The sequence below is a fragment of the Streptosporangium nondiastaticum genome (assembly GCF_003011965.1).
GTDB classification, from domain to species: Bacteria; Actinomycetota; Actinomycetes; order Streptomycetales; family Streptomycetaceae; genus Streptomyces; species Streptomyces nondiastaticus.
Genome location: NZ_PXWG01000004.1, coordinates 56,309 through 113,979, shown reverse-complemented (window position 1 = coordinate 113,979; position 57,671 = coordinate 56,309). Strand labels below are relative to the sequence as shown.

Annotated in this window: 27 protein-coding genes; 16 read left to right on the top strand and 11 right to left on the bottom strand. The window is 72.1% G+C overall.

Going from position 1 to position 57,671, the window contains the following annotated elements:
* Positions 1 to 39: 39 nt before the first annotated feature.
* Complete coding sequence (locus B7P34_RS03770; RefSeq protein ID WP_106674328.1) at positions 40 to 1,332, bottom strand: hypothetical protein; 1,293 nt, start codon at positions 1,330 to 1,332, stop codon at positions 40 to 42.
* Between the two features lie 472 nt (positions 1,333 to 1,804).
* Between B7P34_RS03770 and B7P34_RS03765 the strand changes: the two genes are divergently transcribed.
* The 6 genes from B7P34_RS03765 to B7P34_RS03740 all read left to right on the top strand — a co-directional run bounded on the left by B7P34_RS03765 (position 1,805) and on the right by B7P34_RS03740 (position 11,147).
* Positions 1,805 to 2,737, top strand: coding sequence for a hypothetical protein (locus B7P34_RS03765; RefSeq protein WP_106674327.1), 933 nt, complete (start codon positions 1,805 to 1,807; stop codon positions 2,735 to 2,737).
* A gap of 62 nt (positions 2,738 to 2,799) precedes the next feature.
* Positions 2,800 to 3,168 carry a hypothetical protein gene (locus tag B7P34_RS03760; protein ID WP_106674326.1) on the top strand — a complete coding sequence of 123 codons (369 nt, stop codon included), beginning with the start codon at positions 2,800 to 2,802 and terminating at the stop codon, positions 3,166 to 3,168.
* A gap of 57 nt (positions 3,169 to 3,225) precedes the next feature.
* Entirely contained in the window at positions 3,226 to 4,545 is a 1,320-nt protein-coding gene (locus B7P34_RS03755) for a hypothetical protein (protein ID WP_106674325.1), read from the top strand.
* Between the two features lie 3 nt (positions 4,546 to 4,548).
* Entirely contained in the window at positions 4,549 to 5,580 is a 1,032-nt protein-coding gene (locus tag B7P34_RS03750) for a polyprenyl synthetase family protein (RefSeq protein ID WP_106674324.1), read from the top strand.
* Between the two features lie 110 nt (positions 5,581 to 5,690).
* A complete protein-coding gene (locus B7P34_RS03745) occupies positions 5,691 to 7,364 on the top strand; it encodes a hypothetical protein (RefSeq protein WP_106674323.1) in 1,674 nt (557 codons plus the stop codon).
* Between the two features lie 105 nt (positions 7,365 to 7,469).
* Complete coding sequence (locus tag B7P34_RS03740; RefSeq protein WP_106674322.1) at positions 7,470 to 11,147, top strand: hypothetical protein; 3,678 nt, start codon at positions 7,470 to 7,472, stop codon at positions 11,145 to 11,147.
* Here the strand turns inward: B7P34_RS03740 and B7P34_RS03735 are convergent.
* Both B7P34_RS03735 and B7P34_RS03730 read right to left on the bottom strand, forming a co-directional pair.
* A complete protein-coding gene (locus tag B7P34_RS03735) occupies positions 11,140 to 11,742 on the bottom strand; it encodes a pyridoxamine 5'-phosphate oxidase family protein (RefSeq protein ID WP_106674321.1) in 603 nt (200 codons plus the stop codon). The genes B7P34_RS03740 and B7P34_RS03735 overlap by 8 nt on opposite strands.
* A gap of 49 nt (positions 11,743 to 11,791) precedes the next feature.
* Positions 11,792 to 12,937 carry a globin domain-containing protein gene (locus B7P34_RS03730; protein WP_106674320.1) on the bottom strand — a complete coding sequence of 382 codons (1,146 nt, stop codon included), beginning with the start codon at positions 12,935 to 12,937 and terminating at the stop codon, positions 11,792 to 11,794.
* Between the two features lie 476 nt (positions 12,938 to 13,413).
* Here B7P34_RS03730 and B7P34_RS03725 point away from each other — a divergent pair, with 476 nt between their 5' ends.
* The 3 genes from B7P34_RS03725 (at position 13,414) to B7P34_RS03715 (ending at position 17,699) form a co-directional block, all read left to right on the top strand.
* Positions 13,414 to 14,301 carry a LysR family transcriptional regulator gene (locus B7P34_RS03725; protein WP_106674319.1) on the top strand — a complete coding sequence of 296 codons (888 nt, stop codon included), beginning with the start codon at positions 13,414 to 13,416 and terminating at the stop codon, positions 14,299 to 14,301.
* Between the two features lie 88 nt (positions 14,302 to 14,389).
* Positions 14,390 to 15,961 (top strand): AMP-binding protein, encoded by a 1,572-nt coding sequence (locus B7P34_RS03720; RefSeq protein WP_106674318.1) that lies wholly within the window; start codon positions 14,390 to 14,392, stop codon positions 15,959 to 15,961.
* Positions 15,962 to 16,115: 154 nt separating this feature from the next.
* Positions 16,116 to 17,699, top strand: a complete 1,584-nt coding sequence (locus B7P34_RS03715) for a GMC oxidoreductase (protein WP_223267462.1) — start codon at positions 16,116 to 16,118, stop codon at positions 17,697 to 17,699.
* Between the two features lie 41 nt (positions 17,700 to 17,740).
* Here B7P34_RS03715 and rox read toward each other — a convergent pair whose 3' ends face one another.
* The gene (gene rox, locus B7P34_RS03710; protein ID WP_106674360.1) at positions 17,741 to 19,168 is read right to left on the bottom strand and encodes a rifampin monooxygenase; all 1,428 of its coding nucleotides are present in this window, start codon (positions 19,166 to 19,168) and stop codon (positions 17,741 to 17,743) included.
* Positions 19,169 to 19,400: 232 nt separating this feature from the next.
* On the opposite strand from rox, the gene B7P34_RS03705 reads away from it, so the two are divergent.
* Positions 19,401 to 19,601, top strand: coding sequence for a hypothetical protein (locus B7P34_RS03705; protein ID WP_353620228.1), 201 nt, complete (start codon positions 19,401 to 19,403; stop codon positions 19,599 to 19,601).
* Positions 19,602 to 19,620: 19 nt separating this feature from the next.
* Here B7P34_RS03705 and B7P34_RS03700 read toward each other — a convergent pair whose 3' ends face one another.
* Positions 19,621 to 20,070 (bottom strand): hypothetical protein, encoded by a 450-nt coding sequence (locus B7P34_RS03700; protein WP_106674316.1) that lies wholly within the window; start codon positions 20,068 to 20,070, stop codon positions 19,621 to 19,623.
* 206 nt (positions 20,071 to 20,276) lie between these two features.
* On the opposite strand from B7P34_RS03700, the gene B7P34_RS03695 reads away from it, so the two are divergent.
* Positions 20,277 to 20,927: a CatB-related O-acetyltransferase gene (locus B7P34_RS03695; RefSeq protein WP_106674315.1), complete on the top strand. Its 651-nt coding sequence runs from the start codon at positions 20,277 to 20,279 to the stop codon at positions 20,925 to 20,927.
* A 72-nt stretch (positions 20,928 to 20,999) separates the two neighbouring features.
* On the opposite strand, the gene B7P34_RS03690 is transcribed toward B7P34_RS03695, so the two are convergent.
* A complete protein-coding gene (locus B7P34_RS03690) occupies positions 21,000 to 21,737 on the bottom strand; it encodes an SDR family oxidoreductase (RefSeq protein WP_106674314.1) in 738 nt (245 codons plus the stop codon).
* A 162-nt stretch (positions 21,738 to 21,899) separates the two neighbouring features.
* Here B7P34_RS03690 and B7P34_RS03685 point away from each other — a divergent pair, with 162 nt between their 5' ends.
* The 4 genes from B7P34_RS03685 to B7P34_RS03665 all read left to right on the top strand — a co-directional run bounded on the left by B7P34_RS03685 (position 21,900) and on the right by B7P34_RS03665 (position 48,451).
* Positions 21,900 to 22,706, top strand: coding sequence for a helix-turn-helix transcriptional regulator (locus tag B7P34_RS03685; RefSeq protein WP_106674313.1), 807 nt, complete (start codon positions 21,900 to 21,902; stop codon positions 22,704 to 22,706).
* Positions 22,707 to 23,115: 409 nt separating this feature from the next.
* A complete protein-coding gene (locus B7P34_RS39260; protein WP_106674311.1) occupies positions 23,116 to 39,207 on the top strand; it encodes a non-ribosomal peptide synthetase in 16,092 nt (5,363 codons plus the stop codon).
* Entirely contained in the window at positions 39,204 to 48,221 is a 9,018-nt protein-coding gene (locus B7P34_RS03670) for a non-ribosomal peptide synthetase (protein ID WP_106674310.1), read from the top strand. The genes B7P34_RS39260 and B7P34_RS03670 overlap by 4 nt, the downstream gene beginning before the upstream one ends.
* On the top strand, positions 48,218 to 48,451 hold the full coding sequence (locus B7P34_RS03665; RefSeq protein WP_106674309.1) for an MbtH family protein: 234 nt from the start codon (positions 48,218 to 48,220) through the stop codon (positions 48,449 to 48,451). The genes B7P34_RS03670 and B7P34_RS03665 overlap by 4 nt, the downstream gene beginning before the upstream one ends.
* A gap of 10 nt (positions 48,452 to 48,461) precedes the next feature.
* Here B7P34_RS03665 and B7P34_RS03660 read toward each other — a convergent pair whose 3' ends face one another.
* Complete coding sequence (locus tag B7P34_RS03660; RefSeq protein WP_106674308.1) at positions 48,462 to 49,082, bottom strand: 2'-5' RNA ligase family protein; 621 nt, start codon at positions 49,080 to 49,082, stop codon at positions 48,462 to 48,464.
* A gap of 192 nt (positions 49,083 to 49,274) precedes the next feature.
* Here B7P34_RS03660 and B7P34_RS03655 point away from each other — a divergent pair, with 192 nt between their 5' ends.
* Positions 49,275 to 50,816: a carboxylesterase/lipase family protein gene (locus B7P34_RS03655; RefSeq protein ID WP_106674307.1), complete on the top strand. Its 1,542-nt coding sequence runs from the start codon at positions 49,275 to 49,277 to the stop codon at positions 50,814 to 50,816.
* Here the strand turns inward: B7P34_RS03655 and B7P34_RS03650 are convergent.
* The 4 genes from B7P34_RS03650 to B7P34_RS03635 are packed head-to-tail and all read right to left on the bottom strand — an operon-like array spanning position 50,737 to position 57,482.
* Positions 50,737 to 51,804, bottom strand: a complete 1,068-nt coding sequence (locus tag B7P34_RS03650) for a DMT family transporter (RefSeq protein ID WP_106674306.1) — start codon at positions 51,802 to 51,804, stop codon at positions 50,737 to 50,739. The two genes, B7P34_RS03655 and B7P34_RS03650, sit on opposite strands and share 80 nt — an antisense overlap.
* A gap of 42 nt (positions 51,805 to 51,846) precedes the next feature.
* Complete coding sequence (locus B7P34_RS03645; RefSeq protein ID WP_106674305.1) at positions 51,847 to 54,177, bottom strand: penicillin acylase family protein; 2,331 nt, start codon at positions 54,175 to 54,177, stop codon at positions 51,847 to 51,849.
* 35 nt (positions 54,178 to 54,212) lie between these two features.
* The gene (locus tag B7P34_RS03640) at positions 54,213 to 55,679 is read right to left on the bottom strand and encodes a pyridoxal phosphate-dependent decarboxylase family protein (RefSeq protein ID WP_106674304.1); all 1,467 of its coding nucleotides are present in this window, start codon (positions 55,677 to 55,679) and stop codon (positions 54,213 to 54,215) included.
* Positions 55,680 to 55,703: 24 nt separating this feature from the next.
* A complete protein-coding gene (locus B7P34_RS03635; RefSeq protein ID WP_106674303.1) occupies positions 55,704 to 57,482 on the bottom strand; it encodes an NAD(P)/FAD-dependent oxidoreductase in 1,779 nt (592 codons plus the stop codon).
* Positions 57,483 to 57,671 lie beyond the last annotated feature (189 nt).

Below are 57,671 nucleotides of genomic sequence, written 5' to 3'. Positions count from 1 at the left end.
GGCCTCGCCCGTGCCCCGCCCCCGCCGGCGCTCCGCCCGCTACCGCTTGGTGATGGAGACGTCGCCCTGGAGGGACAGGGCGTCGCCGAAGCGGCCGAGAGCCAGGTTCACCGGGGTCACGTCGAGGTGGACGGGGTCCACGTCGACGGGGATGGCGGGGAGGCTGCCCAGCTCGAACTCGATGCCGCGGAGCGCGTCGCCCACGAGCCCGCCGAGGGTGGACGAGAGGGCGTTGGCCACCCAGGCGGCGATCTCGCTGACGATGTCGCTGTGCGGATAGATCTTGAGGTCGAAGGAGCTCACGCTGTCCGTCGTGGCTTTGAGCGTGGTCCCGGACATCGACAGGGTGAGGGTGACGGTGGGGTCGGGCTCCAGCCGCAGGTCGTAGAACGCGTCGGTCGATCCGCCGATGATCCAGTCGATGCCGGCGCTTCCGCTGCCGGTGACGGCGGCGTGCACGCGTACGGCCGGGACATCGGTGTCGACGATCTCGCACTGCACGTCGTGGATGGCGATCGTCGCCTTGTAGTAGGCGGTGCCGATCCCGATGTTCTTCGAGTCGCCGGCGGGAAAGGTCTTGCCTTCGAGGTACGCGGTGGCCGCCTGGGCGATCCGCCGGACCGTGTCCGTGCCGAGCAGGGCGAAGAACGGGCTCTCCGGCCAGGTGTCCGGGAACGGCGGCTGCGGGATGCCGTGCTCCACCAGGTTCATGGCGGCCACGGCCCGCTGCGGCTGGATGACGGGGACCGGCACCGACAGGTCCAGCAGCGGGATGTCCGGCTTGGGCAGCGTGATGCCGGAGAGGACCTGGCGGGCCTGGTCGAGGACGGCGGGCAGCACGACGTTGTCCAGGATCACCTTCTGGACCTGGCTGGTGTCACTGGCCACGGCCTTGAGGGGGTTCAGGGTGAGCAGGCCGGACGGGGACGTCGTGGCCTGGACGTCCACCGTGACGGTCACGTCCCCTTCGATCAGGTTCCCGCCGCCGCCCGTGTCGACGGTGACGTGGACCTGGCGCAGGACGACCTGGAAGGTGCTTCCGTCCAGCGAGTTCTGGAGGGCGGCCGCGTGCTCGGCCACCTGGTCGTCGGTGAACCGGCCGGCGGCGACGCCTTCGGTGAAGCGCGCGCGTAATTCCTCCGCGGAGTACGCGGGCGGGGTGAGGTCGAAGATGGGGGCGGTCTTGACGTCCCAGGTCACCGTGACGGTGGTGCCTCCGGCGTCGTACGGCTGGGAGCCGGTGAAGTAGCGCGGATACAGCTGGCCGTAGACCTCCTCGGCCGCTTTGTTCACGATGCCGACGTCGGCTCCGACTGCAAGGTCGTAACTCATGTTCCGGCTTCCCCTGTCCTGAGCTGTTCGAGGTGATGGAGGTGATGAAGGTGATGAAGGTGATGGTCGCGGGGCCTCGCCCGTAGCGATGCCCGGGTTTCCGGAGGATCGCGCGCGTGCGGACGACAGCGCGTCACCGGCGGCGGCCCACATCATCGACCGGCGGTCACGGATCCGGCAATACGGCCCGGCGTGGGCGAGGACGAAGGCCCCTCAGCCCCCCCCGGGCCGGTAACAAACCCTGTTTTCAGCCGAGTTGGCCATCGTGGTGGGCCAGGGGCCTGTCACGGCCATGACGAACAGTCAAACCCTCCCCCCTGCTCATGTCCCATGACGCCCGGTAAGCGCCCCACCCGTGCGCCCACAGCGCGCCCGCGCAGACAGCGGCTTGATCACTACCGCCCGGGCACCGGTTTGCGACAGCGCACGGGAAGCAGTGGTGCAGCCCCGCGGGGTGTCCTTGGATGGCGGCGTGAGTGACTCGAATTTCGATCTCGCGGTCGGAGTCGGCGGCGACGCCGTCAACTCCGGCCTCCAGACGGCATACCAACAGCACCGCGACGCGTTCCGGGGCCAGGCCGAGAAGACCCTCGAGGGGACGGACTACACCTTCGCGTGGGACTTCCTGGACGCCCCCTCCCTCGCCCTCACGCCGCCGGACGCGGACCTCTGGGGCAAAATGATCAAGGCTGACGGCGTCACGGACCTCCCGGACTCCGGGGTGCTCCAGTTCACCGCCCAGCAGCTGCAGGCGGACTGCAAGGTGGGGGAGACCCCCCTCCCCCAGGTCACCGGCAAGGTCACGGTGGCCCTGCAGCTGAAGCTGGACGGCGGCGGCATCACCGCCCTCCCGCTGGGCGCGTGGCTGGAGAACCTGCCCGACGGCCCGACCAGCATCATCGTCAAGAACGTGGTGGTCCCCGCGCTCCTCACACAGGGCGCCACCCTGCTCAAGGGCCTGAAGATCCCGGCCCAGGACCTCTTCGGGCAGACGGTCACCCTGAACCTCGTCCGCGTGGACGTCATCCCCACGCACCTGGTCCTCGCCTCGACCGCCGCGGTGGGGCAGCCGCAAGCGGTGCGCGCCGACGACGCCGTGGACTGGCCGACGGACAAGCAGGTGTTCACGCTGATCAGCAAGAGCCTGCTCACCACGCTCCTGACGGCCACGATCAAGCAGTACGAGAACACCCGGCTGGCCAAGGGCGACAAGACCATCCAATTCGTCGCCTCGGCCCGCTGGGACGCGACCTTCCGGCGGGCCACGAACCTGACGGTCGGCGACGACCCGACCACCGCCTCGGCCGGAGTCGACGTCGACTGGCACGCCGAACTCGACCTCGTCCCCATCTCCCCGGACGGCAGCGGTGGCTGCGCCCTGTCCAAGGCGGGCCACGAATCCTGATCCGACGGCTCGTCAGCCCGTCGGTCCGTCCCGGCGCATCGACCACCAGGAGAAGCACCGCCATGGCAGCACCCATCGAATTCGACGTCACCTACGTTCCGGACCCGCCCGTCGTCACGGTCAAGGCCACCGGCATCACGGACACGGCCCTCACGGTCAAAGTGACGGACCTCGACCTCCAGCAGGTCGAGTTCCACCCCAAAACGCCCCTCTCCGACGTGCTGTCGGGGCTCGCCAACGACCTGGCCCGGGCGGCCCCGCCGATCGTCAAGGACAAGGTCACGGCGCTGTCCCCCGACATCCCGATCGGCAAGCCCATCGGCTGCGACATCCCGGTCGGCGACGCGACCGTCCACGTCAAGCTGGCCTCGCCGGAGCTGGGCTCCCACGGCGGCATGCTCATGATCAGCGGTACCGCCGACGTCTCCTGACCCACCCCTCCGCACGCACCGTCCACCGGCCCGACCGACTCACCGCAGGAGACGCACGTGAGCACCCCGCACCCCGAACCCCGGCCGCTGCACCTCGCGGACACCCCCGGCTACCCCCTCGCCCGCACCGTGGAGATGCCCGGCACGGTCGGCTACCCCACCGGCTCCCTCAGCATCCGCTTAGGCGCGCTCCAGCTCCGCGCCGAGGGCCTGCCGGAGCCCGTCGCCGGCCAGGAGGGCACGTACCGCATCCCGGCGCTCGTCCTCACCGGCCGGTACGCGCTCGACGCCCGCCCCGACGAGATCCGCGCCGTCGACACCGCCGGCAACCTCCGCCCGCTCTCCGAAGAGGCGCAGCGGCCCACCCTCCCCGCCGCGAGCCGCGCCGCCGTCCCCCACGACCCGCCGGACCCGGACACCCTGCAGAAGTGGCGCGACCGTGCCGACGCGCACCGCGACAAGCTGATGCGGAGCGAGAACGGACAGCAGCTTCTCATCAAGTACGGGCAGCACAACGAGAGTTACTACGACGCGTTCGACGACCCGGACGACACCTACGGCCTGCGCCAGCTGTGGCGCGATCAGGGCGTCACCCGGCGGGCGTCCGAACAGACCTACACCACCACGAACCCGGGGCCGGGGCTCACCGCTCAGCCGGCGGTCAACGACTGGAGCGACTCGCAGACCGGCGCCACCTACAACGGCCATGCGTTCAGGCAGCAGAACAACCTCGCCACCACCCTCGGCTTCATGGCGGAGGACACGACGGACGAGGTCAAGAAGAAGAAGTACACGGACGCCGCGCTGGAAACCGTCAACTTCGCCAAGGCCGTCGGCACCACCGGCAACACGGACAAGGACACAGAGCCGATGTCCCAGTCCGCCGTCTACACGGCCATCGACGCGCACACGGGCGAGCTGCCCACCACGACGGAAGAGGAGTTCGCGCGCCACATGGCCCTGGCCGGCGGAACGTACGCCCTGACCGAGGCGGACGAACCGGAGGGCTGGCTCACGCTGTCGCCGGAGATGCGCGCCCACATCAGGGACTTCGGGAAGAACGCCTACCGGCTCAAGGCGCAGCGCCGGCCGGCCGCGACCGACACGCTCCACCACGGCGCCTGCTCCGCGCGCCTCGAAGACGCCCGCGTCACCGTGGACCCGGACCGGGGCGATGTCACCGTCACCCTGCCCGCCCTGGCGCTGAGCATCGAGGACGAGGACTGGCAGGGGACGGCCGGGGAGGTGGCCAGGGAGCGACTGCGCACCATGCGCTTCGTCCAGGAGCTGCTCCGCGACGCGATCAGCGAAACCGTCCGGCACGCCGTCCTCACCCGTATCGAGGGGTACGCCCCTCCCCAGGACGGGCGGTCCTGATCCGTGCTCATCCCCGACACGTCCACCGCTCCGGCCGAGGATGTCACCGCCGGCATCTGGGCGGAGCTCCTGGCCGGCGACCGAGCCCCCTTCGACGCGTTCCTCGCCGAGGCCCTCGCACCGCAGCGGGACTACCTCAGCGACACCGAGCGCGCCCTCTACCGGCACGGGAAGCGGCTGCGCCCCGCCGTCCTGCTGCTCGCCGCCAGGATGGTCCACGGTCCGGCCCCGCTGCCGCGCAAGGCGGTCCAGGGCGCCGTCTCCCTGGAGATGCTCCATGTGGCGACCTTGATCCACGATGACATCATCGACGGCTCGGCCCTGCGCCGCGGCCTTCCCTCCGTCAACGCCGCGCGGGGCACGGAGACCGCCGTCCTCGTCGGCGACCTCCAGTTCGTCCAGGCCATCCGCGGCTTCGTCCGGGCCATCGACCGGGACAGCGACATGGCGCTGGTCGAGCTGGTCCTGGACACGGCGTTCCAGATCGGCTGCGGCGAGCTGGACGAGCTGCGCACCGACATGAGCCTCGACCCCGAGCGGCTGATCCAGCGCTACTGGCACACGGCCGACCGCAAGACCGCCGTCCTCTTCGGCCTCGCCGCCGAGGCCGGCGTGACCCTCGCGGGCGGGCGCACCGGCGACGCCCGCCGGGCCGGCTTCTTCGGACGCCGGCTCGGCCGGGCCCTCCAGGTCATGGACGACCTCTTCGACCTGGCCCAGGACGAGGCCGGCTCCGGCAAGCCGCGCGGCATGGACCTCCTGCGGCGCCGGGCTTCCCTGCCCCTGCTGTACGCGATGCAGGAGCTGGGCCCGGACCACCGGGTGAGCCGCGTGCTGCGCGGGGAGCCCCTGGACGCCGGGGGCCTGGAGCGGTGCGTCGCACAGGTCCGGGCGACCACGGGTTTCTCCCGCGCCTACGCCGACGCGCGCACCCAGGCGCTGGAGGCCATCGAGCTGCTGCGCCCGTTCCCGGCGAGCCGCTACCGGTACGCCCTGGAGGACCTGGCGCTGCACATCGTCGACCGGAGCCCCTGACCGGGCGGCATCCGGGCACCCGCAGCTCCGTACTTCGTACCTCCGTACCTCCGTACCTCCGCGTACCTCCGCACACGACACTTCGCACGGTCTCCAGGAGGAGCATCACCATGACCACGGCCCTGGTCGACTTCGTCTACGCCACCATGCACAAGCGGGTCAACGACCCGGACAGCCCGTACTGGCTGCCGAAGATCCTGGAGCAGATCCGCACTCCTGACGGGCACACGCTCTCGCCGCTGGCAGTGGACCAGTGGTCCCTCGGGGCGCTCACCGGGGACCAGGGCGTGAACATCGCCGACACCATCGCCGACGCGTGGTGGATCTTCGTGAAGCGGGCCTTCAAGACGGCGAAGAACGCCGGTGTCCCCGACCTGCCCGCCAACCTCAACGCGTTCATCAGCCAGCGCAGCAACACCGACCAGTACCCCACGCTGGCGCTGAACGACGTCTCCGTGGACGGCCTGCCGAACGCCGCGGTGGGAGACCTGACCGGCCTCACCCCCACCGCGGACGGCTATCGCGGCACCATCAGGGTCACGACCGCCGCGTACGACTCGCACGGCTACCAGCCGCGGATCGCGATCAACGGGAGGTACCAGCTCGACCAGCACGTCATCGTCATCGACGATCCCCGGGCCGCCGATCTCAAGCCGCCGACCCAGGTCGTGCTCAAGGGCCTCGACGCGTACGGCGTGGACTGGCCGTCCCAGGCGATCGAGGGGCGCGGGGAGTTCCTCTTCACCGTGACCGGTCTCGTCTTCGACGTGCGGCTGAGCATCGAAGCGACCGGGACCGGCGCCGGCCGCACGGCGAAGGTCACCGTGGAGTCGGTCGCCACCGTCGGCACTCCGGTCTTCACTCTCGACAAGGACCACCTCACGATCGAGGGCGACACCGTCTCCGAGCTCAACAAGCAGCTCTGGATACAGTCCGCCGTGGCGGCGTTCAACAGCCCCGACGCCGCCACGGCCCTCACCGCCAAACTCTCCGACGCCCTCAACGCGGACGACTTCCGCACGCAGTTCTCCGGCTCCGTCACCGATCAGCTGGACAAGGCGCTCGACAACGTCTTCGGCACGGGCGCCCTCCCGGCGGACAGCGGCCCGCCTCCGACGGGCGACGGCCCCCTGGAGGTCTACCTCTTCGACCGGGTCCGGGCCTCGCTCAACGACACCGGCTCCGGCTTCTACCCGCCGACCGTCGTCGAGTCGTCCAGCGACCCGAATCTCGACCCCCTGTCGATCGACACGATCGATCTCGGTGACCACCAGGTCATGGGCGTCCCCGTCAACTTCACCCTCAACGACGTCTCGATCAGCGGCATCGCCGACGTGCTCGTCCCGGCCGAGGACGCCTCCCTCGTCGCCGAAGGCGTCGACGCGACCCTGCGGTTCGGCCGGATCGCACAAGCACCGATCACCGTGAAAGCCTCGGTCGTGGCGACGTTCACCAAGAGCGGCGACAAGCTCAACGGCACCATGACCACCACCGCGGAGCAGCCCTCCGTGGCCCTGGGCCTGTCCTTCTCCGGACCCGACGCCGACGACCTCACCATCGGCCTGCGCTCGCTCACCGTCGACGCCGACCCGGCCCGCCTGGACATCAACGTCCATGTCGACGGCCTGCCTGACGACGCGTTGCACCAGATCCTCAACACCTCCGAGATCAAGGCCGGCTTCATCCAGGGCGTCCAGGACGGCGCCGCCCAGCGCAAGGACGCCATCGCCAAGGCCCTGACGGACAACGCCCGCAAGGTCATCGCCGGCAAGCTGGCGGGCTGACCTCAGCGCGGGTGCGGGTCCGTGCACCGAGCGGACCGCAGGCACACCCGCTCCCGCACGAGCCGCTCGGCACACGGACCCGCCCCGCCCCGGAAGGCCTCCCGCATGCAGTTCACCGAACTCCAGGCCCTGCTCGACCGGCACACCACCGGCGACACCCTCACCCTCGCGGCCGCCGGCCTCGGCCGCGGGCCGGCCGCCGCACTGATCGCCGGCTGGCTGGACGACAAGACCCTCACGATCACCGGGCTCCACCGCGAGGACCACCCGGACTTGAGGACCGTCGTCGTGGGCGGCGAACTCAGCGCACTGGGCATCACCGGCGCCCAAGTCACCGGCATCGAGTTCGGCCTCGACCCCGTCGACCAGGACCCGGCCCTCTTCATCCCCCTCACGGCCCCCGCCGGCTGGACGCTCGCCACTTCCTTCCCCGACACCGAAGGCAGCGACCTGGCCGGCCTCGCCTTCGGCGCCCGCCCGCCCGAGCTCCTGCTCACTTCCGTGGCCCGTCCCGCCCGCGACGGCCGTCCCGCCCTCGGCCGGGGCCTCACCTTCCACGCGCCCGAGGTCCAGGACCCGGCACCGCTCGGGTCCCTCATCGCACTGGTACGCCCCTCGCAGGGATCCCTCTCGCTGACCGGGCCCGTGCAGCTCCGCCCCGTCGGCGACAAGGTCGTGACGGACATCGCGCTGCGCTCCGTGCCCGAGCCGTCGGGGGAGTTCGGCGGCGACTTCCTCCTGTGGGCGGGGTCGCGCGGCGACGGTCCTCCGCTGACGTACGGGCTCCGGCTGGCCGCGGACCTCGTGCTGGCGCAGGGCGTCGGCGTGGCCGTCAGCGCGGCGGTCCCCGTGGCCGGAAACGAGATCGTGCTCACCGTGGACGCACTGCCCGGCAGCGACGTGGGCACGGGCGTCCTCGAAGGGTGGTACGGCACCGGCGCCGCCGTACAGCAGCTGACCTCCCAGGGGTTCACCCTCGGGGACGCCGTCCGGCTCACCGAACTCAGCGTGACCATCGACCTGACGAAGATCAGCCAAGGCCCGGCGAAGGCCCTGACCGCGGTCACCGTCAAGGCCGGGGCGAAGCCGGAGGTCTCCTGGCCGATCGCCGGTGACGACCTCGCCGTGACGGGCGTCGGCGCCCGGCTGACCGTCACCGCTCCGCTCCAGCCGGGCCGTTCCGCCACCGTCACCGGCTTCGGGGACTTCGCCGTCGCGGGCACGGTCGCCCTGCACGCCTCCGCGGCGATCCCGCCCGGCAGCTTCACGCTCAGCCTGGACGAGGGGACGCCCGCGCAGCTCAAGGACGTCATCCGGCACTTCCTCCCGAAGGCCGACCTCAATGGCGTACCCGACCTGACGCTCAAGAAGTTCGACGGCACGGCCGTGCCCACGAAGGGCGAGTACGAGGTGTCGGCCGCCGTGGCCACGGAGTGGCACATCGACATCGGAGCGTCGCGCCTGCAACTCGATGAAGCCTCCTTGGAACTGGAGCGCAAGGAGGAGGCGGCGGAAGCCCGCAAGGGCGGCAAACACCGGGGCGCCAGGAAGTCCTGGCGCAAGTCACGGGCCGAGGCGGCGGAAAAGCGGGCCGCGGCTCTCACGATCGACGCCGCCGGTGCGGGTGCCGCTGCCGCGAAGACCACCGGCACCCTCTCCGCGAAGGCGACGCTCGGCCCGGCCGGCCACGACGGCGCCATCGCCTTCGACGCCGCCTGGCACCTCCCCGGCTCCTTCGAGCTCGGCGGCACCTTCCCCGAGATCGACCTGACCGCCCTCCTCAAGGCGCTCGCCTGCGACGCCGACGTGCTGCTGCCCGAGGGCCTTCCCCCGGTCGAGCTGCTCAACTCGACCGTGAAGCTGCGCCTCGGCGGGGCGCGGGCGGGCGAGCCCGCCGACGGCAAGGGCTACGAGCTCGCGGTCAGCAGCACCGTCACGTTCGGCGGGGCCGACGCACTGACCTTCGTGGGCAAGGCGGCGAAGGGCGGTGACCCCGGCACCCTGTTCGCCGCCGCCTTCTGGCAGGACGGCTGGACATGGGCGCCGAATCAGGTTCAGGGCTGGTCCGAGGCCCTGGGCATCCTCGGCGACATCACGTTCGCCAAGTCCGGCCTGGCCGTCTGCTCCGCCGACGGCGTTGCCCTGGACGCGGGCTCTCCCCCGGACACGCTCCCGGCCACGCTCGACAAGGGCCTCACCTTCTTCACCGAGATCGGCTTCACGGGACCGCTGGAGCCGCTCAAGGCCCTGTTCGAGGGCGCGGCCACCGGCGTCCATCTGCAGGCGGTCCTGGCCTCACCCGTACGGAACTCGGTGTTCAGGGCGTCCATAGCCGAGCAGAAGGTGCGGGCCGGCTTCGGTGGAATCGAGGTGGAGATCCAGCCGGCCCAGCTCAGGATCACCCTGAAGACCTCGTGGAACTTCACCGTTCCCGCGATGGGTTCGTCGCCGGAGACGCTGCTGCAGTTCGTGGCCGGGGGAACGGTGTCCAGGGAGGGCTTCTCCCTCTTCCTCACACTCAAGCCCGCCGACGCGGCCCTCGGCACGATCGCCGGGCAGCTCGCCCCGGGGCAGTACGCCTTCGTTCTGGAGGGACCGGGTCACAAGGCCCTCTCGGCCGTCCCCGTGACCGGCGCGGACGGGCGGATCGTGTACGACGCGGCCCGGCAGCTGAGCGATTCCGCCGCCCCGCAGCCCGGGCCCGCCTGGAAGAACGCGTTCGGCATCGAGGGCTTCGACATCGAGGCGTTCTGGGCCCAGATCGGCAGCGGAACGAGCGGCCTCACCCTGGGCATGGGCGGGTCCATCCGGGTCGGCGAGGCCGGCCTGGAGCTGGACATCGTGGGCGGTATGGAGCCGGAGCCCTTCGTCACGGTGTTCCGGTTCGCCCTCACCACCGCCGACAAGGACAAGGGCGTCTCCCTGTGGGACATCCTGGCGGTCGTCTTCCCTCCGCCGGAGCCGCTCGCCTTCCTGAGGAAGATCGTTCTGCACGAGCTGATGTTCTGCGCCGTGACGGCCCCCGGCGGCTGGACGAGCCCGCTGGGCGAGCACTGGGACCAGGGCTACCGCGGCAAGGGGAACATCGACTTCTTCGGCAACAACTGGCGCTTCGAGGTCGCCGTCGGCAACGACGGCGTCTACGCCGACAGCACGATCGCCCGCCCCCTCACCATCGGTGAGGTGTTCAGCCTCTCGAACAGTGACGGCACCACGGGCCCCCGGTACCTCCTCGACACCCGGGGCATCAAGGACGGCCACCTCCCCTCGAAGATCCTCTGCCTCTCCGGCAAGGTCGCCCTCCTCGGGCTCTCCGTCGCGGTCGAGGCCGAGCTCGGGACGGACGGCTTCGCGTTCACCCTCGAAGCCCACCTCCTGGACATCCTGCAGTCGCAGATCAGCTGCACCCTCGACACCGGCAGCGGCCTGCACGCCGGCGCGTCCGTCGGCCTGGACTTCAGCGTCGACCTCCCCAGGGGCGTCCTCCTCGGAGGCATCCCCATCGCCGGGGGCACCCTGGTCGGCATCAAGGCGCACGGCGGCTTCGACCTGAAGATCGACGGCAGCGGCGCGAACCTGCGCCTGACGGCCGGCTGCGAAGCGTGGCTCGCCGGCGTCCGCCTGGTCGGCTTCGACCTCGACCTGACCTTCGGCGTCCGGAAGTGGGACGACATCGTGGGCTACCTCCAGGACCACCCGGAAGAGCTCTTCGCGAGCCTGGGCGAGGGCATCTGGGACGCGATGAAGGACTGCGCCACGACCAAGGCGGCGGAGCTCACCTGAGCCGGTTTCCTTCGGTGAAGTAGTCCGCGTCCCTGGGGCGGTTCGCGTCGCGGCCGGCGGGGCGGGGGGCCGGTTCCAGGTGGGGTATGTGTTTGGAGCAGTGGATGTAGGCCTCCTCGACGGTGAGGTGGACCCACATCTCCGGACCGCGCCCCGGCGCGACGTCCGTGGGCAGGCCGGGATGGATGCTGCGCAGGTCGGCGTCGTGGTAGAGGTGGGCGACGCCGTTGACGTGCAGCCCCACGTGGTGGTGGGTGAAGTCCACGAACAGCATGCCGAGGTGGGGGTTCTCGATCATGTTGCCGGCGCTGGCCATCACGCCGTTCCCGCCGAACTCGGGGTAGGCGAGCGTGCGGGCGTCGATCACGTGGACGAACCCCGACGGGCCGGCCCGGAGGCTGGCGTCGCACTCCCCCCGGGAGTCGGCGCTGGCGAGGAAGACCATGGCCTGCCGGCCGATGAACTCCCGCATCTCGGGGGTGAGACGGCTCCGCACCTGCTGGTCGTAGAAGCGGTCGGCGCGGTCGGCGGTGCCGAAGTGCTGCTGCAGCTGACGTTCACCCGCTGATCCGAAGGGCGGCGGCGGCAAGGTCACGAGGGAGTTCTCCTGGCAGGGGCGGACGGCGGGGTGGAGCGGTGCGGGATCAGGGAGCCGACAGGACGGGGGTCTCGAAGGGGTCGTGATGGATGCGGTCGGGCCGGGTGCCGCTGAGCGTGAGCGTCTCCTTGGCGGTGACGACCATCTGGACCGGGCCGCTGAGGAAGACGTCGTGCTCGTACCACGGCCCGTAGTCGGCCAGCACTTCCGGCAGCGTTCCGCGGATCCCGGGGACGTACTCGTCGGAGACCGCGCCTCTGATGGTCAGCCAGTGGTGCTTCTGCGCCATCCGGAGCATGTCGTCGACGCCGTACAGCTCCGCCCCCGTCCGGGCGCCGAGGAACAGGTGCACCCGTCTGCGTCCCCCTCGGCGGGCGACCTCCTCGATGAGGGCGCGGATCGGGGCGAGCCCGGTGCCGCCGGCCACGAAAAGGAGTTCCTCGTGCTCGGCCACGTCCAGGACCATGTCGCCCATCGGGGGGCCCAGCCGGATGACGTCCCCCACCGCCGCCCGGTGCACGAGCGCCTCGCTGACCGAGCCGCCGGGCACGGCGCGCACGTGAAAGGTGAGGGTGCCGTCCTCGCGAGGCGCGTTGGCGACGGAGTAGTAGCGCCACCGCTTCGGCCACCACGGCGTCTCGATGCCGGCGTACTGGCCCGCGGCGTACGCGTAGGGCATGTGGGGCCGTACGGTGATCTCGGCGATGCCGTTGCCGCGCGAGACGCGGTGGACCACCGTGGCGGGCCACACCGCGGGTCGTACCGCCTCGTCCTCCTCGGCCGCGCTGATCATGACCTGGGCGACCGTGCCGTACGCCTTCGTCCAGGCGGCGGCGATCTCGGGGGTCCACGCGGAGCCGGCGTACCGGGCCAGGGAGGCGAGGAGGCATTCGCCCACGGCGGGGAAGTGCGCGGGGAGCGTGCCGAACTTGCGGTGGTCGCGGCCGAGGTGTCCGCAGAAGCGGACGAGCTTCCGGGGGTCGTCGACCAGGTCCACGACGCGCAGCAGCGCGCGCAGAAGGCGGTCGCGCTGGGTGTCCATTCCCGGCGGGAACATGGGACGGACTTCGGGATAGCGGGCGAAAAGGATGGCGTAGAAGTAGACCGTTATCTCCCCCGCGAGGGGTTCGACCACTGCCAGGGATGTCCTGATGAGGCCTATCTCGTGGTCCGTCAAAGGCGCTTCCGGCACATCCGGAGCGTCTGAGATGTCTGATACATCTGACGTGTCTACGGTCTCCGGCTCTCCGGCGTAGGTGCCGGCCCGGACGGGCACGGGATACTCCGTGTCCCGGTATTCCGCGGCAGGGTACTCAGGGGCCGGGTGTGCGGGTGTGCTGCTCGGACGACCGATCCGGAATCTCAAGGGGACAGCGCTCCCCCGTTCGGCGTGCGATCTGAATGCCACTGGGTGCCGAAGGGGATCAACGCAAGACCTCATGGGGTGCCGGGGCGACGAAGCGGACCAGCCGCTTCCGGATGCCACCTGATCCTCAGCGAGGAGCGCGGGGCGAGGAAGAGGCACTTCCGCTAGAACTCACCGCGAGAACTTGTGGAATTGCCGAGACCATCCGTAACCCTTGTGATGATTTAGGTAACCGTTAGGGAGAATCGCCCCCGTTCCCCGACTTGATCACTGACAGTGGAAAATCCGGCGAGACTACGGTCATGGATCTGCTGTCTCTCCGCTATTTCCAGGCCGTGGCCCGGCACCAGCACATCAGCCGCGCCGCCGAGGAGCTCCGGGTCGCCCAGCCGTCGGTGAGCCGGACCGTCATCCGGCTCGAGTCCGAGCTCGGCGTCCCGCTCTTCGACCGCCGCGGCCGCCGCATACGCCTGAACGAACACGGCGCGGCCTTCCTGCTGCGGGTCGAGCGGGCGCTGGCCGAGCTCGACGACGCCCGGCGGGAGATGGCCGATGCCGCCGGCGCCGGCCCGGGCCGCGTCGCCGTCGCGGCCGAGACCCTGCTGCAGCTGGCCGGGGTGCTGGCCGCCTTCCGCGCGTGCCGCCCCGGAGTGAGGGTGCACGTGTCCCAGGCGTCGGTGGACTCGATGCGGCAGCGCCTGAGCTCCGCCGAGGTGGACTTCGCCCTGGCCTCCCAGCCGCTGGCCGGGCCCGGACTGTGCTCCGAGGAGCTGGTGCGGGAGGAGGTGCTGCTGGTCGTGCCGCCCGGCCATCCGCTGGCCGGCCGGGAGAGCGTCACGGTGGCCGAGCTGGCCGACGAGGACTTCGTCAGCACGCGCGCCGGGCACTGGCAGCGCGCCCTCCTGGACAGGCTCTTCGCCCGGGAGGGACTCGCGCCGCGGGTGGTCTGCGAGGGCGACGAGGCCGCCGCCACCCCGGAGCTGGTCGGCGTCGGCCTGGGCATCGCCCTGATGCCCGCCATCGCCCGGCGGACCCTTGCCGAGCGCAGCCCCGTGGCCTGGCTGCGGCTGGACGCCGAGGACTGCCACCGGACGCTGACCCTGGTGTGGCGCGAGAACGCCTACCTCTCCCCCGCCGCCCTGGACTTCCGCCGGCTGGCCATGGAACGGCTCATGCCCGGTGAGTCATGAGCACATGACGCAACTGGTCGTGGAACGCATGAGGAGGCGGAACTAGCGTCAAAGGCAGCCACGGGGGTTCCGACGAGGGAGAACAGCGATGAGTCATGGCCACGGCACCGCGGAAGGCGGCTTCAGCAGCTACGTGGAGGCCGTCCTTGACGTACTGTCCGCCGACCCGGAGCGGGCGGTCATCACCGACGCCGAGGGGCTGGTGACCCGGGCGGCGGAATTCCGGGACCAGGTCTACCGCCTCGCCGCGGAGCTGACGGAGCGCGGAGCGGGCCGCGGCACCACGGTCACCCTGCTCACCGGCAACACCGCCGAAGCCGTCGTCGCCCGCTATGCCGCGAATCTGGCCGGTGCCCGGGTGGTCGGCCTCTACGAGGGCATGAGCGCGCCGACCATGGCCGGCATCATGGCGAGCGTCGACTGCTCCCTGCTGCTCGTGGACGCCCAGCGGCACGCCACCGCCGGTGAGCTGCGCCGGCTCGCCGGCCCTGCCGGAGTCCCCCCGATGCTGTCCCTCGGGCCGTGCGGCTCCGCCGGGAACGTGCCGGAGCCGGAGGACGTACTGGCCGCGGCCGCCCGGCGCCCGGCGCTGCCGATGAGCGCCCCGGTGGGCTCGGACGACGACTGGTGCATCCGGCACACCGGCGGGACCACCGGCATTCCCAAGGGCATCCGGATGACCCACGGCTCCTACCGGCGCTCCCTGGAGCAGCACCTCGCCGACGCCGGCGACCCGCCCCGCTACCTCGCCTGCACCGCGCTGGCCCACCTCGCCGGCATCGTCGCCGACATGACGCTCTACCGGGGCGGCTCGGTGGTCCTGCGGCACGGCTTCGAGCCCGGAGACGTGCTGGCCGCGATCGAGCGCGAGCGCATCACCCACACCTGGCTGCTGCCGCCCCTGCTCTACCAGCTCCTCGACCACCCGGACCTGGCCGGCACCGACCTGTCCAGCCTGACCCGCATCACCTACGGGGGCACCGCCGCCTCACCGGTCAGGCTGCGGCAGGCGGCCAAGGTGCTGGGGCCCGTGCTCTACGGCTGGTACGGGCAGTCCGAGGCGCAGTCCATCACCGAAGCGGGCCCGGGCGAGCAGGAGCGGACGGGCTTCGGCGGGCACCTCACGGTCGGGCGGGCCATGCCCGGCGTGGAGATCGCCGTCCGCGACCCCGAGGGCACCACCCTGCCGCCCGGGGAGCGGGGCGAAGTGCAGGTGCGCTCGCCCTTCATGATGCACGGCTACTGGAAGCAGCCGGAGCTGACCGCCGAGGTGCTGCGGGACGGCTGGGTGCACACCGGCGACGTCGGCTACCTCGACGAGGACGGCTACCTCTACATCGTGGACCGGATCAAGGAGATGATCGTGGTCGTCGGGGGCCACGTCTATCCGGCGGAGCTGGAAGAGCTGCTGCTGAGCCATCCCGCCATCGCCCAGTGCACGGTCTTCGGGGCCCGGGACGAGGAGTCGGTGGAGCACGTCCATGCGGCAGTGGTGCCCGTCGCCGGACAGCGCCCGTCCCTGGAGGAGATCCGGGGCTTCGTCACCTCCCGCAAGGGACGCCTCTACGCTCCCGAGGCCCTGCACCTCGTAACCGCCCTCCCCCTGACGGCGGCGGGCAAGCCGGACAGGCAGGAGCTGCGGTCCCGGCTGTCCGGCTGAGGCGAGAGGCGGCGGCCGCCTCAGCACCACTCCGCGCGGGGACGTCGCCCACCCGGCCCCGTGCCCATCATTTCGAGTGGACAAGACGCCTGGTGCGCTGTTCGCGCCCTCCCTCCGGCCGAGGATGCGAGGAGGAGACACCTCAGGAGGACCCGTGCCCGATCCGTACCGCCGGGACGTGCTGGGGCTGGCGGCCAAGGGCGCGCTCGCCGGTATCGCCGGAGCCGTCCTCGGCCCGCCCGGCAGCCGGGCCCGCGCAGCCGCCGCGTCTCGCACGCACTTCCGCGCCCTGGTGATCGGTTCGGGCTTCGGCGGCTCGGTCGCGGCGCTGCGGCTGGGGCGGGCGGGGGTCGACACGCTGGTCGTGGAGCGCGGCCGGGAGTGGCCCGTGCTCCCCGCCCGGCCGGTGTTCGGCTCGTCCACCCGGGTCACCAGCACGATGTTCTGGTTCCGCCGCACCACCCGGTGGCCCGGCATGCTTCCCGTCCCCGTCACCCCCGCCCCCGGCGTCATGGAGCTGTCCGAGGAGCGCAATCTCGACATCGCCTGCGGGGCGGCCGTCGGCGGCGGCTCCGTCGTCTACACCGGGGTGACGATCGCCCCGCCCCGGTCATGTTTCGAGAGGCTGTACCCGCGCGGCCTCCCCTACGACGAGTTCGCCGGCCGGTGGTTCCCCGCCGTGCGCGCCATGCTGCGCGCGAGCCCGATGCCCGAGGACGTCTACGGCTCCGCTCCGTTCGCCCACTCCCGGCTGTGGGACCGGCAGCTGGCCAACGCGCGGATGACGACCCGCCCCGCCGACTCCACGTTCGACTGGCAGGTCGTCCGGCGGGAGCTCGCCCACACCCTCCCGCCGTCCGCGACCATCGGCGAGTCCGACTTCGGCTGCGGCAACGGAGCCAAACGGGACCTCACCCGCACCTACCTTCCCGCGGCCCTGGCCACCGGCCACGTCCAACTGCGCGCGCTGCACGAGGTCCGGTCCGTCGGGCGCAGGCGCGACGGCACCTACTCCGTCGTCGTACGGCGGCTGAGCGAGGACGGCGCCGCCCTGGGCACCACCGAGTACACGTGCGAGATGCTCTTCCTCGCGGCCGGCACCCTCAACACCAACCGCCTCCTCGTGGCCGCCCGCGAAGAAGGCCGTCTGCCCGACCTGCCGGCCACCATCGGCACCGGGTTCGGGGACAACGGCGACCAGGGGAACCTGCGCTCGCAGCCCCTGGAGCCCATCGGCCCCGCCCAGGGCTCGCCCTGCGCGTCCACCGCCTTCTTCCCCACCGGATTCGGGCTGCCCCTGCGCGTGGAGAACTGGCTGCTCTCCGGCTATGCCGGTCTCCCGGCGACCGCCACCTTCGCCGTGACCGCGGACACCGACCACCGGGGCACCTTCCGGTACGACCCGGCCACCCGCCGCGTGGTGCTGGCGGACTGGACGCGGGAGAAGTCGGCGGCCGCGGCCCGCGCCGTACTCGCCTTCAGCACCCGGGTCATCGAGGCCAACCCGGGCAGCCTCCCGGTGACGGTGAACAACCTCCACCCCTTCACCGGCCACCCGGTCGGCGGCTGCGTGATCGGCAGCTCCACGGACCTGGAGGGCCGGGTCAAGGGATGCAAGGGCCTGTACGTCGTGGACGGTTCACTGCTGCCGGGAAGCGTGGGCGGCGCCAATCCGTCCCTGACGATCGCAGCCCTCGCCGAACGCGCGCTGGCGGGCATCGTCGCCGCGGGCGGGTAGGGCAGGGGCCGTCTCAGGTCCGGAGGCCCCGCCCCGCGTGCTCAGCCGGCAGCGGTGCCGAACCACTTGGGCAGGTGGGCGAGCAGGTCCTGCTGGTCCTCGCCGGCCCACGCCACGTGACCGTCCGGCCGCAGCAGCACCGCGGGGACGTCCAGTTCCTCACTGACGTCGACGACGTGGTCGACCCGGTCCGCCCAGCCCTCCACGGAGAGCCGGCCCGTCTGGTCGAGCAGCAGCCCGCGGCCGCCGTGCATCAGCTCGTAGAGGCGCCCGCGCTTCAGCTGCACGTCCCGCATCCGCCGGCCGAGCAGCTCGTGCCCCTCGCCGAAGTCGTAACGGACCCCGATCGCGGTGATCTTCTCGATCAGGTACCGGTTCACCTCCTCGAAGTCCATCAGCTCCGCCACCAGCCGGCGCACTGCCTGCGCACCCGGCTCCGTGGACATCAGCTCCATCTGCGCACGCGTGTTGTCCAGCACGTCGGCGGCCACCGCGTGCCGTTCGGTCTCGTAGCTGTCCAGCAGCCCCTCCGGCGCCCAGCCGCCTATCTCGGCGGCCAGCTTCCAGCCGAGGTTGAACGCGTCCTGCACGCCGAGGTTGAGGCCCTGCCCGCCGGTCGGCGGGTGGATGTGCGCCGCGTCCCCGGCCAGCAGCACCCGGCCGGACCGGTAGCGCTCGGCCTGACGGGTGGCGTCGCCGAAGCGGGAGAGCCAGCGCGGCGAGTGCACGCCGAAGTCGGTCCCCGCGGTCGCCCGCAGCTGCTTCTTGAACTCCTCGAAGGTCGGCGGAACCGTGCGGTCCACGGCCACCCCGTCGGCGGGCACGACGACGCGGTACACCTCGCCCCCGAACGATCCGAGGCCGAACCGCTTCTGGGTCTTGCGGACTTCGGCCACCACGGCGGCCACCTCCTCCGCCGGCACGCCCACCTCCATCTCGCCCAGCAGCGTCTCGACCCTGGTGGGCTCGCCGGGGAAGGCGACGCCGATCAGCTTGCGCACCGTGCTGCGGCCGCCGTCGCAGCCGACGAGGTAGCGCGAGCGCAGCCGCGTGCCCTCCGCCAGCTCGACCGTCACCCCCTCTTCGTTCTGGCTCAGCCCGGTCACGGCGACGCCGCGCCGGATCTCGGCACCGAGTTCGAGGGCACGCTCATTGAGCAGCCGCTCGGTGACCGGCTGCGGGATGCCGAGGACGTACGCGTGCGCGCTGTCCAGCCGGTCGGGCCACGGCTTGTCGATGGCGGCGAAGAACCCGCCGACCTCGAACTTGCGGCCGTTCTCGAGGAACCGGTCCAGCAGGCCGCGCTGGGCCATCACCTCGACGCTGCGCGCGTGCAGACCGAGCGCGCGGACGTGCGCGGCCGGCTCCGCGTCCCTCTCCAGCACGACCACGTGCACGCCGTGCAGCCGCAGCTCGCAGGCCAGCATCAGTCCGGTCGGTCCGCCGCCGGCAACGATGACGTCGATCATCAGCACAATCCCTATTTCCGCAGGTCCAGGCTTTGCCCGCCGATTCTGCGGCATGACGGGGGCCTTGCCGCAAGGCCCCCTGTGCGCTATAAGTTAAGAGTGGCAAGGAGTGTTCGTTCCTCCTTGCCTTCGTCGTTCCGGGCCGTCCGGTACCGCCCCGGCGTCGTCCCGGACTCCCTGCTGAACGTGTGCGCGAGCGCGTAGTGGGCGTGCCGTCCTCGTCGACACCGGCGTGGGCAACGATCGCGAGCGGCCCGGCTCGTCCGTGCTGCGGCTCGTGTCCGGAACCGACCGTGCCGTCTTCGTCGGCGACCTGATCCACAGCCCGTTGCAGGTCCTCCATCCCTCCTGCGGCGGGGCGGGTGCCCTGGAAGTCCGCAAGGAGGGCGGCGGCTTCACCCTGGACGGCTGGGCGGCCTACGACGCGGCGTGACGGACGGGGCCGCCGCGGGTCAGGTCATTTCCCTGCCGCCGAGGTGGTAGATCTCGATCGTCACCGTCGCGCTCTCGGGCCGCCAGAACTGGGCCACCAGGCAGTCGTGCAGCTTGTTCTGTGCCCACAAGCCCGCGGCCGTCGCGTTGAGCGCCCGCAGGCCGAGGCCCCTGCCGGTCGGACGGCGCAGCCGGTTCGGGTCCGCCCAGGAGTCCCGCGTCTCCTGGAGGAACTTCTTCGTCACCTCGATGTTGGGGTTCCCGGCCTGCTGGAAGATGAGATAGCGGTGCGGCGGCAGCCCGTCGCGGTTCGGGATGTCCTGGTTGTTGAGCGCCCGGCTCAGCACTGCGCGGGAGTTCGCGTTCCAGCCGATGTTCCCGTGCTGCAGGGGGCTCCAGGTGCCGCCGTGGGAACGGGCGTTGTCCAGATCGGCCTGGGAGATGTTGCTGAGGATGAAGTGTCCTGACATGACTCTCCTGTTCATGTCCGGCGCGCCGCAGTGGAGCGCGCATGGCGACCCGCGCCGGGCCGCCGCCGAAGGGAGACACCCGAACGCTAGAAGCCCGCACCGCCGCGCGCATCAGCGCCAATCGGCCACCGCGCAGGGGCCGCCGCCCCGGCCGAATTATGATCATGGAACGCGATCCCGCAGATTACGAAGGACTGGTGCCCGTCATGCCGGCTGTTCCCGCCGATCCCACCGTGATCCACCCGATGCCGGGGCAGCCGCGCGTGGTGCTGCTCAAGCCGCTGGTCACCTCTCCGCTGATCGAGGTCGGCGAGTACTCCTACTACGACGACCCGGACGACCCGACCGCGTTCGAGACCCGGAACGTGCTCTACCACTACGGGCCGGAGAAGCTGGTCATCGGCAAGTTCTGCGCCCTGGGCACGGGCGTGCGGTTCATCATGAACGGCGCCAACCACCGCATGGACGGCCCGTCGACCTTCCCCTTCCCCATCATGGGCGGCTCGTGGGCGGAGCACATGGACCTCATCACCGGCCTGCCCGCCCGCGGCGACACGGTGGTCGGCAACGACGTGTGGTTCGGGCACGGGGCCATGGTCATGCCCGGTGTCCGCATCGGCCACGGCGCCATCATCGCCTCGGGCGCCGTCGTCGTGGACGACGTCCCGGACTACGGGATCGTCGGGGGCAACCCGGCCCGGCTGATCCGGCGCCGCTACGCAGACGCCGACGTCGCGCGCCTCCTCGACCTCGCCTGGTGGGACTGGCCGGCCGAGCACATCACCGAGCACGTCCGCACCATCATGTCCGGCAGCGTCGACGACCTGGAGGCAGCGGCCCCGCCGCGGACGCGATGAGGCGTGCCCCTCGGGGGCATCCCACCGTGCCTTCCAGCCGGTCGAAGCCCGGGGATCGTTTCGTGAGCGGGCTCAGTTCTGTGCCGTGGGCCGGACGACGATCTCGTTCACATCGACGGTCGCGGGCTGCTCGATGGCGAACGCCACGGCCCGCGCGATCGCCTCAGGCGGAATCGCGATGCGGTCCCGCATCTCCGCTGTCCGCGCCCTGACTTCGGGATTCGTCGAGGCGTCGGCGAAACCCGTGGCGACCGCACCGGGCGAGACGGTGGTCACCCGCAGGGAGTCACCGGCCTCTTGGCGCAGCCCCTCGCAGATGGCGCGGACCGCGAACTTGGTACCGGCGTAGACCGCCATGGCCGGCACGATGCGGAACGCGGCCGTGGAGGCCGTGGTGATGAAGTGGCCGGTGCCCTGGGCCCGGAAGACCGGCAGCGCGGCGCCGATTCCGTGGAGCACGCCCTTGATGTTGACGTCGACCATCTGATCCCATTCGTCGACGCGCAGGTCGTCGAGGGGCGAGATCGTACCGGCCCCGGCGTTGCTGACCAGCACGTCGAGCCGGCCGAACCGCTCGCGGGCCAGGGCGACCAGGGCGTGCAGGTCGTCGCGCCGGGTCACGTCCGTACGGATGTGCACGGCCGCGCCGCCCGCCTTCCCGATCCGTCCCGCCAGGTCCGCGAGGCGCTCGGACCGCCGCGCTCCCAGGACGAGCCGCGCGCCCCGCTCGGCCAGCAGCAGTGCGGTCGCCTCGCCGATGCCGCTGCCGGCCCCTGTGATCGCCACGACCTTGCCGTCGAGTCCAGGCATCGTGAATTCCTCTTCCTAACCGGGTGCTGGTTCCGTTCGCACGCCGGCGGACCGGCGGCGGATGCCAGTCTGCGGCGGCCCTAACCTGGTATCCAGAGCGAGTTCATTCTGGAATCAGGAGTGCCATCCACCGTGCAGCAGCAGCCGGATCGATCAGATCGGTTGGATCAACGGAACCGACGCCGTGAGCTGGGGGCGTTCCTCCGCAGCCGCAGAGAGCGGATCACCCCCGACCAGGTCGGGCTGCCGCACGCCGGGCGCCGCCGCCGGACGCCGGGCCTGCGCCGGGAGGAACTCGCGCTGCTCGCCGGGATCAGCGCGACCTGGTACACGTACCTCGAACAGGGCCGGGACATCCGCGCCTCGGACCAGGTGCTCGACGCCCTCGCCTCGGCGCTGCGGCTCGACCCGCACGAGCGCGGACATCTCTTCCGGCTCGCCGGTCACGCCCCGGCGTCCGAGGCGGAGGCCGGCGAACCCGAGCCGCTCGCCGCCGAGGTGGCGGCCGTCCCGCTCCTGCTCCAGCCTCACCCGGCCTACATCATCGGCGGCGACTACGACGTGCTCAGCTGCAACCGGGCGGCTGCCGAGCTCTTTCCGAAGCTCACCGCGGTGGCGGGCCGTCCGGCGAACTTCGCCCGCTGGGTGTTCCTCGAGCCCGCGGCCCGGGACGTCCTCGTCGACTGGGAGCCCGACGCACGCGGCCTGCTCGCCCGGCTGCGCACGCTGGCGGGCCGTCACCCGGGCGACCTCCGGTACACCCGGCTGATCGACGAACTGAAGGCGGGCAGCCCGGAAGTGCGCTCCTGGTGGCCGCAGTACGACGTACAGGCCCGGCGCGGTGGACGGAAACGGCTGCGGATCCCGGGGCGCGGGGTGGTCGACTTCGCCTACACCGCGTTCCATCTCGCCGAACAGCCGGACCGGACGCTGGTGATCTACCGCGACGACCGGGAAACGGCCGAGTGAGCCGAGTGAGTGGCCGGCCGACGGGGCCGCTCCCTCGGATTCCGCTCTGTCAGGTACCGATGTTTCACACGCCGGGAATCAGCAGGCTGAGGGGATTGATGTCCATCCCGACCACCTGAGCCGGTACGGACACCTTTCGCCCGACGTTGCCGCTGTCGGGCCCGGGAACGCTCTCGAAAGCGCGGGCCGCGTCCCCCTCACCGACAGCATGAGCTGTCGTCACAGCCGACAGGACGAGCGCTCCACTGACAGCGCCCAGGACGGAAATCCTTCGCAGAGACACCATGACCTCCTGAAAACGGGACCGGCGGAATGACGGGCGCCGCCACGCTCCGCCCTCAGGGGCAGAAACAGCACCTCGCTGAAAGGCAACCGCTTCCGGCGGATACGGTTGCGCTCATTCCGCCACATGGGGGACGTCGTCCACCCCGCCGAGCGCTCCCGCCGCCGTCCAGGAAGTGCGCGGGGCGCTCCCACCGCGCGGCGCCGATCGTTTCAGGTCCCGGGTGTTGGCCGATGCCGACCCGTTGACACCTTCCCGTCCCGCCCTCAACAATCGGCAGATCGGCCTGGGCTTGAAATGATCATTCCGCAAGTAATGACCAGGCCATCAGCGCCGCCACCCTGCAGGCTTCTCACCCCCCTCTTCACCTTTGGTGATGCGTGGTCGTCACGCACACCGATGTCGGCTGCACAGGTCACCGGACCCCACGGGGAGAGTATGTTCGATTCTCGGGATGCCCGTCTTCCTTTGTCGGCTGCTCAGACCGGCATCTGGTACGCCCAGCAGCTGGCCCCGGATAACCCGGCCTACATTCTCGGGGAATACCTGGAAATACACGGCCCGGTGAACACCGCGCTACTGGAGGAATCGGCCCGGCGCGCCATCGCGGAAGCGGAGGCGCTCCGGGTCCGCTTCGTCACCGACAGCGCCGGGCCCCGGCAAATCGTCACCCCGCCCGCCGCCCTGACTGTTCCGCTCATCGATGTCAGCGCGGAGCCGGATCCACGCCGGGCGGCCCTGGCGTGGATGGAGGCCGACCTGGCGCGACCGCTCGACCTGGCCTCCGTCCCGCTCTTCACCTGTGCCCTGTTCCACGCGGCACCGGACAGGTTCTTCTGGTACCAGCGCGTTCACCATCTCGTCATGGACGGCTTCGGAGCGGCGCTCGTCATCCGGCGGCTCTGCGACATCTACACGTCGCTGTCGCGCGGCCTGCCGGCCGGCGGGGAGGCCTTCGGGCCCCTGCGTCTCCTCCTGGAGGAAGAACGCGCCTACCGTTCGTCCGAACAATGCGCTCAGGACCGTGAGCACTGGACCGAGCGGTTCGCCGACCTGCCGGAACCGGTGACCCTCGCCGGCAGGTTCTCCCCGGCCTCCCACAGCGTGCGGCGGGCGACGGCGCAGCTCCCCCTGCCGGGCATGGAGCGGCTGCGGGCCGTGGCCCGCGGTGCCCGGACGACCTGGCCCTCGGTCATCGTCGCCGCCACGGCCGCCTATCTGCACCGCATGACGGGCGCACGCGACATCACGGTCGGCCTCGGCGTCACCGGCCGCGACACGGCGCTCTCCCAGGAGATACCGGGCATGGTGTCGAACGTGCTGCCGCTGCGGCTGGCCGTGCGGCCGGACACGGTCTTCTCCGACCTCGTGCGGCAGGCGTCGCAGGAAGTCTTCTCCGTACTCCGGCACCAGCGTTACCGGTACGAGGACCTGCGCCGCGATCTGGACCTGTTCCGCGACGACCGGAGGCTGTTCGGCCCGGTCGTCAACATCATGCCCTTCGATTACGACCTTCGCTTCGGCGACTCCCGCGCGACGTCCCACACCCTTTCGGCCGGCCAGGTCGAAGACCTGTCGATCACCGTCTACCAGCGGGCGAAGACACAAGGCCCGCGCATCGACTTCGACGCCAACCCCGCGCTGTACGAGGACGATGAGCTCGCGGCCCACCACCAGCGCTTCCTGCGGATCCTGGACGCCGACGCCGAACAGCCGGTCGGCGCGATGGAGCTGCTCTCGCCGCAGGAGCACCACCTGCTCGCGGCATGGAACGACACCGGCACCGGCACCAGCACCAGCACCGCGCACACGATGCCCGGCGCCGGGAGCAGCATTCAGCAGCGGTTCGCCGAGCAAGCCGCCCGCACCCCCCATGCACCGGCCGTCCGGTCGGGCGGCGAGGAACTGACCTACCGGCAACTCGACGCCCGGGCCAACCGCCTCGCACACCGGCTGATCGGCATGGGCGTGGGCCGCGAATCCCGGGTGGCCTTCCTGCTCCGGCGATCGGCCGACCTGGTGGTCTCCATCCTGGCGGTGCTGAAGGCGGGTGGCGTCTACGTGCCGCTGCACCACAGCCACCCGGCCGCGCGACAACAGGCCGTCATGGCCGGGACCGAAGCCGGCGTGCTGCTCACCGACCGGGCCACGCAGGCCGCACAGACAGCAGAGGGCCGCGCATTCCCGCACAGCGCACGGGTCATCGTCGTCGACGCGGATCAGCTCCTCGCCCGCGAGGACGACAGCGATCCCGCCGTGGACGGCCACCCGGAGCAGTTGGCGTACATCATGCACACCTCCGGGTCGCTCGGCGCGGCGAAGGGCGTGGCCGTCACCCACCAGGACGTGCTGAGCCTGGCCGCCGACCGCTGCTGGCGCGGCGGCGACCACGAGCGGGTGCTGCTGCACTCCCCGCACGCCTTCGACGCTTCGACGTACGAACTGTGGGTTCCTCTGCTCAACGGCGGCCAGGTCGTCGTGGCACCGCCCGGTGAGCTGGACACCCGCGTTCTCGCGCGCCTCCTCGCCGGCGGAAGCGTCACGGCCCTGTGGCTGACCGCGGGCCTCTTCCAGATGATGGCCGACGAGTCCCCCGGCAGCTTCACCGGCGTCCGGGCGGTGTGGACCGGAGGCGATGTCGTCCCGGCCGCAGCGGTCCGGCGGGTGCTGGACCACTGCCCGCGGACCACGGTCGTCAACGGCTACGGCCCCACCGAGACCACCACCTTCGCCGCACACCATGCGACGCGGGCACCGGACCCCGCGTCCAGCAGCGTGCCCATCGGCCGCGCCATGGACGGCATGCGGCTGTACGTCCTCGACGGCGCCCTGCGACCGCTTCCGGTCGGCGTGACGGGCGAGCTCTACATCGCGGGGGCCGGCCTGGCGCGCGGCTACTCCGGCCGGCCGGGCATGACCTCCGAGCGGTTCGTCGCCGATCCCCACGGCCCGGCGGGCGCCCGCATGTACCGCACGGGCGATCTGGTGCGGAGGCGTTCCGACGGGGTCCTCGACTTCATGGGCCGGGCCGATGACCAGGTGAAGATCCGAGGCTTCCGGATCGAGCCGGGCGAGATCGAGGCCGTGCTGTCCCGGCACCCGGGCGTCGCCCAGGCCGCCGTCGTCGCCCATGAGCACCGGCCGGGAGACCAGCGCCTCGTCGCCTACGCGGTGCCGGTGACGGCGGACGGACCGGCGGGCGGCGAGCCGGCGCAGACGCGGACGCACACCGAGGAAACCGGGGAACAGGAAGAGGCGCAGCAGGTCGGCGAGTGGCAGTCGATCTACGACTCGCTCTACGAAGACGCCGCCGCGCACCCGCCCGGTTCGAACTTCACGGGATGGAACAGCAGTTACGACGGACAGCCCATCCCCCTGGCCGAGATGGAGGAATGGCGTGCGGCCACGGTCGAGCGCGTCCTGTCGTTACGGCCCCGCCGCGTGCTGGAGATCGGCGCCGGCACCGGCCTGCTCCTGGGGCCGGTGGCCCCGCGGTGCGAGGAGTACTGGGCGACCGACTTCTCCGCCTCGGCCGTCGAGGCGTTACGGGCGCAGACCGACCGTTCCCCCGACCTGGCCGGCCGGGTGACACTGCGGCACCAGCCCGCACACGACTTCGACGGCCTGCCGGCCGGCTTCTTCGACACCGTGGTCATCAATTCGGTGGTGCAGTACTTCCCCGGCGCCCGCTACCTGATCGAGGTCCTGCGCAAGGCGGCGGAACTGGTGGTTCCCGGCGGGGCCGTGTTCGTCGGCGACATCCGCAACCTCCGCCTCCAGCGGTGCTTCCACACCGCCGTACAGGCCCACTCCCCCGCCCCCTCGAAGGACGCGGCCCGCATCCGCCGCGCAGTCGAGCAGAACATGGCCCGGGACAAGGAACTCCTGATCGACCCGGATTTCTTCACGGCACTGCCGCGCGCCCTCGCCGGTGCCGACGGCGCCGGATTGCGCGTCGATCTGCGGATCAAACGGGGCCGGCACCACAACGAGCTGACCCGGCACCGCTACGACGCCGTCCTCCGCAAACAGCCCGTGGCACCCCTCCCGCTGGGCGAGGCGCAACGCCTGCACTGGGGACAGGACGTCGACGGGCTGCGGGAACTGCGCGAGCAGCTGTCCGCCCGGCGCCCCGGAACCCTGCGGCTCGTGGGCGTCCCCAACGCCCGGCTGTCCGGCGAGCTCGCCACGATGCGCATGCTGGACAGCGGCAGCGGGACCGACGAGATCGACGCGCTCCCAGGCGGACTCGTCGGTGCCGGGGGCGTGGAGGAGCAGGCCCCCGACCCCGAAGCCTTCCACGAACTCGGCACGGAGCTCGGCTACGACGTCGCCGTGACCTGGTCGGGCACCGGAGCCGAGGGCAGCCTCGACGTCGTCTTCGCCGAGGCCGCACATACCGCGTCCGCCACGCCCGTGGACACCTATCTGCCCACGGCCACCGAGCACGCGGAGCTGTCGGCCTGCACCAACGACCCCGACGCCGGTCGGCGGACCGGCGCGCTGGTCACCGCCCTGCGCTCGTACCTGCGGGACCGGCTGCCGGACTACATGCAGCCGGCCGCCGTCCTCGTCCTCGACCGCCTGCCCCTGACCGTCAACGGAAAGCTCGACCGCGCGGCCCTGCCCGCACCCGACTTCGGCGCGGCATCGACCGGCCGTGCCCCGCGCACCGCGCAGGAGGAGCTCCTGTGCGGACTGTTCGCGGACGTCCTCGGCCTGTCCGCCGTCGGCATCGACGACAGCTTCTTCGACCTCGGCGGGCACTCCCTGCTGGCCACCCGCCTGACGAGCAGGGTCAGGTCGGAGCTGGGCATCGAACTCCCGGTCCGCCTGCTCTTCGAGGCGCCGACCGTCGCCGCCCTCGCCGAGCAGCTCACCGCGGCACGGCCGGCCCGGCCGGCGCTGCGCCCGGTGGCCCGCCCGGAAGAGATCCCCTTGTCCTTCGCGCAGCGCCGGCTGTGGTTCCTGCACCGGCTGGAGGGGCCCGGCGCGACGTACAACGTCCCCCTGGCCGTGCGGCTGACGGGCGCCTTGGACCACGACGCCCTCGCCGCGGCACTGGCCGACGTGGTCGCCCGGCACGAGAGCCTGCGCACGACGTTCCCCGAGGACTCCGGGCGGCCGCGCCAGCTCGTCCTCGACGCGGCGGCCGCGCGGCCCGCGCTGGAGATCTCCCGGATCGCAGCGGCCGACGGCCCCGGTGAGTCTCACGGGGCCGACGAGGCGAGGCCGGCGGAGAAGGTGGCCGAGGCGGTCCGGTACGCGTTCGACCTGGCCGCCGAGCTGCCGCTGCGCGCCACGCTGTTCGTCCTCGGCCCGCGGGATCACGTACTGGTTCTCGTCCTGCACCACATCGCGGGTGACGGATGGTCGCTGGCGCCCCTGGCCAGGGATCTGGGCACCGCCTACCGCGCGCGGGTCACCGGCACCGCACCCGCGTGGTCGCCGCTGCCGGTCCAGTACGCCGACTACACGCTCTGGCAGCGCGAGCTCCTCGGTGACGAAGGAGGCCCGGGAGCCGAAGGCGGCGAACGGAGCGAGGAGGGCGGGGAAGGCGACGCCGTCAGCCTGGCGTCGCAGCAGCTCTCGTACTGGCGGAACGCCCTCGCCGGGCTCCCCGGCCGTCTGGAGCTGCCGGTCGACCGTCCGCGCCCGGCAGTGACCAGCCACCGGGGCGCCCACCACAGCTTCACGCTCAGTGCGGACCTGCACCGGGGGCTCACCGACCTCGCGAAGCAGAGCCGAGCGAGCGTCTTCATGGTCGCCCAAGCGGCTTTGGCGGCCCTGCTGACCCGGCTGGGCGCGGGCACCGACATCCCGATCGGCTCCCCGGTCGCCGGGCGCACGGACGAGAGCCTGGACGACCTCATCGGGTTCTTCGTCAACACCCTGGTGCTGCGCACCGACACCTCCGGCAACCCGGGCTTCCGGACGCTGCTGGAGCGGGTCCGCGAGACCGACCTGGCCGCCTACGCCCACCAGGACCTGCCGTTCGAACGCCTGGTGGAGGACCTGCGGCCGGCTCGCTCGCCGGCCCACCACCCGCTTTTCCAGGTCGCGCTGGCCTTCCACAACACCGCCGAGCCCGCTCTGGAGCTTCCCGGCCTGCGGGCCGAGGCCGAAGGCGTACGGACCGGCACGACCAAGTTCGATCTCACCGTCGAACTCACGGAGCGCCGGACCGGGACCGGGGGCGAGAGCAGCACCGGGACCGGCGAGCCCGGCGCCGCCGGTGGCATGGAGGGCCTCGTCGAGTACAGCACCGACCTGTTCGACGCCGCCTCCGTCCGGACCCTGGTCAGCAGGTACACACGGCTGCTGGAAGCCGTGGTGGCCGACCCCGAGCAGCCGATCGGCAGCATTGGCATTCTCAGCCGGGAGGAGCGCGAGCAGCTGCTCGTGCAGTGGAACGACACCGCCCGGCCGGTGCCGGAGTCCGACCTGCCGACGCTGTTCGAGACGCAAGCCGCGCGCACTCCCCAAGCCCTGGCGCTGGTCTTCGAGGGCACCGGGCTGACCTACGCCGAGCTCAACGCCCGGGCGAACCGGCTCGCGCACTTCCTGATCGAGCAGGGCGCCGGGCCCGAGCGCGTCGTGGCCGTCGCCCTGCCGCGGTCGGCGGAGCTGGTCGCGGCCCTGCTGGCGGTCCTCAAGTCCGGTGCCGCCTACCTGCCCGTCGACCCGGTCCAGCCCGCCGAGCGGACCGCGTTCATGCTCGACGACGCGCGACCGGTGACCGTACTGACCACCACCGAAGGCGGGCCCGTACTGCCGCCGCACATGCCGCGCACGACGCTCGACGAACTCGACGCGACCGGCGCCCTGGACGCCTGCCCGAGCACCGACCCCGACCGTAAGGGCCTGCTCACCCCGCTCCACCCCGCCTACGTCATCTACACCTCCGGCTCCACCGGCAGGCCCAAGGGCGTCGCGGTCCCGCACACCGCGATCGTCAACCGGCTCCACTGGATGCAGGCCGAGTACCGCCTCGACGCGACCGACCGGGTCCTGCAGAAGACGCCCTTCACCTTCGACGTCTCGGTCTGGGAGTTCTTCTGGCCCCTGACCGAAGGCGCGACGCTGGTCGTGGCGAGGCCCGAGGGCCACAAGGACCCCGCCCATCTCGCCGGCCTGATCCGTACCGAGCAGGTGACCACGGCCCACTTCGTCCCGTCGATGCTGCACGCCTTCCTGAAGACGCCCGCGGCGAAGGACTGCCGGACGCTGCGCCGGGTGTTCTGCAGCGGTGAGGCACTGCCGCCCGAGCTGATCGCACAGTTCCAGCAGACGCTCGGCGCGCCGCTGCACAACCTCTACGGACCGACCGAGGCCGCCGTCGACGTCACGGCCTGGGCCTGCCCTCAGGACTTCGCCGGAACGGCGCCGGGAACGGTGTCCATCGGCGCGCCGATCTCGAACACGCGGGTCCATGTGCTGGACGACGCCCTGCAGCTGGTGCCGCCGGGCGTGGTGGGCGAGCTGTACCTGGCCGGACGGGCGCTGGCCCGCGGGTACGTGAACCGGCCCGGAACGACGGCGCTGCGGTTCGTACCCGATCCCTTCGGCCCGGCGGGTTCGCGCATGTACCGCACGGGGGACCTGGCGCGCCGCCGCCCGGACGGGATGCTGGAGTTCCTGGGCCGGTCCGACGACCAGGTGAAGGTCCGGGGCTTCCGCATCGAACCCGGCGAGGTCGAAACCGCGCTGGTACGGCATCCCGGCGTGGCCCGGGCCGCGGTGACGCTCCGGGAGGACGGGCCGTCCGGGCGGTGGCTCGTGGCGTACGTGGTACCGGCAGCCGGTTCCGCCGTGGCCGCCACGGAGCTGCGGGAACACGCACAGGGCCTGTTGCCGGACTACATGGTCCCGGGCGCGTTCGTCCTGCTGGACGAGCTGCCCTTGCTGCCCAGCGGAAAGCTGGACCGGGCGGGGCTCCCCGCCCCCGACGTCACTCGCGCGGCCGGAGGACGGCCGTCGCGTGCCCCGCGCACGCCTCAGGAAAAGATCCTTTCCGATCTCTTCGCCGAGCTGCTGGGTGTGGCCGACGTCGGTGCCGACGACGGCTTCTTCGCGCTCGGCGGGGACAGCATCGTCTCCATCCAGCTGGTGTCCCGGGCACGCGAGGCGGGTCTGGCCATCACCCCTCGCGATGTGTTCCTGCACCAGACCGCGGCGGCCCTGGCGGCTGCCGCGGCCGCGACCGCCGTCGAGGAGAGCGGAACGAGCCCCGGGCTACCGCTGATCGCGCTGACGCAGGACCAGCGCGACCGGCTGGCGGAGGCGTGGGGTGAGGCGTCCGAGCCGCAGGAAGTTCTTCCGCTCTCGCCGCTCCAGGAAGGGCTGCTCTTCCACACGGCCTTCGACCGGCAGGCCCCGGACGTCTACACCGTCCAGCTCGTCTTCGAGCTCCACGGACGCGTCGACGCCGCGGCGCTGCGGACCGCGGTGGCGGCGTTGCTGCACCGGCACCCGAACCTGCGGGCGGGGTTCTGGCAGCAGGGTGCGGACCAGCCGCTGCAGGTGATCCCGCGAGAGGTGGAGCTGCCGTGGCGCGAGGTGGACCTCACCGATCGCCGGGACGGCCGGGAACAGGATCAGGAGCTGGCTCGGCTGGTGGACGAGGACCGGGCCGAGAGGTTCGATCCGGCCCGTCCGCCCTTGCTGCGCTTCACTCTGGTCCGGCTCGCTCCCGAGCGGTACTGCCTGGTGTTCCTGAGCCATCACCTCCTGATCGACGGGTGGTCGCTGCCGATCCTCGTCCAGGAACTGTTCACCCTGTACTCCCGGCGCGGGGACGGCACGGGCCTGCCGGCCGTCGTGCCGTACCGGAACTACCTGGCCTGGCTGGCGGGGCAGGACCGGGGCGCGGCCGAGGAGGCCTGGCGGGAGGCGCTGGCGGGGGTGGCGGAGCCGACGTTGCTGGCCCCGGCGGGCGCCGGCGGCACGGTGACGCCGCCCGAGGAGCTCGGGTGGGAGCTGCCGGAAGAGCTGACCTCGGCGCTGGCGAAGGTGGCGCGCGGTCACGGGCTGACGCTCAACACCGTGGTCCAGGGAGTCTGGGGAGCTCTGCTCGGGCGCGCGCTGAACCGGCATGACGTGATCTTCGGAGCCACCGTCTCCGGTCGTACGCCGGAGATCTCCGGCGTCGAGGAGATGGTGGGTCTGTTCATCAACACCCTGCCCGTACGCGTGCGCTGGGACGAGGCCGAGACGTGGTCGGGCATGCTGACGCGGCTGCAGGACGAGCAGTCGGGGCTGCTGGAGCACCAGCACCTGGGGCTGGCCGGGATCCAGCGCATGACGGGGATGCGGGAGCTGTTCGACACCACGACGGTGTTCGAGAACTATCCCCTCGACACCGATGCCGTTCAGGCGTCCCTGGCCGGCGTGCAAGTGACCGGCCTGACCGCCCACGACGCGACGCACTACCCGCTGACCCTCATCGCCTTCCCGGGCACGTGCCTGCGGTTCACGCTCGGCTACCGGCCGGACCTGTTCACGCCGGACGCGGCCGAGGCGATCGCGGCCCGGTTCAACCGGCTGCTGGAAGCCGTGGCCGCCGACCCCGGACGGCCCATCGGACAGACCGATACGCTGACCGCGGAGGAACGGCACCGGCTGCTGGTGGAGTGGAACGACACGGCCCGGCCGGTCCCGGCGGCGAGCCTGCCGGAACTGCTGCAGGCGCAGGCCGCCCGCACTCCGGACAAGGCCGCGCTGGTCTTCCCGGCCGCCGTGGGGACGTCCCCTGCGGACACCGTTCCGGCCACCCGTCCCGGCACCGTGGTGTCCTACGCGGAGCTCAACACGCGGGCCAACCGGCTGGCGCGGGAGCTGGTCCGGCGAGGCGTCGGTCCCGAACAGATCGTCGCGCTCCTCCTGCCCAGGTCCGGCGAGCTGCTGGTGGCGATGCTCGCGGTGCTCAAGGCGGGGGCGGCCTACCTGCCGCTGGACCCGGAACATCCGGCCGAGCGCATCTCCTTCGTCCTTGAGGACGCCGGAGCGGCGCTGCTGCTGACCACGTCCGCGGTCGAGGCGACGGCTCCCGAGGCGGGGGCTGCCGGGGCCGTACCGCGCATGGTGCTCGACCACGACGACACCAGGGCACTCGTCGGCAGCCGGTCCGGCACCGACCTGGCCGGCGCCGACCGGACCTGCCCCCTCTCGCCGCACCACCCGGCCTACGTGATCTACACGTCGGGTTCCACCGGAAGGCCCAAGGGCGTCGCCATGCCCTGCGGCGGGCTGGTGAACCTGCTGGCATGGCAAAGGGCAGCCCTGCCGTCCGGCGAGAACGGCGGTCGTACCGCGCAGTTCACGACGATCAGCTTCGACGTATCGGTACAGGAGATCCTCGGCGCGCTGACGTCCGGTCGCTCGTTGGTCGTCCCCACCGAAGACGTACGCCGCGACGCCGGCGAGCTCGTCCGCTGGCTGGAGCGGAACGAGATCAGCGAGCTGTACGCCCCGAACCTGGTCGTCGACGCCGTGTGCACGGCAGCGGTCGAACAAGGCCGGCGGCTCCCGGCGCTGCGGCACGTCGCGCAGGCCGGAGAAGCGCTGACGCTCACCGACGCGGTGCGCGAGTTCTTCCGCGAGGGAACGCGGCGGCTGCACAACCACTACGGACCCACGGAAACGCACGTCGTGACCGCGCACCACCTGGCGGAGCGGTCCTCGGAGTGGCCGCCGGCAGCACCCATCGGTACTCCGGTCGCCAATACGCGGGCGTACGTGCTGGACGGCGGTCTGCGGCTGGTGCCGCCCGGCGTGGTGGGCGAGCTGTACGTGGCCGGGGCAGGAGTGGCGAGGGGATACGTGAACCGCCCCGGCCTGACGGCTGAGCGGTTCGTGGCCGATCCCTTCGGCCCGGCAGGATCCCGCATGTACCGCACGGGCGACCTCGTCCGCCGGACGTCCGACGGCGAACTGGCCTTCGTGGGCCGGGCCGACGACCAGGTCAAGGTCAGGGGCCACCGGATCGAGCCGAGCGAGGTCGAAGCCGTACTCTCCCGCCACCCCGGCCTCGTACGCGCTGCCGTCGTCGCCCACGAGCACGAGCCCTCCGGAAAGCGCCTCATCGCGTACGTGGTGCCGGCCACCGGATCCACCGTGGACACCGCAGAACTGCGCGACTTCGCCCGGCGCGCACTTCCCGACTACATGATCCCGTCGGTGTTCGTACCGCTCGACGAGCTGCCCCTGCTCCCGAACGGAAAGCTCGACCGGGCAGCACTGCCGACGCCCGAGCCCGGTACGACGGCGGCAACGCGTGCGCCACGCACACCCCAGGAAGAACTGCTCTGCGGCCTCTTCGCCCAGGTACTCGGCCTCCCCGAGGTCGGCACCGAGGACAACTTCTTCGAACTGGGCGGGCACTCGCTCCTCGCCACCCGGCTGACCAGCCGGATCCGCTCCGCGTTCGGCGTCGAGCTCTCCGTCCGCACGCTCTTCGACGCCCCGACCGTCGCGGGCCTCGCCGAGCGGCTGTACGGGCACGCGCACGCACGCGTCCCGTTGCGGGCCACGGCGCGGCCGGAGGAAGTCCCCCTGTCCTTCGCGCAGCGCCGCCTGTGGTTCCTCAACCAGCTGGAAGGGCCCAGCCCGACGTACAACCTCCCGCTGTGCGTGCGGCTGTCCGGCGAACTGGACGTGGCCGCCCTGGAGGCGGCACTGGGTGACGTCCTCGGCCGGCACGAGAGCCTGCGGACGGTGTTCCCGGAGGCGCAGGGCGTGCCCCGCCAGCACGTCGTCGACACGGTCAGCGCCCTGCAGCGGCGGCCCGCGCTCGAAGTCGTGCGGGCCGGCGGGACGGACCTGGCCGCCGTGCTGAACGCGGCGGCCCGTCACCCCTTCGACCTCGCCGCGGAGCTCCCGGTCCGGGCCCGGCTCTTCACCCTGGGCGCTCGGGACCAGGTGCTGGCCCTCGTGGTGCATCACATCGCGGCCGACGGCTGGTCGCTGGCGCCGCTGGCGCGTGACCTCGGCGTGGCATACGCCGCGCGGTGCCGGGGCGAGGCCCCGTCGTGGCCGCCTCTTCCGGTGCAGTACGCCGATTACGCCCTCTGGCAGCACGACGTGCTCGGCAGCGAGGACGATCCGGACAGCGTCGTCTCCCAGCAGCTGGCCTACTGGCGCTCCGCCCTGGACGGACTGCCCGGCCGGCTCGACCTGCCGACCGATCGCCCCAGGCCCGCCGTCGCCGGCTATGACGGGGACTCGGTCGCGTTCCGCATCGGTCCGGACCTGCACCGCGCCTTGATCGCGCTGGCTCAGGACCATCAGGTCAGCCTGTTCATGGTGCTGCAAGCCGCGGTTGCCGCCCTGCTGACCCGCTCGGGTGCGGGGACGGACATTCCCCTGGGCAGCCCGGTCGCGGGCCGCACGGACGAAGCGCTGGACGAACTGGTCGGCTTCTTCGTCAACACGCTGGTGCTGCGCACGGACACCTCCGGCAACCCGAGCTTCCGCGAACTGCTCGGGCGGGTCCGGGAGACCGACCTGGCCGCCTACGCGCACCAGGACGTCCCGTTCGAACGGCTGGTGGAGTTAATCAATCCGGACAGGTCGCTCGCCCATCACCCGCTGTTCCAGGTGATGCTGGCCTTCCAGAACACCCCGGAGGCCCGGCCCGCACTCCCCGGGCTCGACTGCGCACCCGAACCCGTCGAGGTCGGCGTCGCCAAGCTGGACCTGACCGTCAACGTCCGGGAGACCCGGGCGGACGACGGCAGCCCGGACGGTCTCGACGGCAGCATCGACTACCGCACCGACCTGTTCGACCGGTGCACGATCGAGCCGATGGTGACGCGGCTGCGCCTGCTCCTGGAAGCGGTGGCCGCGGACCCCGGACGGCCCTTGGACCAGCTGGACATACTGACCGCGGGCGAGCGGCACCGGCTGCTGGTGGAGTGGAACGACACCGCTGCGGAGGTTCCCGCAGCCACCCTCTCCGAGCTGTTCGAGGCCCAGGCCGCCCGGACTCCGCACGCGACGGCCGTGGTGTTCCAGGACCTCGAACTGTCCTACGCGCAGCTGAACGCGCGGGCCGACCAGCTGGCCGGGTACCTGGTCGAGCGGGGCGCGGAACCGGAACACCTGGTCGGGCTCGCCGTGCCCCGCTCGGCCGAGATGATGGTCGCTGTGCTCGCGGTGCTCAAGGCCGGAGCCGCCTACCTCCCCGTGGACCCGGGATACCCGGCCGACCGGATCGCGTTCATGCTGTCGGACGCCCGCCCCGTGATGTGGCTGACCACGCGCGAGGTCGCCGACGGCCTGCCCCCGACGGACACCCCGCTGATCGTGCTCGACCAGGCCGGGACCAGCGAGGACATCGCCCGCCGGGCGCCGGGCGGCCTCAGCCCGGCGGAAGGCCACCGAGCCGCGGCCGACCATCCGGCCTACGTCATCTACACCTCCGGTTCCACCGGCCGGCCGAAGGGCACGGCGGTCTCCCACCGCAGCGCCGCAAACCTGGTCCGCTGGGCGGTCACGGAGTTCGGCTCCGGGCAGCTGTCCCGCGTGCTGGCCTCGACGTCGTTGAACTTCGACGTCTCGGTCTTCGAGATGTTCGGCCCGCTGGCCTCCGGCGGGACGATCGAGATCGTGCGCGACGTGCTCGCCCTGACCGAGCGCCCCGAGGACCGCGGATGGACCGGCACCCTGATCAGCACCGTGCCGTCGGCCCTGTCACAACTGCTCTCCCACGACGCCAAGGTCACGGCCGGCACGGTGGTCCTGGCGGGCGAGGCGCTCTCGGCCCGCGCCGTTCGCGATGTCCGTACGGCGCTGCCGGGCTGCCGCGTCGCGAACCTCTACGGCCCGACCGAAGCCACCGTTTACGCGACGGCCTGGTACGCCGCGGAAGACGACCCGGACGCCGCCCCGCTGATCGGTGCTCCGATCGCCAACGTCCGGGCGCACGTGCTGGACGGCGGCCTGCGGCTGGTGCCACCCGGTGTGGTGGGCGAGCTGTACCTGGCGGGGGCGGGAGTCGCGAGGGGATACGTGAACCGCCCCGGCCTGACGGCTGAGCGGTTCGTGGCCGATCCCTTCGGCCCGGCCGGATCCCGCATGTACCGCACAGGCGACCTCGTCCGCCGGACGCCCGACGGCGAACTGGCCTTCGTGGGCCGGGCCGACGACCAGGTCAAGGTCAGGGGCCACCGGATCGAACTGGGAGAGATCGAGGCCGCCCTCTCCCGCCATCCCGGTCTCCGGCGGGCTGTCGTCGTCGCCCACGAGCACGAGCCCTCCGGAAAGCGCCTCATCGCATACGTGGTGCCGGCCGCCGGATCCACCGTGGACACCGCAGCCTTGCGGGGCTTCCTGCGGCGCGCGCTGCCGGACTACATGATCCCGGCGGTGTTCGTACCGCTCGACGGGCTGCCCCTGCTGCCGAACGGGAAGCTGAACCGGGCAGCGCTGCCGGCGCCCGGCCTCGCCGCGGTGCCGAGGACGCGCGGTCCGCGCACGCCGCAGGAAGAACTGCTCTGCACCCTGTTCGCCCAAGTGCTGGACGTTCCCGAGGTGGGCGCCGAGGACAACTTCTTCGAGCTCGGCGGCGACAGCATCATGTCCATCCAGCTCGTGTCCAAGGCCCGCGCCGCCGGGCTGGCCATGAGCGCCAAGGACGTCTTCCAGCAGCAGACCCCCGCCGGCCTCGCCGGGGTCGTCACCGCGAGCGACGCGCAGACACAGTCATCCGCACACGCTGCGGACCTCGGTGTCGGCCGGATACCGGCCACCCCGATCATGCACTGGCTGCGGGAGCAGGGGCTGGAGCACGAGGAGGAACACGGTCTCGACCGGTTCAGCCAGGCGGTTCTGCTGAACGTTCCCGCAGGCGTGACCGAGGAGCAGCTGACCGGGGCGTTGCAGGCCGTCATCGATCACCACGATGTCCTGCGGACCCGCTTGGAGCGGTCGCCCGACGGTGAATGGTCGCTGTACAGCAGGCCTCGTGGCTGCGTGCCCGCAGCGGATCTGGTCCGGCGGATCGACGTCGGCGGAGGGGACGGGCGCGTACCGGGCGGGCTGATCGCGGACGAGGCCCGTCGGGCACGGGGGCGGTTGCGGCCCGGCGACGGAGTGATGCTGCAGGCGGTGCGGTTCGATGCCGGGCCCGCCCACCCGGGCCGGTTGCTGCTGGTGCTGCACCATCTCGTGGTCGACGGAGTGTCCTGGCGCATTCTGCTGCCGGATCTGGCCTCTGCCGCGGCTGCTGTCGCGGCGGACCGGACAGCCGGCCTGGCCCCCGTGCAGACGTCGTTCCGCCGGTGGGCCGAGCTGCTGGTGGAGCACGCCCGGGAACCGAAGCGGGTCGCCGAGGCGGCGTGGTGGGAACGCGTTCTCGACGGCCCGAGCGTGATGCCCGCCGATCAACTGCCCCGGGAGGGCCGCGCGACGCGGTCCCTGGTGGTGACGGTCCCCCCGGCGCGCGCGGCGGCACTGCTGGCCGATGTGCCTGCCGCGTTCCATGCGAACGTCAACGACGTCCTGCTGACCGCGCTGGCAGTCGCCGTCCTGGGCCGGCACCAGCGTCGCGGCGAGCCGGGGGCGGAGCTGCTGGTCGATGTGGAGGGGCACGGCCGGGAGGAGTTCGTTCCCGGTGTCGACGTGTCGCGCACGGTGGGCTGGTTCACCAGCCTGTTCCCCGTACGCCTCGACCTCCGCGACATCGACCTCGGTCAGGTGCCGGCCGGAGGGGCAGCCACCGGGCAGGCGCTGAAGACGGTCAAGGAGCAGCTACGGGCGGTCCCTGACCACGGACTGGGCTACGGGCTCGCCCGCTACCTCAACCCGGAAGCCCGTGCACGGCTGTCGGACCTGGCCACTCCCCAGGTGGGGTTCAACTATCTGGGCCGATTCTCCGCAGCCGACACCGGTGAGTGGGCCGTGGCCGAGGAAGCCGACGCCCTCTTCGATCCGGCCGACGCCGCGCTGCCGCCGGCCCACCACCTCGAGATCAATGCCCTTGCGACAGACCGTGCCGAGGGGCCCGAGCTGGTGGCCTCCTGGACGTGGAACGAGCAGGCGCTGTCCGAGAAGGACGTGCAGGAGCTCACCGAGCTGTGGGCTCAGGCGCTGGACGCGTTCATCATCCACGCCGGTCAGCCCGGAGCGGGCGGGTGGACGCCCTCGGACCTGCCGCTCGTCTCACTGGACCAGGCCGAGATCGACGCGCTGGAAGCGGAGTGGGGGACCCAGGAATGAGGAAGCCAGGACCGCGGGGGCTGCCGGGGCTGCAGGACGTCCTTCCGCTCTCGCCGCTCCAAGAGGGACTGCTCTTCCACGCGGTCTACGACGCCCGCACCCCTGACACCTACGCGGTGCAGGTGGCCTTCGACCTCGAAGGCCCGCTCGACGCCCGTGCTCTGCGCACTGCTGCCGATGGTCTGCTCCGCCGGCACGCGAATCTGCGCGCGGCCTTCCGGCAGCGCGGCGAAGGGCGGCCGGTGCAGGTGATTCCGCGCGAGGTGGCACTGCCCTGGCACGAAGTGGACCTGAGCGGCACGAACGACCAAGCCTCGGAACTGACCCGGCTGCTGACCGAGGACCGCACCCGGCGCTTCGACCCGGCCCGCCCACCACTCCTGCGCTTCACCCTCATCCACACCGGCCCCGGCCGGCACCACCTCGTCTTCACCCACCACCACCTGCTCCTCGACGGCTGGTCACTCCCCATCCTCATGCGAGAACTCTTCGCCCTCTACGCCCAGAACTCCGCAGATGGCGACGACACCGCACTCCCACCCCCCGTCCCCTACCGCACCTACCTCATCTGGCTCGCAGCCCAGGACCACGACGCAGCCAAAAAAGCCTGGCAAGAGGCACTGTCCGGCGTAGAAGAACCCACCCTGCTGGCCACGGCCCGGCGAATTCCCTCCTCGGTGGCCCCGGACGTGCTGCCCGTGACGCTGCCGGAAGAGACGACATCGGCGTTGGTGAAGGCGGCGCGCGACCACGGCCTGACGCCCAACACCGTTGTCCAGGGCGCGTGGGGCGTCCTGCTGGGGCGGTTGCTCGGCCGGAACGACGTGGTCTTCGGGGGTGTCGTCTCCGGCCGCGACCCGGAGATCGCCGGCATCGAGCACATGGTGGGGCTGTTCATCAACACCCTGCCCGTACGCGTGCGCTGGGACGAGACGGAGTCGTGGGCGGAGTTCCTGATCCGGCTGCAGGACGAACAGTCGGAGCTGCTGGAGCACCGGCACCTCGGCCTGACGGAGATCCAGCAGCTGACGAGGATGCGGGAGCTGTTCGACACCACGACCGTGTTCGAGAACTACCCCCTGGACGCCTCGGCATGGGAGCGGACGGGCTCCGAGCTGCGGGTACGGAACGTCAGCGCGAGCGACGGCACCCACTACCCGCTCAGCCTCGCAGTGATCCCCGGGCGCCGTCTGCACCTGCGCTTGAAGCACAGGCCGGATCTGATGGAGCGGGACGAGGCCGAGGCGATCGCGGCGCGGCTGCGCATGCTCCTGGAAGCGGTCGCCGCCGATCCCGGGAGCCTCGTCGGGCAGAGCGACGTACTGACCGCTGAAGAACGCCGTCGGCTTCTGGTGGAGTGGAACGACACGGCGCGCCCGGTACCGGCGGCGAACCTGCCGGAGTTGTTCCAGGAACAGGTGACCCGTACGCCTGACAGGCCGGCCGTCCTCTTCGAGGACACCACGCTGTCCTACGCGGAGCTCAACGCCCTGGCGAACCGGCTCGCCCACCACTTGATCGCGCAAGGCGTCGGTCCGGAAGACGTCGTCGCCGTGATGCTGCCGAAGTCGGCCGAGCTGCTGGTGGCCTTGCTGGCGGTGCTCAAGGCCGGGGCGGCGTACCTGCCGTTGGACCCGGCTCACCCGTCCGACCGCCTCTCGCTCGTGCTCGGTGACATGCGCACTGCGATGGTCCTGGACGCGGGGCGGGCGGCCGGTGACATGAGCGGGTACCCGGATACGGATCCTGGTGACGCCGACCGCGTCGCCCCGCTCTCACCGGCCCATCCGGCCTATGTCATCTACACCTCCGGTTCCACCGGCGTCCCCAAGGGCGTCGCGGTGGAGCACCGGTCGCTCGCGGACTATCTGGCCTGGGCCGTCGAGGCCTATCCGAGCGCGCGGGGAAAGGCGCTGCTGCACTCCTCGGCAGCCTTCGACATGACCGTCACGGCCTTGTTCGTCCCGCTGCTGGCCGGCGGCTGCGTTCACGTCGCAGCGCTGGAGGAGGGTTCGCTGCCCCGGGAAGGACTCGCGGGGGCCCGTTCCACCTTCCTCAAGGGCACGCCGAGCCACCTCGCCCTGCTGAATTCGCTGCCCGCGGAGTTCTCACCGACGGAGGAACTGCTGCTCGCCGGTGAGGCGCTGCTGGGCGGGCCCCTTGAGGAGTGGCGTCGCCGGCACCCGGCGGTGACGGTCTTCAACGTCTACGGTCCGACCGAGACCACGGTCAGCTGCACGCAATACCGGATCGAGCCGGGTGCCGCCCTCCCCAAGGGGATCGTGCCCATGGGCCGTCCGGTGCGGAACACGCGGGTGTACGTGCTGGACGGCGGTCTGCGGCTGGTGCCGCCCGGCGTGGTGGGCGAGCTGTACGTGGCCGGGGCAGGAGTGGCGAGGGGATACGTGAACCGCCCCGGCCTGACGGCTGAGCGGTTCGTGGCGGATCCCTTCGGCCCGGCCGGGGCACGGATGTACCGCACGGGGGATCTGGTCCGCTGGACGCCTGACGGGGAGCTGGTGTTCGTGGGCCGGGCCGACGACCAGGTGAAGGTCAGGGGCCACCGGATCGAGCCGGGCGAGGTCGAAGCCGTACTGTCCCGCCATCCTGGTCTCGTACGAGCTGCCGTCGTCGCCCAGGAGCACCCGCTCTCAGGGAAACGCCTCGTCGCGTATGCGGTGCCGGCCGCCGGATCAGCCGTGGAGACCGGAGACCTGCGCGACTTCGCCCGGCGCGCGCTGCCGGACTACATGATCCCGTCGGTGTTCGTGCTCCTGGACGAGTTGCCTCTGCTGCCGAACGGGAAACTGAACAGGGCAGCACTGCCGGTGGCTGATGCCTGTGCACCGCCGGCGACGCGTGCTCCGCGCACGCCTCAGGAAGAACTGCTCTGCGGCCTCTTCGCCCAAGTGCTCGGCGTCGCCGCTGCCGGTGCCGAGGACAACTTCTTCGAGCTGGGCGGTGACAGCATCATGTCCATCCAGCTCGTGTCCAAGGCCCGCGCCGCCGGCCTGGTCATCTCGCTGCGCGACGTGTTCCAGCACAGGACCCCCGCGGCCCTGGCCCTGGCCGCGGCGGCGGGCGGGGAGAGCGAACCCGGCAGCGAGGCCCCTGATGCCGGCATCGGCCGGCTGCCGATGACACCGGTCATGCACCGGCTGCGGGAACGCGGGGGTTCGCCCGACGGGTTCCACCAGTCGGTGCTGCTGAACGTTCCTGGTGGGCTGGGCACGGCTCGCCTCACCGCGGTGATGCAAGCGGCCCTGGATCACCACGACGCCCTGCGGATGAGGGTGATCCGGCGTCCCGGCACCGAGTGGCAGCTGGAGATCGCCCCACGCGCCACGGTCACGGCGAGCTCGTGCATCCGCCGCGTGGACATGGGCGGGCTGGAAGACACGGCTTTGCGCGCGGCGATCGCTGCGGAGGGCGCCGCGGCCGTGCGGCGGTTGGCCCCCGGTGACGGAGTGATGCTGCAGGCGGTGTGGTTCGACGCCGGGCCCACCTGCCCGGGCCGGTTGCTGCTGGTGCTGCACCATTTCGTGGTCGACGGAGTGTCCTGGCGCATTCTGCTGCCGGATCTGGCCTCTGCCGCGGCTGCTGTCGCGGCGGACCGGACAGCCGACCTGGCCCCCGTACAGACGTCGTTCCGCCGGTGGGCCGAGCTGCTGGTGGAGCGTGCTCAGGAACCGGAGCGGGTCGCCGAGGCTGCGTGGTGGGAACGCGTTCTCGACGGCCCGAGCGCAATGCCGGCCGACCGGCGGCCCCGGGAGGGCGACACCACACGGTCGCTGGTGATGACGATCCCGCCGGAGCGGGCAGCAGCGTTGCTGACGGACGTGCCGGCCGCATTCCACGCCGGCGTCAACGACGTTCTGTTGACGGCGCTGGCAGTGGCGGTCCTGCGCCGGCACCAGCAGCGCGGCGAGACGGGTGCCGAGTTGCTGGTCGATCTGGAGGCACACGGACGGAACGAGTTCGTTCCCAGTGTCGACGTGTCGCGCACGGTGGGCTGGTTCACGAGCCTCTTCCCCGTACGGGTGGACCTCCGCGACATCGACCTCGGTCAGGTGCCGGCCGGAGGGGCAGCCACCGGGCAGGCGCTGAAGACGGTCAAGGAGCAGCTTCGGGCGGTCCCTGACCAGGGCCTCGGATACGGGCTCGTCCGCTACCTCAACCCGGAGACCCGTGCGCGGCTGTCGCGCTTGGCCGCTCCTCAGGTGGGGTTCAACTACCTGGGACGATTCTCCGCAGCCGACACCGGGGAGTGGACCGTCGCCGCAGAAGCCGACGCCCTCTTCGATCCGGCTGCCGGCGCCGGACTGCCCGGACCGGGACCGGCACACCACCTGGACGTCAATGCCCTGGCCCGGGAGAGCGCCGAGGGGCCCGTACTCGTGGCGTCCTGGACATGGAACGAGCAGGTCCTGTCCGAAACGGACGTGCAGGAGCTCACCGGCCTGTGGTCTCAAGCGCTCGACGCCCTCATCGCCCACATCCGCCGACCGGGCGCGGGGGGCTGGACGCCCTCGGACCTCCCTCTCGTCTCGCTGACGCAGAACCAGCTTGACCGTCTCGCCGAGGCCTGGGCGGGCCGGGCAGATGTGGAGGAGATCCTGCCGCTCTCCCCCTTGCAGGAGGGCTTGCTCTTCCACGCGGCCTTCGACGACCAACTGCCCGACGTCTACACCGTCCAATTGGCCCTCAGCCTCCAAGGGCACCTCGATGTGCCGGCGCTGCGGTCCGTCGCAGCGGCCTTGCTGCGGCGGCACGCGAACCTCCGGGCGGGCTTCTGGCAGGAGGATGCGGATCACCCGGTGCAGGTGATTCCGCGCGAGGTGGAACTGCCCTGGCACGAAGTGGACCTGAGCGGCACGAACGACCAGGACTCGGAACTGACCCGGCTGCTGACCGAGGACCGCGCCCGGCGCTTCGACCCGGCCCACCCACCACTCCTGCGCTTCACCCTCATCCACACCGGCCCCGACCGCCACCACCTCGTCTTCACCCACCACCACCTGCTCCTCGACGGCTGGTCACTCCCCATCCTCATGCGAGAACTCTTCGCCCTCTACGCCCAGGACAGCGACGACACGGCTCTCCCGCCCTCCGTCCCCTACCGCAGCTACCTCACGTGGCTCGCAGGCCAGGACCACGACGCAGCCAGGAAAGCCTGGCAAGAGGCACTGACCGGCGTAGAAGAGCCCACCCTGCTGGCTCCCGTCAGTGCTGCCCCCGGCGCTGGTCGGCACGCCGAGGTGACGGGTGAGCTGCCGGAGACACTGACCGCGGCCTTGACGGCGTGGGCGCGCCGGCACGAGCTGACGCTCAACACCGTTGTCCAGGGCGCGTGGGGCGTCCTGCTGGGGCGCCTGCTCCACCGGCACGACGTGGTCTTCGGTGCCACCGTCTCCGGCCGCCCGCCCGAGGTCGCCGGCATCGAGGACATGGTGGGGCTGTTCATCAACACCCTGCCCGTACGCGTGCGCTGGGACGACACCGAGTCGTGGGCGGACATGCTGACCCGGCTGCAGGAGGAACAGTCGGCCCTGCTGGAGCACCAGCACCTGGGGCTGGCCGGGATCCAGCAGCTGGCCGGTGTCCGCACACTGTTCGACACGACCACCGTGTTCGAGAGCTATCCGGTCGACGCCGGGGCGCTGGAGAAGACCGCTCCCGCCTTGCGGCTGGTGGACATCGAAGCCGCCGACGGAACGCATTATCCCCTCAGCCTCGCCGTGATCCCCGGCCCGGCTCTGCGGCTGCGACTGCAGTACCGGCCGGATGCGGTGGAGCGGGAGGCGGCCGAGGCCGTCGTGACGCGGCTGCGCCTGCTGCTGGAGGCGGTGGTCACGCGCCCCGGGCAGCCCGTCGGGCACGTCGATCTGCTGACCGCCGAGGAGCGGGGCCGGCTCCTGGGGTTCACCACGGATCCCGCCCCGGGCGGTCCGCTCCCCGCCTTGTTCGAGGCTCGGGTGAAGGACTCCCCCGATGCCGTGGCAGTGCTGCACGACGGCGTAGAGATCACGTACGAGGAGCTCAACGCCCGGGCGAACCGGCTCGCTCGTGTGCTGGTCCGGCGCGGTGCCGGCCCTGACCGGGTCGTTGCCGTGGCGCTGCCGCGGTCGGTGCACGCGGTGATCGGTCTCCTGGCCGTGCTCAAGGCGGGCGGCGTGTATCTGCCGGTGGATCCGGAGCATCCGGCGGAGCGGATCGCGTTCATGCTGGCCGATGTCCGGCCCGCCCACGTGCTCTCGGACGCCGCGACCGCACCGCGCCTGCCGGACCTGGGCGGCGTCCCCTCACTGCTGATCGACCGGCTCGACCTCGATCACGAGGACGGCTCCGACCTCACCGACGCCGATCGCCCGGCGCCGCTGTCACCGGCGCAACTGGCCTATGTGATCTACACGTCGGGGTCGACGGGCCGCCCGAAGGGCGTCATGATGTCCTGCGGCGCGTTGGCGAACCTGCTGGCGTGGCATGCCTCGGCGATGCCGGCCGGCCCCGGCGCGCGGGTCGCTCAGTTCACCGCGATCAGTTTCGACGTGTCGGTGCAGGAGATCCTGTCGACGCTGGTGTCCGACGCGTGCCTGGTGATTCCCGCCGAGGACGTCCGCCGTGACGCGGCGGCCTTCGTGGCGTGGTTGCGGCGGCACGAGGTCGGCAAGCTGTTCGCGCCGAGCTTGGTGATCGAGGTGCTGTGCGAAGCGGCTGTGGAGCGCGGAGAGACGTTGCCGGCGCTGGTGGACGTGGCCCAGGCCGGTGAGGCGCTGCGGTTGAGCGAGCCGGTCCGTCGCTTCCACCGGGGCGTACGGCGCCGGTTGCACAACCACTACGGGCCGGCCGAGACCCATGTGGTGACCGCGTTCACCCTGCCGGAGGAGGAAGCGGAATGGCCGGGCGCCGCACCGATCGGCCGGCCGATCCGGAACGTCGGGGCGTACGTGCTGGACGCCGGCCTGCGGCCGGTTCCCCCGGGAGTGGTGGGCGAACTGTATCTGGCCGGTGCGCAACTGGCCCGCGGCTATCTGCGGCGCCCGGGGCTGACGGCCGGTCGGTTCGTGGCGAATCCGTTCGGCGGTCCGGGGGCACGGATGTACCGCACCGGGGACCTGGTGCGGTGGGACTTCGCCGGGAACCTGGAGTACGTCGGCCGGGCGGACCGCCAGGTCAAGGTCCGCGGATTCCGTATCGAGCCGGGCGAGATCGAGGCGGCCTTCGCCCGGCACGAGGACGTGGGCCGGGCTGCGGTGGTGGCCCGGGAGGACCGGCCGGGTGACACGCGGCTGGTGGCCTACGTGGTGCCCGGGCCGGGACGGCGGGTGCAGGTCCCCGCGCTGCGCCGGCACTTGGCGGCCCTGCTGCCGGACTACATGATTCCTGCGGCCGTGCTCGAAGTCGGTGCCCTGCCGCTGACCGCCAACGGGAAGCTGGACCGGGACGCCCTGCCGGCGCCCGAGGCGGGCGGGCCGTCCACCGGCGGGGCGCCCAGGAACTCCCGGGAGGAGGTCCTGGCCGGCTTGTTCGCCGAGGTGCTGCGGCTGCCGGCGGTGGGCGTCGACGACGACTTCTTCGCGCTGGGCGGGCACTCGCTGCTCGCCACCCGCCTGATCAACAGGATTCGGTCGGAATGGGGCATGGAACTCTCAGCCCGCGCCTTCTTCCAGTCACCCACCGTCGCCGGACTGGCAGCGGTCGTCGACGCCGCCGAGCGTCCCCGTACCGGCTCTGCGGACAGCATCGACTTCCGCGCCGAAGCGGTGCTCGATCCGGCGATCACGACCGAGGCCTGCCGGCCCGCGGACCCCCGGGTGCACACCGCTCCCCGGCGCGTCCTGCTCACGGGCGCCACCGGATTCCTCGGTTCCTTCCTGCTTCGCGAGCTGCTGGACCGGACGGAAGCCGACGTGTGGTGCCTGGTGCGAGCGGCGGACGACGAAGAGGCCGGAGAGCGGCTGCGCAGCGGCCTGGCCGCGTACCGGCTGTGGGACGAAGCCCTGCGCGGGCGGATCGTCGCCGTGGCAGGAGACCTGGAGAAACCGCTGCTCGGGCTGACCGGGGAACGGTTCGCCGCGCTGGCGGACCGGATCGAGGTCATCTACCACAACGGCGCGCGGGTGAACATCGTCGACTCGTACGCGAGGCTCAAGGCCGCCAACGTCCTGGGCACGCAGGAGGTCGTCCGCCTGGCCGCCACGGCGCGGGTCAAGCCCCTGCACTACGTCTCCAGTTCCGCCGCCGGAGTGGGGCGGGGCCGGACTCCGGACGTCGTCCGGGAGGACCACCGTGTGGCGCCGGAGTGCGTGGCGTCGAACGGGTACGTCGCCACGAAGTGGGTGGCCGAGAAACTGGTGCGGGCGGCGAGGGAGCGGGGTGTTCCCGCCGTGATCTACCGGCCGAGCCGGGTGAGCGGCCACACCGGCACGGGCGCGTGTACGACGGGCGACGCACTGTGGACGATGGTCCGGGCGATCATCGAGCTGCGCGCCGCGCCGGACCGGACGGTACGGGAAGGGAAGCGGTTCGACGTCGACCTCGTTCCGGTCGACCATGTGGCCGGGGCGATCGTGCACCTCAGCCGGCAACCGGAGCCGGAATCGGAGCCGGAGCCGGGCGTCAAGGTCTTTCACGTGACCAACCCGGAACCGCTGGGCTTCGACGCGCTGATCGACTGTCTTCGGCGGCTCGGCTACGACATCGCGAGCCTGTCCTACGAGGAGTGGAAGAACCTGCTCCTCGGCGCCGCCGACGCGCAGGCCTCGCTGGCTCCGGCCGCGCTGCTGGCGCAGGGACTGCAGGTCGGCGCCGTCAGCCCGCGCTACGACCGGAGCAACACCGAGCGCGGTCTCAAGGGCTCCGGCATAGCGTGCCCCGTCGTCGGCGACGAGCTGGTCGCCGAGTACGTCCGGTATTTCGTCGGCTCGGGGTTCTTCCCGGCGCCGGCGTCGGCGCCGGCATCGACGGCCGGTGGACGAAACCACACGTTGCACCCGAGGAAGGACAGGACATGACCAACCCCTTTGACGACGAGAGCGGGCGTTTCCACGTGCTCGTCAACGACGAGGGCCAGCACTCGCTGTGGCCGGTCTTCGCGACCGTCCCCGAGGGCTGGTCCGTCGCCCTGGCGGACCAGGAGCGGACCGCCTGCCTGGAGTACGTCGAGGAGCACTGGACCGACATGCGCCCCAAGAGCCTCGTCGAGGCGATGAACGCGGCGGCGGTCCGGAAGGAGCCCGCCTGATCCCACCGTCCTACGGCTCGTACCCGGGTGCCGCATGCTCCGGTGCCCGGCGGACCTCGCCCGTGCCCAGCGTGATCACGGCCCGGGGCAGCATGGGCCCCTCGCCGCGCCGGGAGAGGACGACCACTTCCTCCACCGCGGCGGACTGCGCGCCGAGCCGGGCGGCGCATTCGGCGGCCAGGCGCCGTGGTTCCCGGGTGCGGCCGAGGGACAGGTGCGGGGTGAAGCGGTCGCCGCGCCCGCTGCAGAGCGGGAACCGCGACGCCAGCTCCTGCTGGAGGCGCTCCCACGGCGCCGAGCCCTCCGCCGCCGGGTCGAGCCACACCGTCGCGTAGTGCCGGTGCCGGAAATACCGCACGCCGGACAGACGGGCCGTGAACGCCGCGCTCTCCGCCGCCCCCGCGGACAGCAGCGGCACGGCCCGCCCGAACTCCTCCTCCGGCACGAACCCGAACAGCAGGTTCACGTGGGGCGGCCACCGCCGCACCTGCGGATCGTGCTCCCACCGGATGGCCTGAATCGCAGGCCAGAGCTCCTGCGGCGGCAGCCACGCCACCGCCGTCCGGGCCGTCGGCGCCACGTCGAGCGCGCCGGCGGTCCCGGCCCCGTCGAAAGCCTGGTTCGCGTCCACACACTCATGGTCCGGACCACGACCGGATCGCACGAGCCGGCGCGCCTGATCGCCCGAGGAGAAGTCCGGGCCGTCCGTAAATGACTGGCGCGCAACCTGACGCAGCCGGGATCCTCCGGAGTGTCCGGGCCGGCGCGGCCCTTGTGATCGCGCTCCGTCCCGCCCGGAGAGCGCCCCGGAGAGGGAGTGGTGATGACCGTCTTCGCATCCGAGCCGTCCGCGACCCGGCCCGTAGCCCGCACTGCAGCCGGAGCGCTGCGCGGCAGCCGGGAGGCGGGCGTGGCGGTGTTCCGCGGCGTCCCGTTCGCCGAGCCGCCGGTCGGCGCGCTGCGTTTCGCCGCGCCGCGGCCCGCACGGGCGTGGGAGGGGGTGCGGGAGGCCGTCTCGTTCGGGCCGCCGCCTCCGCAGGGTGGTCACTTCGGCATGGACGAGCGGGCCCGGGAGGCGGCGGGCGACGACTGGCTGACGCTCAACGTCTGGTCGCCGGAGCCGGGCCCGGGCGCCGGGCTGCCCGTGATGGTGTGGATCCAGGGCGGCGCCTACACGATCGGCATGTCGTCCCTCCCCGAGTACGACGGCGGGCGCCTGGCACGGGACGGCGGTGTCGTCGTGGTGACGTTCAACTACCGCGTGGGGCTGGAGGGCTTCGGGCAGTTCGAGGGGGCGCCTGCCAACCGGGGCCTGCTCGACCAGGTCGCCGCCCTGGAGTGGGTGCGTGACAACATCCGGGCCTTCGGCGGCGACCCCGGCCGCGTCACGGTCTTCGGCCAGTCGGCGGGCGGCGGCTCGGTCGCCGCGCTGCTGGCGATGCCGCGTGCGGCCGGGCTCTTCGGCCGGGCCGTCGCGCAGAGCGTGCAGGGCACGTTCTTCTCGCCGGAGCTCGCCGCCGGCATCGCCGGCGCCTGCGCCGCCGAACTGGGGCTGAAGCCCACGACGGCCGACCTGTCCACGGTGGCCCCGGACCGGCTGTCCGCCGCTGGTGACGCGGTCGGCGCCGGGATGGGCCGGTGGGCGGAACACTGGGGCCGGGCCGCGCACCGGTCGATCCCGTTCTCGCCGGTCGTCGACGGTGACGTCCTGCCCGTCACCCCTTGGCAGGCGCTCGCCGGCGGAGCCGGCCGGGACGTCGCCCTCCTCGTCGGTCACACCCGTGACGAGCAGCGGTTGTTCACGGCGATCGAAGGGCTGCTCGGCCGGGTCACGCAGGAGCAGGCGGCGACCGCCCTGGCTCTCTTCGGCCCCGGCGGCGACGGCGGCGCGCGCCGCTACCGCGACGGCTTTCCGTCCGCGGGCCCGGACGAGCTGTACGAACTGGTCCACTCCGACTGGCTGTTCCGCATGCCGAGCCTCCGCCTCGCCGAAGCCCGGGCAGCCGCCGGCGGCCGCGCCCATGTCTACGAGCTGACCTGGCCCGCCCCGGGCATGGGCGGCGCCCTCGGCGCCTGTCACGGTCTGGACGTGCCGCTGGTCTTCGGCAACCTCGACCGAGGACAGCCCGCCATGCTGATCGGCGAAGGCCCCGCCCCGGAGGCCGAGGCGCTCTCCGCCCGCATGCGCGCCGACTGGACGGCGTTCGCCGCCCACGGCGACCCCGGCTGGCCCGCGTACGACACCGGACAGCGCCTCGTACAGCTCTACGACACCCGGCCGGCCGTCACCGCTTACCCGGAGGAAGCCTCCCGCCTGATCTGGCAGGAGCATGCGTTCCCGGCTCTTCCGCTGACCGGCCGGTAGCACCGGCGGCGGGGGCCTCCTCGCCGGTGGGCGGCCGGTGGCCGTCGTCCGGCGTGTTCGCGCGGTTGAAGAGGTAGGAGCCGAGCAGGACGCCGGCGATGACGAGGAGTCCGCCCCAGAGTTCGTGGAAGGTCGGTGCGCGGCCTTCCCAGACCAGGTTGAAGGCCGCGCCGAACACCGCTTCCATGCCGATGACGGGGCCCATGACCGTGGCGGGCAGCCGTTTCGAGGCGATGTTCCAGAACCAGGTCGCGCACCACGAGCCCAGTACGGCCAGTGCGACGCACCACAGCAGGAACGAGCGGAGCGTGCCGGCGTCCGAGAAGGGGGACGGGCCGTCGCCGGACCGGGCGAGCGGGAGGAGGAACAGCGAGGCGCCGAACGCCCCGAGGCCGATGCAGGCCGTCCAGGTGGCGTTGCCGGCGGCGGGCCGGACCCGGTTCAGGGCGACGCGGTTGACGATGACGAAGTAGGACCAGGCGACGCAGGCGAGGAAGCCGAGGACGACGCCGGCCGTCACGTCGCCGTCCCCCGTCCGCCCGTGCGGCGCACCGCCGTTGACCAGGAGCAGCCCGGCGGAGATCGCCGCGACCGGCAGCACGAGCCGGCGCCACGGCAGGACCTTCTCGGTCGCGTTGGAGGCCAGGGTCACCAGCAGGGGGATCAGCCCGGTCAGGGTGGAGGCGAGCACTCCCCCGCCGGCCTGGGCGGACAGGGACAGCAGCAGGTAGAAGCCGATGTATCCGACGACGCCCAGGTGCAGGGCCAGCAGCAGGTGGCGGGTGCCGAGGCGGCGGAGACCGCCGCGGTGCGCGGCGAGCACGGCCAGGGACATGACGCCGAAGACGGCGTACCGGCCCACGACGAGGTAGTAGACGTTCACGGGGGCGACGGCGGCCGGCCCGAGGAACGTGAAGCCCCACAGGGCCGTTGCCATGAGGGCCGCGAGCAGGCCCACGACGTACGTGCGGGGCGCTCTGCCGGTCATGTGTGCACCTCTCCGCGGTCGTGACGGGTCGATCGGTCCAGCCTATGCCGGGGCGGGGACGAGCACGATGCGGGTGCGGGTGTGCGCTTCGACGGCGGCGCGGCTGTAGTGGAGGGGGAAGGCCCGGTCGCGGGCCCAGTCCTCGTACAGGTCGTCCCAGTGGGGGCTGTCCGGGCGGCCGGACTGGCCGGGGGCGTTCATGGCGCGGGACCGGTCCCAGTCCCCGACGTCGACGACGACGCGGAAGCTGGCTCCCAGGTCCTGGGTGAAGCCGGCGTCGTATCCGGTGTTCAGCACGGTGTCCCCGCTGCCGGGTCGTTCGCGGCGGTCCAGGCGCGTCCAGGTGCGGCGGAGGCGTCCGGCCAGCGGGTGTGCGGGGGCGGCGTGGTGCAGGGCTCCCCATCTCCAGCGGCTCATGTCCTCCCCCAGCCGGTCCCGGCTCTCGCGCAGGGCGCTGTCCAGGGACGTGGTGAGCAGCCGGTCGAGTGCGGCGCGGTCGTGACGCAGGGCGTGCAGCAGGCTGATGTCGGTGCGGACGTCGGCGCCCAGGTCCTCGTCGGTGAGGAGGCGTGCCATCGCGCTGTCCACGGCCTCGGGCGGGACGAGGGCGGTGAGGGCGTGGCGCAGCAGCGCGGGGCGGAGGTGGCGGCGGGACCACACCTGGTAGAGGGCCGCGGCCGAGGAGCTGGCGGTTTCGTCGCAGTCCCAGGAGCGCAGCAGTGCGGTCGCCGCGGCGAGGCGGGGCGGCGGCCGGTAGCCGGCCAGGGACGCGAGGACGTGCCGGGCCGACGCGTTGACGGTGTCGCCCTGCAGCCGTACGCAGTCCTCGACCGTCATCGCCCGGGCGTTCCCCAGAACTTCGGCGATCCGGTCGTAGCGGAAGCGGTGGTCCCAGTCGAAGCCGATCGTGCCCTGCTCGTGGGGGAAGCCTTCGGGGAGGTTCATTTCGTTGGCGCTGGCGAACCAGCCCTGCGGCGGGTTGCGCAGGGACGCCGCCCGGTCCGGTGGCCGGAGGCCGGCCCATTCGTAGCGGCCGTCGCCGGGCACGGGCAGCAGGCCGTCCCAGCCGGGCCGCACGGGCACGGCTCCGGCGGCGCGCCAGCCGATCGTGCCGTCCGGCGCGGCGTACACCATGTTCTCGCCCGGCGCGCCCCAGTGGTGGAGGGCCTCGACGAACGCGTCGGCGGTACGGGCCTGCAGGAGCCGCAGGCTGCCGAGGTACGGGGCGCTGCCGGGCGCCAGCCAGGCGGCCCGCACCGCGAAGGCCGTGCGGCGCGCGGGGTCCTCGCGGACGACGGGGCCGTGCCGGGTGAAACGGAGTTCGACCTCGACGGGGTCGCTCCCGGCGACGTGGATCCGTTCGCGGACGACCCGCATGGGTTCCCAGCGGCCGTCGTAGCGGTAGCTGCCGGGGTCGCCCGGGGCGGTCTCGTAGACGTACAGGTCCTCCTGGTCGATGGAGAAGATGGTCAGGCCGAACGCGAGGTGGCCGTTGTGCCCGACGGACAGGCCCGGGAGTACGGGTTCGCCCGCGCCGACCGCGTCCAGGCCGGGGGCCGAGAGGTGCACCAGGCGGCGCAGGGAGGGCAGGGTGATCGCCCGGTGCGGGTCGTTGGCGAGCAGGGGGCGGCCGGTCGCCGTGCGGCCGGGGCCGATGACCCAGTTGTTGCTTCCTTCGGGGTGGGTGCGGCGGCGGGGTGCGTCCGGGGTGTCGCCGGTGGGGCTCGTGGGGGTGGTGAGGTCGGCGGGGGTGGTGGCGAGGCGGTAGACGTCGAGCACGTCGTCGGGGATGAGGGAGAGGTCCAGGCCGTCGGGGACGCGCACCTCGCGCGCCGGTTCCCTGACGCGGCGCAGGTCCTCGACGGCGGGCCCGTGGTCGCGCAGGGTCAGGGCGCGGGCGGCCTTCTGCTCGGCGTTGCCGGCCAGGCCGTGGCCGCGGATGACGGCGATGTCCCGCGGCTCCCACAGGGCGGGCCGGTGGCCCAGCTCGCGGAACTCGGCGGGCAGCAGCTCCGGCCGCTGCTCGCAGAGCCGGATGAAGGCGTTGATCCCTTCGGTGAAGGCGGTGGCCGTGTCCTCGGCGTCCGCGCCGTAGGCATCCCATTCGGCGCGCATGTCGCCCCGGTACAGGAACAGGCGGGCCGCGCGGTCTCGGGCGACGAACCGTTCGCCGAACACCTCGGAGAGCCGGCCGAGTCCGCGCCGCCGCCACAGGTCGAGCTGGAACAGGCGTTCCCGGGCGGCGTCGAAGCCCTGCGCGCGGAAGACGTCGGCCCGGGTCCGGGCGTAGAGGTGCGGGACGCCGTGGTCGTCGACCAGGATCTCCACCGGGGCCGTGAGGCCTGCGACCGGGTACTCCTCGTCCGCTTCCATGGGCTCCTCAGTCCTCCTCCGCTTCCCTGGACTCTTCAATCCTCCTCCGCCGCGCGCAGCTCCGCCCCGAAGGCCCGCACCTGGGCGATCAGGAAGTCGAAGTCGGTGACGTCGGTGCGGTGGTTGTTGTCGGCGACGCGGATGACGAACTTCCCGTCGAGGACCGTGTGCGAGGGCATCGCCAGGCCCTCGGTCTGCAGCCGGTTCAGGATGCCCCGGTTGACGCGGTCGGCGGCGTCCGGGGCGGCTCCGGGCCAGACGTAACGGAAGCAGGCCACGTTCAGGTCGCTGCGGGCGACGAGTTCGAGGTCGTCGGCGGCTTCGACGCGTGCGGCCAGGTGGGCGACCTGGGCGACGTTCGCGGCGACGGCCTCCGCGAACGTGCCGATGCCGTGGGTCTTGAGGGCGAACCACACCTTCAGCGCCCGGAAGCGCCGGGACTGCTCGATGCCGCGGTCGGAGAAGGCGAGCGGGTAGGCGGCCGGTCCCCCGGCGGTGCTGCTGATGTAGTCCGCGCTGGAGCTGAAGGCCGCCTCCAGCACGCCTTCGGCGCGGGTGAGCACGCAGCTGACGTCGAACGGCATGTAGAGCCACTTGTGCAGATCGCACACGAGTGAGTCGGCCTCGGTCATGCCGTCGAGCAGGGCGTGGTGGGAGGGCAGGAGCTGGGCGAACGCCCCGAAGGCGCCGTCCACGTGGTACCAGAGGTCCTCTTCCCGGGCGATCTCCAGCAGGGTCCGGAGGGGGTCGACCGCGCCGGTGTTGACGGTCCCCGCGTTGCCGATCAGGCACAGGGGGTGCAGGCCCGCCTCGCGGTCCGCGCGGAGCGTGGCGCGCAGCGCGCCGACGTCGATCCGGAAGTCCCGGTCCACCGGGATCTTCCGGAAGAAGCGGCGGCCGATGCCGAGCAGCTCGACGGCCTTGTCGACCGAGTGGTGGGTCTCCTCGGACCCGTAGACGGTGAACTGCACGCCCGAGGCGACGGCGCCCTCGTCACGGAAGGCGGTGGTGGAGGGCGCTTTCGCCACCCGGGCGGCGGCGAGGGCCGTGACCTGTCCCATGGAGGCGCCGCTCGTCAGCAGCCCGGAGCCGGCGGCGGGCCAGTGGAGGGCCTGCTGCAGCCACTCGATCACCTGCTGCTCGACCATCATCGCGGCGTTCCCGCCCGACCCGAGCGTGCAGTTGATCACCGAGGCCAGCAGGTCGCCGTAGGCCGCGACCGGCACGCCGGAGCCGTTGGCCCAGCCCCAGAAGCGGGGGTGGATGTTGCCGCGCGGGAACGGCAGGACCGTCGTCCGGAACTCCTCGTACACCTCGGCCATGGGCATGCCCCCGGCCGGCAGGCCGGTGCGGAACGAGGCCCGGACGTCCTCCGGTACGGGCTGCCACACGGGGCGCTCGCGGAGGCCGGCGAGGTGGTCGGCGATGTCGTCGACGATCCGCTTGCCCAAGGCCCGGAACTCCTCCCAGTCGGCGGGGTCCAGCGGGGGGTCGGTGTGCATGGCGTCCTCTTTCTCCGGGTCTGCTCAGGTGCGCGAGGCCAGCGGCTGCGGGGCCCGCGCGGCAGGCGTGCGCGTGCCGGCCGGTGCCGTGAAGGCCGTGAACCGCTCGGGGTGGTAGAGCCGGTGCATCGGGTGCTCCTCGCCGCGCAGGGTGGCCAGCACGGCGCGGGCGATCGCCGGGGCCTGCGCGAACCCCCCGGTGTTGTGGCCGCCGTTGACGACGTACAGCCCCCGGCCCGGGCCCTCCTCCACGTGGTGGAGGCCGAGCGAGGTCGCGGTCCAGGGGCGTATGCAGTACTTGAACGCGTAGTTGTCGCCGCCGCGGGACGAGGCCCGCAGACCGGCACGGTCCGGGAAGAGCCGCTCGATCGTGTCGGCGATGCCGTGCCGCACGGCGGCGAGCTGCCGTGCGTCGGGCTTGGTGCCGGCCCCCGTGTAGCCGTAGCCGGAGCCGACGATCAGGATCTCCTGGCCGTCGGCGTCCAGCCCCACCGTCACGTTGGCGTCCTCGGTCACGTGGCCGCGGCGCCCGACCTTGAGGGAGTTGCGCAGTCCCGTGGCGCGGTTGCTGATGCGGATCCAGCCGCCGAGCACGCCGTGGATCCTCCCCTCGCAGGGCGTGCCCCGCAGCAGCTCGCTGCCGTAGACGCCGGGCGAGGCGACGACGTGGGCGTCCGGCGGCAGCGGCACCGGGCAGTCGAAGCCGGTCAGCGCCCCCGAGGCGGCGCGGCGCACGCCCTGCACGGCGGTGTTCCAGTGGAAGCGGACGCCCCGGTCCGTCAGCCACGTGACGGCCCGGTCGGCGAACTTGTGCACGTTGAGGGTGAAGCCGGGGACGAAGAAGCCGCCGGCCAGGCCGCCGTCGCGCATCGGCCCGGCCAGGGCGGCGCAGTCCCGTGCCGCTTCGGCGGGCGGCAGTTCGCGCAGGACGGCGCCGATGGCGCGGTGCCGGGCCAGGGCGGACTCCAGGTGGGCGGGGTCCTCGTACACCCGCAGGATGTCGTCGGCCAGGACGACGTTCTCGAACAGCTCGGGGCGGCGCCGCCGCAGCAGGTCCCACGCGCGGCCGGCCTCGGCGGTCAGGGCGAAGATGTCGTCGTTGTAGGACCTGGCCAGCCAGGAGGGGACGCGCTCGAACTCGTCGATCCAGGCGTGCTCCTCGGGGGACAGGGTCCAGGCGTCGCGGGCGAGCCAGCCGTTCTCCTCGACGGGCCGGCGGAACCAGTCGGGCGGGCCGCCGTGGAAGTCCTGGTTGTTGTAGCTGTCCATCTCGGTGAACGTGAACATGCGCGCGTCGTCGCCGGCGTGGGTGCAGCCGTACGCCTCCCAAGCGGCGCTGCCGGGTGCCGGCGAGCGGTCGAGGACGGTCACCCTGTACCCGGCCTCGGTCAGGTACAGGGCCGTGACGAGGTTGACGACTCCCGCGCCGATCAGGACGGCCTCGCGCGGGCCGTCGCCGGACGCGGGCGGCGGGGCGGCGCCCGTGAGCGGGCGCGAGAGCGCGAAGTGCCGCTCGCAGCGGGCCAGGGCCGCTGCGACGGCCTCCAGGTCAGCGGTACGGCCCGGGGCCGCGGCGGGAACGCGGGCGAGGAAGACGGGCCCCCGGGCGTCGGTCCGGCGCCGCAGTGCCGCTTCGTCCGGCGGCTGCGAGGTGACGAGGGCGGCGGCTCCGTGCCGGTCGAGGGCCGCGAGCACGTCCTCGGACGGGGCGCCGTCCAGTGAAGGGTCGTGGACGATGTTGCCGGAGCGCAGGAAGTCGGTTGTCCCCAGGCCGGTGTTCGGGAGAGTGAGCAGAATCTTCATCTCGCTGGGAGTCCTGTTCTGGCTGTCGGGTGCGGTGGTCCTGTCGTCGCCGGGGTGCCGGGGTGGTTGCCGAACTGCCGGGGTGAGGGGACGGGGGTGACGCACAGCCGCGCACGCTCCGTACAGGAGGCGCACAGGCGTGGGGAGACATGGGGTGTGCGGGGCGTGTGGTGCGGGTGCGGCCTGCAG

Excerpts from the sequence above, each read along its gene's own strand:
- B7P34_RS03655 (WP_106674307.1), top strand. The coding sequence starts at position 49,275 with ATGACCGTCTTCGCATCCGAGCCGTCCGCGACCCGGCCCGTAGCCCGC.
- B7P34_RS39260 (WP_106674311.1), top strand. The coding sequence starts at position 23,116 with ATGGGGGACGTCGTCCACCCCGCCGAGCGCTCCCGCCGCCGTCCAGGA.
- B7P34_RS03745 (WP_106674323.1), top strand. The coding sequence starts at position 5,691 with ATGACCACGGCCCTGGTCGACTTCGTCTACGCCACCATGCACAAGCGG.
- B7P34_RS03645 (WP_106674305.1), bottom strand. The coding sequence starts at position 54,177 with ATGGAAGCGGACGAGGAGTACCCGGTCGCAGGCCTCACGGCCCCGGTG.
- B7P34_RS03760 (WP_106674326.1), top strand. The coding sequence starts at position 2,800 with ATGGCAGCACCCATCGAATTCGACGTCACCTACGTTCCGGACCCGCCC.
- B7P34_RS03720 (WP_106674318.1), top strand. The coding sequence starts at position 14,390 with ATGAGTCATGGCCACGGCACCGCGGAAGGCGGCTTCAGCAGCTACGTG.
- B7P34_RS03640 (WP_106674304.1), bottom strand. The coding sequence starts at position 55,679 with ATGCACACCGACCCCCCGCTGGACCCCGCCGACTGGGAGGAGTTCCGG.
- B7P34_RS03740 (WP_106674322.1), top strand. The coding sequence starts at position 7,470 with ATGCAGTTCACCGAACTCCAGGCCCTGCTCGACCGGCACACCACCGGC.
- B7P34_RS03725 (WP_106674319.1), top strand. The coding sequence starts at position 13,414 with ATGGATCTGCTGTCTCTCCGCTATTTCCAGGCCGTGGCCCGGCACCAG.
- B7P34_RS03635 (WP_106674303.1), bottom strand. The coding sequence starts at position 57,482 with ATGAAGATTCTGCTCACTCTCCCGAACACCGGCCTGGGGACAACCGAC.
- B7P34_RS03670 (WP_106674310.1), top strand. The coding sequence starts at position 39,204 with ATGAGGAAGCCAGGACCGCGGGGGCTGCCGGGGCTGCAGGACGTCCTT.
- B7P34_RS03690 (WP_106674314.1), bottom strand. The coding sequence starts at position 21,737 with ATGCCTGGACTCGACGGCAAGGTCGTGGCGATCACAGGGGCCGGCAGC.
- B7P34_RS03695 (WP_106674315.1), top strand. The coding sequence starts at position 20,277 with ATGCCGGCTGTTCCCGCCGATCCCACCGTGATCCACCCGATGCCGGGG.
- B7P34_RS03665 (WP_106674309.1), top strand. The coding sequence starts at position 48,218 with ATGACCAACCCCTTTGACGACGAGAGCGGGCGTTTCCACGTGCTCGTC.
- B7P34_RS03650 (WP_106674306.1), bottom strand. The coding sequence starts at position 51,804 with ATGACCGGCAGAGCGCCCCGCACGTACGTCGTGGGCCTGCTCGCGGCC.
- B7P34_RS03770 (WP_106674328.1), bottom strand. The coding sequence starts at position 1,332 with ATGAGTTACGACCTTGCAGTCGGAGCCGACGTCGGCATCGTGAACAAA.
- rox (WP_106674360.1), bottom strand. The coding sequence starts at position 19,168 with ATGATCGACGTCATCGTTGCCGGCGGCGGACCGACCGGACTGATGCTG.
- B7P34_RS03700 (WP_106674316.1), bottom strand. The coding sequence starts at position 20,070 with ATGTCAGGACACTTCATCCTCAGCAACATCTCCCAGGCCGATCTGGAC.